This is a genomic window from Sideroxydans lithotrophicus ES-1 (genome assembly GCF_000025705.1).
Taxonomy (GTDB): domain Bacteria; phylum Pseudomonadota; class Gammaproteobacteria; order Burkholderiales; family Gallionellaceae; genus Sideroxyarcus; species Sideroxyarcus lithotrophicus.
Window position 1 is genome coordinate 756,470 of sequence record NC_013959.1, and the last position, 54,352, is coordinate 810,821.

General features: G+C 58.1%; 68 protein-coding genes (1 of these 68 only partly in view). 55 read left to right on the forward strand and 13 right to left on the reverse strand.

Annotated features, from left to right (window positions below):
- The 38 genes from rplA to rplQ all read left to right on the forward strand — a co-directional run.
- Nucleotides 1–79 carry the end of a 50S ribosomal protein L1 gene (gene rplA / locus SLIT_RS03790; protein WP_013028895.1) on the forward strand. It extends 617 nt beyond the left edge of the window, so the window shows 79 of its 696 coding nt (coding positions 618–696); its start codon lies off the left edge, out of view; its stop codon occupies nt 77–79.
- A 252-nt stretch (nt 80–331) separates the two neighbouring features.
- Nucleotides 332–829: a 50S ribosomal protein L10 gene (gene rplJ, locus SLIT_RS03795; RefSeq protein WP_013028896.1), complete on the forward strand. Its 498-nt coding sequence runs from the start codon at nt 332–334 to the stop codon at nt 827–829.
- 31 nt (nt 830–860) lie between these two features.
- Entirely contained in the window at nt 861–1,241 is a 381-nt protein-coding gene (rplL, locus tag SLIT_RS03800; protein WP_013028897.1) for a 50S ribosomal protein L7/L12, read from the forward strand.
- Between the two features lie 157 nt (nt 1,242–1,398).
- Nucleotides 1,399–5,469 carry a DNA-directed RNA polymerase subunit beta gene (rpoB, locus tag SLIT_RS03805; protein ID WP_013028898.1) on the forward strand — a complete coding sequence of 1,357 codons (4,071 nt, stop codon included), beginning with the start codon at nt 1,399–1,401 and terminating at the stop codon, nt 5,467–5,469.
- A 78-nt stretch (nt 5,470–5,547) separates the two neighbouring features.
- A complete protein-coding gene (gene rpoC / locus SLIT_RS03810; RefSeq protein ID WP_013028899.1) occupies nt 5,548–9,765 on the forward strand; it encodes a DNA-directed RNA polymerase subunit beta' in 4,218 nt (1,405 codons plus the stop codon).
- 147 nt (nt 9,766–9,912) lie between these two features.
- A complete protein-coding gene (rpsL, locus tag SLIT_RS03815) occupies nt 9,913–10,290 on the forward strand; it encodes a 30S ribosomal protein S12 (RefSeq protein WP_013028900.1) in 378 nt (125 codons plus the stop codon).
- A 35-nt stretch (nt 10,291–10,325) separates the two neighbouring features.
- The gene (rpsG, locus tag SLIT_RS03820) at nt 10,326–10,796 is read left to right on the forward strand and encodes a 30S ribosomal protein S7 (protein WP_013028901.1); all 471 of its coding nucleotides are present in this window, start codon (nt 10,326–10,328) and stop codon (nt 10,794–10,796) included.
- A 42-nt stretch (nt 10,797–10,838) separates the two neighbouring features.
- Nucleotides 10,839–12,935 carry an elongation factor G gene (gene fusA / locus SLIT_RS03825; RefSeq protein WP_013028902.1) on the forward strand — a complete coding sequence of 699 codons (2,097 nt, stop codon included), beginning with the start codon at nt 10,839–10,841 and terminating at the stop codon, nt 12,933–12,935.
- Nucleotides 12,936–12,954: 19 nt separating this feature from the next.
- The gene (tuf, locus tag SLIT_RS03830; RefSeq protein WP_013028891.1) at nt 12,955–14,145 is read left to right on the forward strand and encodes an elongation factor Tu; all 1,191 of its coding nucleotides are present in this window, start codon (nt 12,955–12,957) and stop codon (nt 14,143–14,145) included.
- A gap of 88 nt (nt 14,146–14,233) precedes the next feature.
- Nucleotides 14,234–14,545 (forward strand): 30S ribosomal protein S10, encoded by a 312-nt coding sequence (gene rpsJ / locus SLIT_RS03835; protein WP_013028903.1) that lies wholly within the window; start codon nt 14,234–14,236, stop codon nt 14,543–14,545.
- A gap of 72 nt (nt 14,546–14,617) precedes the next feature.
- The gene (rplC, locus tag SLIT_RS03840; protein ID WP_013028904.1) at nt 14,618–15,262 is read left to right on the forward strand and encodes a 50S ribosomal protein L3; all 645 of its coding nucleotides are present in this window, start codon (nt 14,618–14,620) and stop codon (nt 15,260–15,262) included.
- Nucleotides 15,262–15,882: a 50S ribosomal protein L4 gene (gene rplD / locus SLIT_RS03845; RefSeq protein ID WP_013028905.1), complete on the forward strand. Its 621-nt coding sequence runs from the start codon at nt 15,262–15,264 to the stop codon at nt 15,880–15,882. Before rplC ends, rplD begins: the two co-directional genes overlap by 1 nt.
- Nucleotides 15,879–16,196, forward strand: a complete 318-nt coding sequence (rplW, locus tag SLIT_RS03850) for a 50S ribosomal protein L23 (RefSeq protein ID WP_013028906.1) — start codon at nt 15,879–15,881, stop codon at nt 16,194–16,196. Before rplD ends, rplW begins: the two co-directional genes overlap by 4 nt.
- 3 nt (nt 16,197–16,199) lie before the next feature.
- Nucleotides 16,200–17,027: a 50S ribosomal protein L2 gene (rplB, locus tag SLIT_RS03855; protein ID WP_013028907.1), complete on the forward strand. Its 828-nt coding sequence runs from the start codon at nt 16,200–16,202 to the stop codon at nt 17,025–17,027.
- Nucleotides 17,028–17,039: 12 nt separating this feature from the next.
- The gene (rpsS, locus tag SLIT_RS03860) at nt 17,040–17,321 is read left to right on the forward strand and encodes a 30S ribosomal protein S19 (protein WP_013028908.1); all 282 of its coding nucleotides are present in this window, start codon (nt 17,040–17,042) and stop codon (nt 17,319–17,321) included.
- 9 nt (nt 17,322–17,330) lie between these two features.
- Nucleotides 17,331–17,660, forward strand: a complete 330-nt coding sequence (rplV, locus tag SLIT_RS03865) for a 50S ribosomal protein L22 (protein ID WP_013028909.1) — start codon at nt 17,331–17,333, stop codon at nt 17,658–17,660.
- Between the two features lie 3 nt (nt 17,661–17,663).
- Nucleotides 17,664–18,380 (forward strand): 30S ribosomal protein S3, encoded by a 717-nt coding sequence (rpsC, locus tag SLIT_RS03870; RefSeq protein ID WP_013028910.1) that lies wholly within the window; start codon nt 17,664–17,666, stop codon nt 18,378–18,380.
- Nucleotides 18,364–18,780, forward strand: a complete 417-nt coding sequence (gene rplP / locus SLIT_RS03875) for a 50S ribosomal protein L16 (RefSeq protein ID WP_013028911.1) — start codon at nt 18,364–18,366, stop codon at nt 18,778–18,780. The genes rpsC and rplP overlap by 17 nt, the downstream gene beginning before the upstream one ends.
- A gap of 2 nt (nt 18,781–18,782) precedes the next feature.
- Nucleotides 18,783–18,977 (forward strand): 50S ribosomal protein L29, encoded by a 195-nt coding sequence (gene rpmC / locus SLIT_RS03880; protein ID WP_013028912.1) that lies wholly within the window; start codon nt 18,783–18,785, stop codon nt 18,975–18,977.
- The gene (rpsQ, locus tag SLIT_RS03885) at nt 18,974–19,237 is read left to right on the forward strand and encodes a 30S ribosomal protein S17 (protein WP_013028913.1); all 264 of its coding nucleotides are present in this window, start codon (nt 18,974–18,976) and stop codon (nt 19,235–19,237) included. Before rpmC ends, rpsQ begins: the two co-directional genes overlap by 4 nt.
- 135 nt (nt 19,238–19,372) lie before the next feature.
- Complete coding sequence (gene rplN / locus SLIT_RS03890; protein ID WP_013028914.1) at nt 19,373–19,741, forward strand: 50S ribosomal protein L14; 369 nt, start codon at nt 19,373–19,375, stop codon at nt 19,739–19,741.
- Between the two features lie 20 nt (nt 19,742–19,761).
- A complete protein-coding gene (gene rplX, locus SLIT_RS03895; RefSeq protein WP_013028915.1) occupies nt 19,762–20,076 on the forward strand; it encodes a 50S ribosomal protein L24 in 315 nt (104 codons plus the stop codon).
- An 11-nt stretch (nt 20,077–20,087) separates the two neighbouring features.
- Nucleotides 20,088–20,627, forward strand: a complete 540-nt coding sequence (gene rplE, locus SLIT_RS03900) for a 50S ribosomal protein L5 (RefSeq protein ID WP_013028916.1) — start codon at nt 20,088–20,090, stop codon at nt 20,625–20,627.
- Nucleotides 20,628–20,634: 7 nt separating this feature from the next.
- A complete protein-coding gene (gene rpsN / locus SLIT_RS03905) occupies nt 20,635–20,940 on the forward strand; it encodes a 30S ribosomal protein S14 (RefSeq protein WP_013028917.1) in 306 nt (101 codons plus the stop codon).
- Nucleotides 20,941–20,950: 10 nt separating this feature from the next.
- A complete protein-coding gene (gene rpsH, locus SLIT_RS03910) occupies nt 20,951–21,346 on the forward strand; it encodes a 30S ribosomal protein S8 (protein WP_013028918.1) in 396 nt (131 codons plus the stop codon).
- A gap of 9 nt (nt 21,347–21,355) precedes the next feature.
- Nucleotides 21,356–21,889: a 50S ribosomal protein L6 gene (gene rplF / locus SLIT_RS03915; protein WP_013028919.1), complete on the forward strand. Its 534-nt coding sequence runs from the start codon at nt 21,356–21,358 to the stop codon at nt 21,887–21,889.
- An 11-nt stretch (nt 21,890–21,900) separates the two neighbouring features.
- Nucleotides 21,901–22,257: a 50S ribosomal protein L18 gene (rplR, locus tag SLIT_RS03920; protein WP_013028920.1), complete on the forward strand. Its 357-nt coding sequence runs from the start codon at nt 21,901–21,903 to the stop codon at nt 22,255–22,257.
- A gap of 13 nt (nt 22,258–22,270) precedes the next feature.
- Complete coding sequence (gene rpsE / locus SLIT_RS03925; RefSeq protein ID WP_013028921.1) at nt 22,271–22,795, forward strand: 30S ribosomal protein S5; 525 nt, start codon at nt 22,271–22,273, stop codon at nt 22,793–22,795.
- A gap of 3 nt (nt 22,796–22,798) precedes the next feature.
- On the forward strand, nt 22,799–22,999 hold the full coding sequence (gene rpmD, locus SLIT_RS03930) for a 50S ribosomal protein L30 (RefSeq protein ID WP_013028922.1): 201 nt from the start codon (nt 22,799–22,801) through the stop codon (nt 22,997–22,999).
- Nucleotides 23,000–23,434, forward strand: coding sequence for a 50S ribosomal protein L15 (gene rplO / locus SLIT_RS03935; protein WP_013028923.1), 435 nt, complete (start codon nt 23,000–23,002; stop codon nt 23,432–23,434).
- Between the two features lie 9 nt (nt 23,435–23,443).
- On the forward strand, nt 23,444–24,751 hold the full coding sequence (secY, locus tag SLIT_RS03940) for a preprotein translocase subunit SecY (RefSeq protein WP_013028924.1): 1,308 nt from the start codon (nt 23,444–23,446) through the stop codon (nt 24,749–24,751).
- A complete protein-coding gene (infA, locus tag SLIT_RS03945; RefSeq protein WP_013028925.1) occupies nt 24,752–24,970 on the forward strand; it encodes a translation initiation factor IF-1 in 219 nt (72 codons plus the stop codon).
- Between the two features lie 24 nt (nt 24,971–24,994).
- On the forward strand, nt 24,995–25,111 hold the full coding sequence (gene rpmJ, locus SLIT_RS03950) for a 50S ribosomal protein L36 (RefSeq protein ID WP_013028926.1): 117 nt from the start codon (nt 24,995–24,997) through the stop codon (nt 25,109–25,111).
- A 60-nt stretch (nt 25,112–25,171) separates the two neighbouring features.
- Nucleotides 25,172–25,537, forward strand: a complete 366-nt coding sequence (gene rpsM, locus SLIT_RS03955; RefSeq protein WP_013028927.1) for a 30S ribosomal protein S13 — start codon at nt 25,172–25,174, stop codon at nt 25,535–25,537.
- Nucleotides 25,538–25,557: 20 nt separating this feature from the next.
- Entirely contained in the window at nt 25,558–25,947 is a 390-nt protein-coding gene (gene rpsK / locus SLIT_RS03960) for a 30S ribosomal protein S11 (RefSeq protein WP_013028928.1), read from the forward strand.
- A gap of 12 nt (nt 25,948–25,959) precedes the next feature.
- Complete coding sequence (gene rpsD / locus SLIT_RS03965; protein ID WP_013028929.1) at nt 25,960–26,589, forward strand: 30S ribosomal protein S4; 630 nt, start codon at nt 25,960–25,962, stop codon at nt 26,587–26,589.
- A 17-nt stretch (nt 26,590–26,606) separates the two neighbouring features.
- The gene (locus SLIT_RS03970) at nt 26,607–27,578 is read left to right on the forward strand and encodes a DNA-directed RNA polymerase subunit alpha (protein ID WP_013028930.1); all 972 of its coding nucleotides are present in this window, start codon (nt 26,607–26,609) and stop codon (nt 27,576–27,578) included.
- A gap of 41 nt (nt 27,579–27,619) precedes the next feature.
- The gene (gene rplQ / locus SLIT_RS03975) at nt 27,620–28,009 is read left to right on the forward strand and encodes a 50S ribosomal protein L17 (protein WP_013028931.1); all 390 of its coding nucleotides are present in this window, start codon (nt 27,620–27,622) and stop codon (nt 28,007–28,009) included.
- 70 nt (nt 28,010–28,079) lie between these two features.
- Here rplQ and SLIT_RS03980 read toward each other — a convergent pair whose 3' ends face one another.
- From SLIT_RS03980 to uvrA, 4 genes are all read right to left on the reverse strand, one after another.
- The gene (locus SLIT_RS03980) at nt 28,080–28,490 is read right to left on the reverse strand and encodes a hypothetical protein (RefSeq protein ID WP_013028932.1); all 411 of its coding nucleotides are present in this window, start codon (nt 28,488–28,490) and stop codon (nt 28,080–28,082) included.
- On the reverse strand, nt 28,487–28,822 hold the full coding sequence (locus SLIT_RS03985; RefSeq protein WP_013028933.1) for a hypothetical protein: 336 nt from the start codon (nt 28,820–28,822) through the stop codon (nt 28,487–28,489). The genes SLIT_RS03980 and SLIT_RS03985 overlap by 4 nt, the downstream gene beginning before the upstream one ends.
- Nucleotides 28,823–28,973: 151 nt before the next feature.
- Nucleotides 28,974–29,492 (reverse strand): CAP domain-containing protein, encoded by a 519-nt coding sequence (locus SLIT_RS03990; RefSeq protein WP_013028934.1) that lies wholly within the window; start codon nt 29,490–29,492, stop codon nt 28,974–28,976.
- Between the two features lie 2 nt (nt 29,493–29,494).
- Nucleotides 29,495–32,314 (reverse strand): excinuclease ABC subunit UvrA, encoded by a 2,820-nt coding sequence (uvrA, locus tag SLIT_RS03995; RefSeq protein WP_013028935.1) that lies wholly within the window; start codon nt 32,312–32,314, stop codon nt 29,495–29,497.
- Between the two features lie 314 nt (nt 32,315–32,628).
- Between uvrA and SLIT_RS04000 the strand changes: the two genes are divergently transcribed.
- On the forward strand, nt 32,629–34,005 hold the full coding sequence (locus SLIT_RS04000; protein WP_013028936.1) for an MFS transporter: 1,377 nt from the start codon (nt 32,629–32,631) through the stop codon (nt 34,003–34,005).
- 1 nt (nt 34,006) lies between these two features.
- On the forward strand, nt 34,007–34,468 hold the full coding sequence (gene ssb, locus SLIT_RS04005) for a single-stranded DNA-binding protein (protein WP_013028937.1): 462 nt from the start codon (nt 34,007–34,009) through the stop codon (nt 34,466–34,468).
- 66 nt (nt 34,469–34,534) lie between these two features.
- On the opposite strand, the gene SLIT_RS04010 is transcribed toward ssb, so the two are convergent.
- A complete protein-coding gene (locus tag SLIT_RS04010; protein WP_013028938.1) occupies nt 34,535–35,890 on the reverse strand; it encodes a sigma-54 interaction domain-containing protein in 1,356 nt (451 codons plus the stop codon).
- A 293-nt stretch (nt 35,891–36,183) separates the two neighbouring features.
- Here SLIT_RS04010 and SLIT_RS04015 point away from each other — a divergent pair, with 293 nt between their 5' ends.
- The 11 genes from SLIT_RS04015 (at nt 36,184) to nifM (ending at nt 43,976) form a co-directional block, all read left to right on the forward strand.
- Nucleotides 36,184–36,438: a YfhL family 4Fe-4S dicluster ferredoxin gene (locus tag SLIT_RS04015; protein ID WP_013028939.1), complete on the forward strand. Its 255-nt coding sequence runs from the start codon at nt 36,184–36,186 to the stop codon at nt 36,436–36,438.
- 34 nt (nt 36,439–36,472) lie between these two features.
- Complete coding sequence (locus tag SLIT_RS04020) at nt 36,473–36,853, forward strand: NifB/NifX family molybdenum-iron cluster-binding protein (RefSeq protein ID WP_013028940.1); 381 nt, start codon at nt 36,473–36,475, stop codon at nt 36,851–36,853.
- Nucleotides 36,854–37,052: 199 nt separating this feature from the next.
- Nucleotides 37,053–37,376: a HesB/IscA family protein gene (locus SLIT_RS04025; protein WP_013028941.1), complete on the forward strand. Its 324-nt coding sequence runs from the start codon at nt 37,053–37,055 to the stop codon at nt 37,374–37,376.
- Between the two features lie 12 nt (nt 37,377–37,388).
- Nucleotides 37,389–38,279 carry a Fe-S cluster assembly protein NifU gene (gene nifU / locus SLIT_RS04030; protein WP_013028942.1) on the forward strand — a complete coding sequence of 297 codons (891 nt, stop codon included), beginning with the start codon at nt 37,389–37,391 and terminating at the stop codon, nt 38,277–38,279.
- A 143-nt stretch (nt 38,280–38,422) separates the two neighbouring features.
- Nucleotides 38,423–39,631: a cysteine desulfurase NifS gene (gene nifS / locus SLIT_RS04035; protein ID WP_013028943.1), complete on the forward strand. Its 1,209-nt coding sequence runs from the start codon at nt 38,423–38,425 to the stop codon at nt 39,629–39,631.
- 143 nt (nt 39,632–39,774) lie between these two features.
- Entirely contained in the window at nt 39,775–40,917 is a 1,143-nt protein-coding gene (nifV, locus tag SLIT_RS04040) for a homocitrate synthase (RefSeq protein ID WP_013028944.1), read from the forward strand.
- Between the two features lie 117 nt (nt 40,918–41,034).
- Nucleotides 41,035–41,820, forward strand: coding sequence for a serine O-acetyltransferase (cysE, locus tag SLIT_RS04045; RefSeq protein WP_013028945.1), 786 nt, complete (start codon nt 41,035–41,037; stop codon nt 41,818–41,820).
- Nucleotide 41,821: 1 nt separating this feature from the next.
- Nucleotides 41,822–42,343, forward strand: a complete 522-nt coding sequence (locus SLIT_RS04050; RefSeq protein ID WP_013028946.1) for a hypothetical protein — start codon at nt 41,822–41,824, stop codon at nt 42,341–42,343.
- Nucleotides 42,340–42,678 (forward strand): nitrogenase-stabilizing/protective protein NifW, encoded by a 339-nt coding sequence (gene nifW, locus SLIT_RS04055; RefSeq protein ID WP_223293820.1) that lies wholly within the window; start codon nt 42,340–42,342, stop codon nt 42,676–42,678. Before SLIT_RS04050 ends, nifW begins: the two co-directional genes overlap by 4 nt.
- Nucleotides 42,668–43,144, forward strand: coding sequence for a nitrogen fixation protein NifZ (locus SLIT_RS04060; protein WP_013028948.1), 477 nt, complete (start codon nt 42,668–42,670; stop codon nt 43,142–43,144). The genes nifW and SLIT_RS04060 overlap by 11 nt, the downstream gene beginning before the upstream one ends.
- Complete coding sequence (gene nifM / locus SLIT_RS04065; RefSeq protein ID WP_013028949.1) at nt 43,128–43,976, forward strand: nitrogen fixation protein NifM; 849 nt, start codon at nt 43,128–43,130, stop codon at nt 43,974–43,976. The genes SLIT_RS04060 and nifM overlap by 17 nt, the downstream gene beginning before the upstream one ends.
- Before the next feature lie 192 nt (nt 43,977–44,168).
- Here the strand turns inward: nifM and SLIT_RS15790 are convergent, their stop codons facing one another.
- The 8 genes from SLIT_RS15790 to SLIT_RS04095 form a co-directional block, all read right to left on the reverse strand.
- Nucleotides 44,169–44,597 (reverse strand): DUF6941 family protein, encoded by a 429-nt coding sequence (locus SLIT_RS15790; RefSeq protein ID WP_150102933.1) that lies wholly within the window; start codon nt 44,595–44,597, stop codon nt 44,169–44,171.
- Between the two features lies 1 nt (nt 44,598).
- Nucleotides 44,599–45,102, reverse strand: a complete 504-nt coding sequence (locus SLIT_RS15515) for a type II toxin-antitoxin system HicB family antitoxin (RefSeq protein ID WP_013028950.1) — start codon at nt 45,100–45,102, stop codon at nt 44,599–44,601.
- A gap of 12 nt (nt 45,103–45,114) precedes the next feature.
- Nucleotides 45,115–45,378: a HicA protein gene (locus tag SLIT_RS15520; RefSeq protein ID WP_013028951.1), complete on the reverse strand. Its 264-nt coding sequence runs from the start codon at nt 45,376–45,378 to the stop codon at nt 45,115–45,117.
- Nucleotides 45,379–45,740: 362 nt separating this feature from the next.
- Nucleotides 45,741–47,027, reverse strand: coding sequence for a TRAP transporter large permease (locus SLIT_RS04075; RefSeq protein ID WP_013028952.1), 1,287 nt, complete (start codon nt 47,025–47,027; stop codon nt 45,741–45,743).
- A complete protein-coding gene (locus SLIT_RS04080; RefSeq protein ID WP_013028953.1) occupies nt 47,024–47,539 on the reverse strand; it encodes a TRAP transporter small permease in 516 nt (171 codons plus the stop codon). Before SLIT_RS04080 ends, SLIT_RS04075 begins: the two co-directional genes overlap by 4 nt.
- Before the next feature lie 3 nt (nt 47,540–47,542).
- The gene (locus SLIT_RS04085; protein WP_013028954.1) at nt 47,543–48,550 is read right to left on the reverse strand and encodes a TRAP transporter substrate-binding protein; all 1,008 of its coding nucleotides are present in this window, start codon (nt 48,548–48,550) and stop codon (nt 47,543–47,545) included.
- A 43-nt stretch (nt 48,551–48,593) separates the two neighbouring features.
- On the reverse strand, nt 48,594–49,451 hold the full coding sequence (locus SLIT_RS04090) for a TRAP transporter TatT component family protein (RefSeq protein ID WP_013028955.1): 858 nt from the start codon (nt 49,449–49,451) through the stop codon (nt 48,594–48,596).
- Nucleotides 49,452–49,701: 250 nt separating this feature from the next.
- Nucleotides 49,702–50,532: a hypothetical protein gene (locus SLIT_RS04095; RefSeq protein WP_013028956.1), complete on the reverse strand. Its 831-nt coding sequence runs from the start codon at nt 50,530–50,532 to the stop codon at nt 49,702–49,704.
- A gap of 369 nt (nt 50,533–50,901) precedes the next feature.
- Here SLIT_RS04095 and SLIT_RS16035 point away from each other — a divergent pair, with 369 nt between their 5' ends.
- The 4 genes from SLIT_RS16035 to SLIT_RS04115 are packed head-to-tail and all read left to right on the forward strand — an operon-like array spanning nt 50,902 to nt 54,337.
- Nucleotides 50,902–51,390, forward strand: coding sequence for a hypothetical protein (locus SLIT_RS16035; protein WP_041420766.1), 489 nt, complete (start codon nt 50,902–50,904; stop codon nt 51,388–51,390).
- A 45-nt stretch (nt 51,391–51,435) separates the two neighbouring features.
- Nucleotides 51,436–52,239, forward strand: a complete 804-nt coding sequence (locus SLIT_RS04105; RefSeq protein ID WP_013028958.1) for a (Fe-S)-binding protein — start codon at nt 51,436–51,438, stop codon at nt 52,237–52,239.
- The gene (locus SLIT_RS04110; RefSeq protein WP_013028959.1) at nt 52,236–52,907 is read left to right on the forward strand and encodes a LutC/YkgG family protein; all 672 of its coding nucleotides are present in this window, start codon (nt 52,236–52,238) and stop codon (nt 52,905–52,907) included. The genes SLIT_RS04105 and SLIT_RS04110 overlap by 4 nt, the downstream gene beginning before the upstream one ends.
- Entirely contained in the window at nt 52,904–54,337 is a 1,434-nt protein-coding gene (locus SLIT_RS04115; protein WP_013028960.1) for a LutB/LldF family L-lactate oxidation iron-sulfur protein, read from the forward strand. The genes SLIT_RS04110 and SLIT_RS04115 overlap by 4 nt, the downstream gene beginning before the upstream one ends.
- Nucleotides 54,338–54,352 lie beyond the last annotated feature (15 nt).

Genomic DNA, 54,352 nt, shown 5'->3' on the forward strand with positions numbered 1-54,352 from the left:
TGTCTACCTGAAGAAGGTCGCGATCTCCAGCACCATGGGTGTCGGTATTCGCGTCGAACAGGCTAGTCTGGTAGCTTGATGTTTTGAATCTGGCGGCGGAGACAGGTCTCTGCTGCCTTTGTTCTTTGGACTGCTGGCGTGGCTGGCAGCATCAAAGACCGTAGGCGCCGAAGGCGAAGTTGGCTGGAAGCTTAATCGATGGCAGTTGCATCGGCCCACGCAGATGGTGTGCCCGCGAGCAGGAATGGTTGTTGTTTTCTCCTGTCTTGAGGACGCGGTCGTTAACCCGGGTGTCTTAACCGATATCCGATTATGAAGATGGAGAAAGACTTTGGCTCTTAATCTGCAAGAAAAGCAGGCAGTGGTCGCGGAAGTCAGCGCACAAGTGGCGCAGGCCCAGACCATCGTCGTGGCTGAGTACCGCGGCATTCCAGTCGCCGATATCACCTCCTTGCGTGCCAACGCACGCAAGAACGGGGTGTATCTGCATGTGTTGAAGAACACGCTGGCGCGTCGTGCGGTGCAGGGCACTTCCTTCGAGGGATTGGCGGACAAGATGGTCGGTCCGCTGATGTACAGCATGAGCGCAGATGCGGTCGCTGCTGCGAAGGTGGTGTACGAATTCGCCAAGACGAACGATAAGCTGGTCATCAAGGGCGGCGCCTACAATGGCAAGGTCCTGGATGCGGCTGCGGTTTCCGCACTGGCTAGCGTGCCGAGCAAGGAAGTGTTGCTGGCGCAGTTGCTGGGCGTCATGAAGTCGCCGATCACGAGCATGGCTATCGTACTGAAAGCCCTGTCCGAGAAGAAGGCCGGCGCTGCTGCTTAACTAATCAATCATTCAATTTAGGAAGAACAACATGGCATTCGATAAAGACGCATTTTTGGCCGCACTGGACAGCATGTCCGTGCTGGAATTGAACGAACTGGTGAAGGCTGTCGAAGAGAAGTTCGGCGTATCCGCTGCAGCGATGGCTGCTCCTGCTGCTGGTGGCGCTGCTGCTGGTGGCGCTGCTGCTGCGGCTGAGCAGACCGAGTTCACTGTGACCCTGAAGTCCGCTGGCGACCAGAAGGTGAACGTGATCAAGGTCGTTCGCACCATCACCGGCCTGGGCCTGAAAGAAGCCAAGGATCTGGTTGACGGCGCACCGAAGGTGGTCAAGGAAGGCATCAGCAAAGCCGATGCTGACGCGATCGCCAAGCAACTGATCGAAGCTGGCGCAACCGCTGAAGTCAAGTAAGTACAGTGTTTGCAGAGAGGCTGACGGGAAAACCGTCAGCCTTTTGCCGCTTCTGGATACTAAACGGGATTTTGTGTTCGGCTGTGTAGAAGTTAATGGTTAAGCGGTGCGCGAGCGCCGATTGTCCCTTACCTTTTCCTTCTGTAGTGGAGATATCATGAGCTATTCTTTTACCGAAAAAAAACGTATTCGTAAAAGTTTTGCGAAGCGCGTCGGCGCTTTGCCGGTGCCGTTTTTGTTGTCCACCCAGTTGGAATCCTACAGCGATTTCCTGCAGGCGTGGGTCGCACCCGAACAACGCAAGAACGAAGGCCTGCAAGCCGCCTTCAATTCCATCTTCCCGATCGAGAGCCACACCAAGTTCGCGCGCCTGGACTTCGTCAGCTATACGCTGGGTATGCCGCCGTTCGATGTGCGTGAATGCCAGCAACGCGGTTTGACCTATGCTTCGCCGTTGCGTGCTCGTGTGCGCCTGACCATTCTGGACAAGGAAGCCTCCAAGCCGACCGTGAAGGAGGTGAAGGAGCAGGAAGTCTATATGGGCGAGATCCCGTTGATGACCAATACCGGCTCGTTCGTGATCAACGGCACCGAGCGCGTGATCGTCTCGCAGTTGCACCGTTCTCCCGGCGTGTTCTTCGAGCATGACCGCGGCAAGACCCACTCTTCCGGCAAGCTGCTGTTCTCCGCGCGCGTGATTCCCTACCGTGGTTCGTGGCTGGACTTCGAGTTCGACGCCAAGGATTACGTCTACTTCCGTATCGACCGCCGCCGCAAGATGCCGGTGACGATCCTGCTGAAGTCGCTGGGCTATACACCGGAACAGATCCTGCAGATGTTCTTCCAGTTCGATACCTTCCATTTCGGTAAGAAGGGCATCCAGTTCGAGGTGGTGCCAGAGCGCTTGCGCGGCGAGATTGCGCGCTTCGATATCGAAGGCAAGGGCGGCAAGCTCATCGTCGCCAAGGATAAGCGCATCACCGTGCGCCATATCCGCGAGATGCAGGAGGCCGGCATCGACAAGCTGACCGTGGGTACGGATTTTCTGGTTGGCCGGGTATTGGCGCACAACATCGTGGACAAGGACAGCGGCGAGATCATCGCCAATGCCAACGACGAGATCACCGAGACTTTGCTGGACAAGCTGGAAGCTGCGGGTATCGCCAAGATCAATACGCTGTACACCAACGACTTGGACCAGGGCGGTTTCATTTCGCAGACCTTGCGTACCGACGAGACGACTGACCAGTGGACGGCGCGCGTGGCTATCTACCGCATGATGCGTCCCGGCGAGCCGCCCACCGAAGATGCAGTGGAGGCGTTGTTCAACGGCTTGTTCTTCAACGAAGATCGCTATGACCTGTCGGCAGTCGGTCGCATGAAGTTCAATCGCCGCGTGGGTCGCGAGGAGTTGACTGGTGCTGTCACTCTGTCCAACGAAGACATCGTGGAAGTGATCCGCATCCTGGTCGAGTTGCGCAACGGTCGCGGCGAGATCGACGACATCGACCACCTGGGTAACCGCCGCGTGCGCGCCGTGGGCGAATTGGCCGAGAACCAGTTCCGTACCGGTCTGGCTCGTGTCGAGCGCGCCGTCAAGGAGCGTCTGGGCCAGGCCGAAGCCGACAACCTGATGCCGCACGACCTGATCAACGCCAAGCCGATCTCCGCTGCAGTCAAGGAGTTCTTCGGTTCGTCGCAACTGTCGCAGTTCATGGACCAGACCAACCCGCTGGCGGAAGTGACGCACAAGCGTCGTATTTCTGCGCTGGGACCGGGCGGTCTGACCCGTGAGCGCGCCGGCTTCGAAGTGCGCGACGTGCACCCGACCCACTATGGCCGCGTGTGCCCGATCGAGACACCGGAAGGTCCGAACATCGGCCTGATCAACTCGCTGGCGCTGTATGCGCGCACCAACGAATACGGCTTCATCGAGACGCCGTATCGCCGCGTAGTGAAGAGCCGCGCCACTGACGACGTGGACTACCTGTCTGCGATCGAAGAAGGCAAGTTCACCATCGCGCAGGCGAATGCCGAACTGGACAAGAAGGGCCACTTCACCAACGACATCGTGTCTGCACGTCAACACAACGAGTTCGTGCTGGCCGAGCCGGACAAGCTGGAATACATGGACGTGGCGCCGGCACAGGTGGTGTCCGTGGCTGCTTCGCTGATTCCGTTCCTGGAGCACGATGACGCGAACCGTGCCTTGATGGGCGCCAACATGCAACGCCAGGCAGTGCCTGTGCTGCGTGCCGAGAAGGCATTGGTCGGTACCGGTATCGAGCGCACCGTGGCGGTCGACTCCGGTACGGCTGTACAAGCCTGGCGCGGCGGTCGCGTGGACTATGTGGATTCCGGCCGTATCGTGGTGCGCGTCAACGACGACGAAACCACCGCGGGCGAAGTCGGCGTGGACATCTACAACCTGACCAAGTACACCCGTTCCAACCAGAACACCAACATCAACCAGCGTCCGCTGGTGCGCGTGGGCGATGTGATCGCCCGCGGCGACGTGGTGGCTGACGGAGCTTCGACTGACATGGGCGAATTGGCGCTGGGTCAGAACATGATGATCGCATTCATGCCGTGGAACGGCTACAACTTCGAGGACTCGATCCTGATTTCCGAGCGCGTGGTCGCGGAAGACCGTTTCACTTCGATCCATATCGAAGAGTTGACGGTGATGGCTCGCGACACCAAGCTGGGCACCGAAGAAATTACCCGCGACATCCCGAACCTGTCGGAAGCGCAGATGGCGCGTCTGGACGAGTGCGGCATCGTGCATATCGGCGCCGAAGTCGGCGTGGGTGACGTGCTGGTGGGCAAGGTTACCCCCAAGGGCGAGACGCAACTGACGCCGGAAGAGAAACTGCTGCGCGCGATCTTCGGCGAGAAGGCTTCCGATGTGAAGGACACCAGCTTGCGCGTGAAGGCCGGCATCTCCGGTACCGTCATCGACGTGCAAGTGTTCACCCGCGAAGGCTTGCAACGCGACAAGCGCGCGCAACAGATCATCGACGATGAACTGTCGCGCTACAAGAAAGACCTGGCCGACCAGATGCGTATCGTCGAGGCTGACTTGTTTGCCCGTCTGGAGAAGTTGCTGCACAACAAGGTCGCCAATGGCGGTCCGAAGAAACTGGCCAAGGGTACCAAGCTGAACAAGGAATACCTGCACAGCATCGAGCACCACCAGTGGTTCGATATCCGCGTTGCCGACGATGAGGTGGCTGCGCAGATGGAGCAAGTCAAGGAAGCGCTGGCACAGAAGCGTGTGGAATTCGATGCGGCGTTCGAACTGAAGAAAAAGAAACTGACCCAGGGCGACGAGTTGCAAGCCGGCGTGCAGAAGATGGTCAAGGTGTATGTGGCGGTTAAACGCCGCCTGCAGCCCGGCGACAAGATGGCGGGTCGCCACGGAAACAAGGGTGTGGTGTCACGCATCGTGCCGGTGGAAGACATGCCGCGCATGGCCGACGGTACGCCGGTGGAAGTGGTGCTGAACCCGCTGGGCGTGCCGTCGCGTATGAACATCGGACAGGTGCTGGAAGTGCACTTGGGCTGGGCGGCCAAGGGGCTGGGCAAGAAGATCAACCAGATGCTGGAAGCTGAGGCCAAGATCGCCGATGTGCGCAAATTCCTCGGCAAGATATACAAGGGCGACCAGGCCGACGAGATCGCGACTTTCACCGACGAGGAGGTTGTCGAGTTGTGCCGCAACCTGAAGGCCGGTGTGCCATTCGCGACCCCCGTGTTCGACGGAGCCAGCGAAGAAGAGATCAAGGATCTGCTGGAGCTGGCCGATCTGCCGCGTTCCGGCCAGATCCAGCTGTACGACGGACGCACCGGCGATGCCTTCGATCGCAAGGTTACCGTGGGTTACATGCATGTGCTGAAACTGCACCACCTGGTCGACGACAAGATGCACGCGCGTTCCACTGGTCCTTACAGCCTGGTCACGCAGCAGCCTCTGGGCGGCAAGGCGCAGTTCGGTGGTCAACGTTTCGGTGAGATGGAAGTCTGGGCGCTGGAGGCATACGGTGCGGCATACACGCTACAGGAGATGCTCACGGTCAAGTCAGATGACGTCAACGGACGTACCAAGGTGTACGAGAACATCGTCAAGGGCGATCACAAGATCGATGCCGGCATGCCGGAGTCGTTCAACGTGCTCACCAAGGAAATCCGCTCTTTGGGTATCGATATCGATCTGGAACGGCACTGACAACTCCTCACGCGGTTCGCCGCGTAGAGGATTGCGTAACTTTGTTGCTAAGCGCAGGCACAGTAAAAGGAGTCAAACATGAAAGCATTGCTGGATTTATTCAAGCAGGTCACACAGAAGGAAGAGTTCGATACGATCAAGATCGGGCTGGCCTCTCCCGAGAAGATCCGTTCGTGGTCTTATGGCGAAGTGAAGAAACCGGAGACCATCAACTACCGCACCTTCAAGCCCGAGCGCGACGGTCTTTTCTGCGCCAAGATATTCGGGCCAGTCAAGGATTACGAATGTCTTTGCGGCAAGTACAAGCGCCTCAAGCATCGCGGTGTGATCTGCGAAAAGTGCGGCGTGGAAGTCACCTTGTCCAAGGTACGCCGCGAGCGCATGGGCCACATCGAGCTGGCCTCCCCAGTTGCGCATATCTGGTTCCTGAAGTCGCTGCCATCCCGTCTGGGCATGGTGCTGGACATGACCCTGCGCGACATCGAACGCGTGCTGTACTTTGAAGCCTATGTGGTGACCGAGCCCGGCATGACCCCGCTGAACCGCGGTCAGCTGTTGTCCGAGGACGATTACCTTGCCAAGCTGGAAGAGTACGGCGACGAGTTCTCCGCCGTGATGGGTGCCGAGGGCGTGCGCGCATTGTTGCGTGCACTGGATGTGCCGGCCGAGATCGAAAAGCTGCGCGCCGAACTGGAAGCGACCAGTTCCGAGACCAAGATCAAGAAATTCGCCAAGCGCCTGAAGGTGCTGGAAGCGTTCATGCAGTCCGGCATCAAACCGGAATGGATGGTGATGGAAGTGCTGCCGGTGCTGCCACCGGAATTGCGTCCGCTGGTGCCGCTGGATGGTGGCCGTTTCGCGACTTCCGACCTGAACGATCTGTATCGCCGCGTGATCAACCGTAACAACCGCCTGAAGCGTCTGCTGGAACTGAAGGCACCAGAGATCATCGTGCGCAACGAGAAGCGCATGCTGCAGGAGTCCGTGGACTCGCTGCTGGACAACGGTCGTCGCGGCAAGGCCATGACCGGTGCCAACAAGCGCCCGCTGAAATCGCTGGCCGACATGATCAAGGGCAAGGGCGGTCGTTTCCGTCAGAACCTGCTGGGCAAGCGCGTGGACTACTCCGGCCGTTCAGTGATCGTGGTGGGCCCGCAGCTGAAACTGCACCAGTGCGGTCTGCCGAAAAAGATGGCGCTGGAACTGTTCAAGCCGTTCATCTTCGAGCGTCTGGAAAAGATGGGGCTAGCCACCACGATCAAGGCCGGCAAACGCATGGTCGAGGCGGAAGAGCCTATCGTGTGGGATATCCTGGAGGAAGTCATCCACGAGCATCCGGTGATGCTGAACCGCGCACCTACGCTGCACCGTCTGGGTATCCAGGCATTCGAGCCTATCCTGATCGAAGGCAAGGCCATCCAGTTGCATCCGCTGGTCTGCTCGGCATTCAACGCCGACTTCGACGGTGACCAGATGGCTGTGCACGTGCCGCTGTCGCTGGAAGCGCAGATGGAAGCGCGCACCCTGATGCTGGCCTCCAACAACGTGCTGTCTCCAGCCAACGGTGAGCCGATCATCGTGCCGTCGCAGGACATCGTGCTGGGGCTGTACTACATGACGCGCGAGAAAGTCGGTGCACTCGGTGAAGGTTCCATCTTCGCGGACGTGTCCGAAGTATTGCGTGCCTACCGTTCCAATCAGGTGGACCTGCAAGCCAAGGTGGTGGTGCGTATCAAGGAAGTGGTCACCAACGAAGCAGGCGAGAAGCAGGACAAGCTGACACGCTACGAGACCACGGTGGGCCGTTCCATCCTGTCCGAGATTCTGCCGGCGAACCTGCCGTTCAGCGCAGTGAACAAGACACTGAAGAAAAAAGAGATCTCGCGCCTGATCAACACCAGTTTCCGTCGTTGCGGTCTGCGCGACACGGTGATCATGGCCGACCAGTTGATGTATACCGGTTTCGCCTACGCGACCCGCGCCGGCATCTCGATCTGTGTGGACGACATGCTGGTGCCGCAACAGAAGAACGATCTGATCGCCGCTGCCGAAAAAGAAGTGCACGAGATCCAGACTCAGTACACCTCCGGTCTGGTGACCCAGGGCGAGCGCTACAACAAGGTGGTGGACATCTGGGGCCGTACCGGCGATCAGGTCGCCAAGGCCATGATGGATCAACTCGGCGTTGAGCCTGTGCGCGACCTGACAACGGGTGAAGCACTGTTCGACAAGAAGGGCAAGGCAGTCACGCAGGAGTCGTTCAACTCCATCTACATGATGGCCGACTCCGGCGCGCGCGGTTCTGCGGCGCAGATTCGTCAGTTGTCCGGCATGCGCGGTCTGATGGCGAAGCCGGACGGCTCCATCATCGAGACGCCGATCACCGCGAACTTCCGCGAAGGCCTGAACATGCTGCAGTACTTCATTTCCACCCACGGTGCACGTAAGGGTCTGGCGGATACTGCGTTGAAGACGGCGAACTCCGGCTACCTGACGCGTCGTCTGGTGGACGTGACGCAGGATCTGGTCATTACCGAAAACGATTGCGGCACGACCAACGGTCGTTCGATGAAGGCGCTGGTCGAAGGCGGCGAAGTGATCGAAGCCTTGCGCGAGCGTATCCTTGGCCGCGTGGTGGCAGCGGATGTGGTTAATCCGGAAACCAGCGAGACTTTGTACGAAGCCGGTACTCTGCTTGACGAAGACAAGGTCGAGCATATCGAATCACTGGGTGTCGATGAGGTGCGCGTGCGCACTCCGCTGACCTGCGATACGCGCTATGGCCTGTGCGCCAAGTGCTATGGTCGCGATCTGGGGCGCGGCGGTCTGGTGAACGTGGGCGAAGCAGTCGGTGTGATCGCTGCGCAGTCCATCGGCGAGCCGGGCACACAGCTGACCATGCGTACCTTCCACATCGGTGGTGCGGCATCGCGTACCGTGGTGGCAAGCCAGGTTGAAAGCAAGTCCAATGGCGTCATCAAGTACAGCCCGAACATGCGCACCGTAACCACGGCACGCGGCGAACTGGTGGTGGTGGCTCGTTCCGGCGAAGTGATGGTGACCGACGACCATGGCCGTGAGCGCGAGCGTCACAAGGTGCCGTACGGTGCCAACCTGACCGAACGCGAAGGCAAGACTGTGCGTGCAGGCGAGATCCTGGCGACCTGGGATCCGCATACCCGTCCGATCATTACCGAATATGCAGGCCGTGTGCGCTTCGAGAACGTGGAAGAAGGCGCGACCGTCGCCAAGCAGATTGATGAAGTGACCGGTTTGTCTACGTTGGTGGTCATCGATCCGAAACGTTCCACTACCGGCAAGGGTGTGCGTCCGCTGGTGCGTCTGCTGGATGACGCCGGGCACGAGATCAAGATCGCCGGAACGGAAACGCCGATCTCGGTGACCTTCCAGGTGGGCTCCATCATTACCGTGGAAGACGGCCAGCATGTGGGCGTCGGCGATGTGCTGGCACGCATCCCGCAGGAAAGCTCGAAGACGCGCGACATCACCGGCGGTCTGCCGCGCGTGGCCGAGCTGTTCGAGGCGCGTTCGCCCAAAGACGCAGGCATGTTGGCGGAAGTCACTGGTACGGCCTCGTTCGGTAAGGAGACCAAAGGCAAGCAGCGTCTGGTCATCACCGATACCGAAGGTCAGGCGCATGAATTCCTGATCACCAAGGACAAGCATGTGCTGGTGCACGACGGTCAAGTGGTGAACCAGGGAGAGATGATCGTGGATGGTCCGGCCGATCCGCACGATATCCTGCGTTTGCTGGGTATCGAAGCGCTAGCGCAGTACATCACCGACGAAGTGCAGGACGTGTACCGTCTGCAGGGCGTGAAGATCAACGACAAGCACATTGAGGTGATCGTGCGCCAGATGCTGCGCCGTATCGCCATCATCGACGAGGGCGATACCACCTTCATTCCGAAGGAGCAGGTGGAGCGTGCTGAGTTGCTGCAGGAAAACGAACGCGTGGTGGCAGCAGGCAAGCAACCGGCGACTTTCCAGCACATGCTGCTGGGTATCACCAAGGCATCTTTATCCACCGATTCGTTCATCTCCGCAGCTTCCTTCCAGGAAACGACGCGCGTGCTGACCGAGGCGGCGATCATGGGCAAGAAAGACGATCTGCGAGGTCTCAAGGAAAACGTCATCGTCGGTCGCCTCATTCCGGCCGGTACGGGCTTGGCCTATCACGTATTGCGTCGCAAGCAGCGTTTGGGTCTGGACATGGCGGAAGGAGCCGGATTGACCGAGTTGGCGGACGCCGCAGAGGCACAGGAAGGCGTCTAGTTGCTTGACAGGAAACTGCTTCGTCAATAGAATGCGCGGTCTTTTTAGTCCGCGCATTTCTGTACAGGTCGGTGCAGATGTGCTTGCAAGGCAGTTTTTTAGATTTAACTAATTAGTTTTTAAACAGTTTTCAGGAAGCGATAAACAATGCCAACCATCAACCAGTTAGTGCGCACAGGCCGTACGGCCGAAGTGACCAAGAGCAAGGTGCCGGCTCTCGCGGGTAGCCCCCAAAAGCGCGGTGTTTGCACACGCGTTTACACCACGACGCCGAAAAAGCCGAACTCGGCGCTGCGTAAGGTCGCCAAGGTGCGTCTAACCAACGGTTTTGAGGTCATCTCCTACATCGGTGGTGAAGGCCATAACCTGCAAGAGCACAGTGTGGTGTTGCTGCGCGGCGGTCGTGTGAAAGACTTGCCGGGTGTGCGTTACCACATGGTGCGCGGCAGCCTGGATACGGCAGGCGTGAAGGATCGCAAACAGTCTCGTTCCAAGTACGGTGCCAAGCGCCCGAAAAAAGCGTAATTCAGAAATTAGTCAGATATAACTGAGGTATTGATATGCCAAGACGTAGAGAAGTCCCCAAGCGCGAAGTTCTGCCGGATCCAAAGTTCGGTAATCAGGATCTTTCCAAGTTCGTCAACGTGCTGATGACTGCCGGCAAGAAGTCGGTGGCTGAGCGCATTCTGTACGGCGCCCTGGAGCAGGTCGGAAAGAAGAGCGGCAAGGATCCGATCGAGGTGTTCAATCAGGCAATCTCGAATGCCAAGCCTCAGGTCGAAGTGAAGAGTCGTCGCGTGGGTGGTGCAAACTACCAGGTTCCGGTCGAAGTGCGTCCGTCCCGTCGTATGGCGCTGGCGATGCGCTGGCTGAAGGAGTTTGCGCGCAAGCGCGGCGAAAAGTCCATGGGCATGCGCCTAGCTGGCGAGCTGATCGACGCTTCCGAAGGTCGCGGCGGTGCGGTCAAGAAGCGCGAAGAAGTACATCGCATGGCTGAGGCCAACAAGGCGTTCTCGCATTTCAGGTTCTAAATTTCGAATCCCTAAAAGTATAAAGACAAGGTTAGGTATACAGTGGCACGCAAAACACCCATCGAACGCTATCGCAATATCGGCATCAGTGCACATATTGATGCGGGTAAGACTACGACTACTGAGCGCATCCTGTTCTATACGGGTGTGAGTCACAAGATCGGTGAGGTGCACGACGGTGCGGCCACGATGGACTGGATGGAGCAAGAGCAGGAGCGTGGTATCACCATCACCTCCGCTGCGACCACCTGTTTCTGGAAGGGGATGGATAACTCATTCCCTGAACACCGCTTCAACATCATCGATACGCCTGGACACGTGGACTTTACCATTGAGGTGGAGCGTTCCATGCGCGTGCTGGATGGTGCGTGCATGGTTTATTGTGCGGTGGGCGGTGTGCAGCCGCAATCCGAGACTGTTTGGCGCCAGGCTAACAAATACAAGGTGCCGCGTCTGGCTTTTGTGAACAAGATGGACCGTACCGGCGCGAACTTCTTCAAGGTGGTTACGCAAATGCAAACCCGCCTGAGGGCTAATCCTGTTCCGCTCGTAATCCCGATTGGCGCGGAAGAAGGTTTCACTGGTGTTGTGGATCTGATCAAGATGCGAGCCATCATCTGGGATGAAGCTTCTCAGGGCATGAAGTTCGAATACAAGGAAATTCCGGCTGAGTTGGTGGCGAGTGCCAATGAATGGCGTGCAAAGATGGTCGAGACAGCCGCCGAAGCGTCCGAAGAGTTGATGAATCAGTATCTCGAAAATGGCGATTTGACTGAAGAGCAGATCATTCTGGGTATTCGCACCCGTACCATCGCCTGCGAGATTCAGCCGATGTTGTGCGGTTCCGCATTCAAGAACAAGGGTGTGCAGCGCATGCTGGATGCAGTGATCATGTTCTTGCCGTCGCCGGTGGATATTCCGGATGTGACGGGTGAAACTGAGGCTGGCGAGCCGACATCCCGCAAGGCCGACGACAGTGAGAAGTTTTCTGCGCTGGCGTTCAAGCTGATGACCGACCCGTTTGTCGGTCAACTGACCTTCGTGCGCGTCTATTCCGGCGTGCTGCAGAAGGGCGACACGGTTTACAACCCGATTCGTGGCAAGAAAGAGCGTATCGGCCGTATCGTGCAGATGCATGCAAACGAGCGTAAAGAGGTTGATGAGATTCTGGCGGGCGATATTGCCGCCTGTATCGGGTTGAAAGATGTAACCACTGGCGAGTCGCTGTGCGATCCGGATAAGCCCATTATTCTTGAGCGCATGGTATTCCCGGAGCCGGTGATTCACGTTGCGGTGGAGCCGAAGACCAAGGTTGACCAAGAGAAGATGGGTATCGCGCTGGGCCGCCTGGCTGCGGAAGATCCTTCGTTCCGCGTGCGCACCGACGAAGAGTCCGGCCAGACCATCATGTCCGGTATGGGTGAGTTGCATCTGGAGATTCTGGTTGACCGCATGAAGCGCGAATTTGGCGTGGAAGCGAACGTGGGTGCCCCGCAAGTGGCTTACCGCGAGGCGATCCGTAAGGCTGTTGAGGTTGAAGGTAAGTACGCCAAGCAGACTGGTGGTCGCGGTCAATATGGTCACGTATGGATCAAGATGGAACCTAACGAGACGGGCAAGGGTTTTGAGTTCGTCGATGCGATCAAGGGTGGTACCGTTCCTCGCGAGTTCATTCCGGCAGTGGAAAAAGGTTTGCGTGAATCCTTGCCTAGTGGTGTGCTGGCTGGCTTCCCGGTGGTTGATGTGAAGGTCACTCTGTTCGATGGTTCCTATCACGATGTGGATTCCAACGAAAACGCTTTCAAGATGGCGGCTTCCATGGCGTTCAAGGACGGTATGCGCAAAGCAAGCCCGGTGCTGCTGGAGCCGATGATGTCGGTGGAAGTGGAAACGCCGGAAGATTATACCGGTACCGTGATGGGGGACTTGTCTTCCCGCCGCGGCATGGTGCAGGGTATGGATGATATGCCTGGTGGCGGCAAGACCGTCAAGGCGGAAGTGCCGCTGTCTGAGATGTTCGGATACTCGACGGCATTGCGCTCTGCAACTCAGGGTCGTGCGACTTACACCATGGAATTCAAGCACTACACCGAAGCACCCAAGAGCGTCGCTGAAGCAATAATGAGCAGCAAAAAATAATATTCGGAGAATCTAAATCATGGCAAAGAGCAAATTTGAACGTACGAAGCCGCACGTGAACGTAGGGACGATTGGTCACGTAGACCACGGCAAGACCACCCTGACAGCGGCGATCACCACTGTATTGTCGAAGAAGTTTGGCGGCGAAGCCAAGGCTTACGACCAGATCGATGCTGCGCCGGAAGAAAAGGCGCGTGGTATCACCATTAATACCGCCCACGTCGAATACGAGACAGCGACCCGCCACTACGCGCACGTTGACTGCCCTGGCCACGCCGACTACGTCAAGAACATGATCACCGGTGCTGCCCAGATGGACGGCGCCATCCTCGTGGTATCCGCAGCCGACGGCCCGATGCCGCAGACCCGCGAACACATCCTGCTGGCACGCCAAGTTGGCGTACCTTACATCATCGTCTTCCTGAACAAATGCGACATGGTGGATGATGCCGAACTGCTGGAACTGGTCGAAATGGAAGTGCGCGAACTGCTGTCCAAATACGACTTCCCTGGCGACGACATCCCCATCATCAAAGGCTCTGCACTGAAAGCCGTCGAAGGCGACACCGGCGAACTGGGCGAAGGCGCCATCATGAAACTGGCCGAAGCCCTGGACACCTACATCCCGACACCGGAGCGCGCCATCGACGGCGCCTTCCTGATGCCCGTGGAAGACGTATTCTCCATCTCCGGTCGTGGTACCGTGGTGACCGGTCGTATCGAGCGCGGCATCGTCAAGGTTGGCGACGAACTCGAGATCGTCGGCATCAAGCCCACCCTGAAGACCACCTGCACCGGCGTCGAAATGTTCCGCAAACTGCTCGACCAGGGTCAGGCGGGCGACAACGTCGGCGTACTGCTGCGCGGCACCAAGCGTGAAGAAGTCGAGCGCGGCCAAGTGCTGTCCAAGCCCGGCTCCATCACCCCGCACACCAAGTTCACTGCCGAGATCTACGTGCTAGGCAAGGACGAAGGTGGTCGTCATACCCCGTTCTTCCAGGGGTACCGTCCGCAGTTCTACTTCCGTACCACCGACGTGACCGGAGCGGTTGAATTGCCGGCAGGCACTGAAATGGTGATGCCTGGCGACAACGTCAGCATCACGGTGAACCTGATCAACCCGATCGCGATGGAAGAAGGTTTGCGCTTCGCGATCCGCGAGGGCGGTCGTACCGTCGGCGCAGGTGTGGTTGCCAAGATCATCGAGTAAGCATACAATGCGCGCCCTCGCGTGGCTGCGGCCACGCGTTTTCGTTCTTTAAACCAGCGGCAATGCCGCGTAGAAGCTAGAGATGATTATGCAAAGTCAAAAAATTCGCATCCGCCTGAAGGCGTTCGACTATCGTTTGATCGACCAGTCCGCGTTGCAAATCGTGGATACGGCGAAACGTACAGGCGCTGTGGTGAAGGGGCCGGTTCCCTTGCCAACCAAGATAGAGCGCATCGATGTGCTGCGTTCTCCGCACGTGAATAAGACTTCGCGCGACCAGTTTGAAATCCGCACTCACTTGCGCCTGATGGATATCATGGATCCAACCGATAAGACTGTGGATGCCCTGATGAAGCTGGACCTTCCGGCTGGCGTGGATGTAGAGATAAAGTTGCAGTAATCGCAGTTTGGTAATTTTGCAGTACGAATCGGCTGACCAATTGAAGTCAGCCCCTTAATAAAAGGAAATAAAATGAGTTTAGGACTTGTCGGTCGCAAGATTGGCATGACCCGCATCTTTACCGACGACGGTACATCGTTGCCGGTGACGGTGCTGGACGTGTCCAACAATCGTGTCACCCAAATCAAGACTGCTGCCACGGATGGTTACAGTGCAGTGCAGGTCGCGTACGGTACGCGTCGTGCCAGTCGCGTGACCAAGGCAGCGGCTGGGCACTTTGCCAAAGCCGGCGTGGAAGCTGGTAGCGTGCTGAAAGAATTCACCGCTACGCCGGAACAACTGTCCAGCCTGACGCTGGGTGGAAAAGTTGGCGTGGATATGTTTCAGGTTGGCCAGAAAGTTGACGTAACGGGCGTGACGATCGGTAAAGGCTATGCCGGTACCATCAAGCGTTACCACTTCAAGTCCGGTCGCGCCACACACGGTAATTCCAAGTCGCATAACGTGCCAGGCTCTATCGGTATGGCGCAGGATCCGGGGCGCGTGTTCCCGGGCAAGCGCATGACCGGTCATCTGGGGGATGTGCAGCGTACCGTGCAAAATCTCAAAATCGTTCGTATCGATGCAGATCGCCAGTTGCTTCTGGTGATGGGCGCCGTCCCGGGTGCTCCCGGTGGCGACGTGATCGTGCGTCCGGCAGTGAAAGCGGGGGCATAATGGAACTGAAAGTCATCAACGAAAACGGCAAGGCAGGCGCGAGCATCAACGCATCTGACGACCTGTTCGGTCGTGAATACAACGAGACGCTTGTGCATCAGCTGGTAACGGCTTATCAAGCCAATGCCCGCTCTGCCAACAGCAAGCAAAAAGGTCGTAGCGAAATCGCCAAGTCCACGCGCAAGCCGTTCGCCCAGAAGGGTACCGGACGTGCGCGTGCAGGTATGGCTTCCAGCCCTTTGTGGCGCGGAGGCGGCAAGATTTTCCCGAACAGCCCGGATCAAAATTACACGCAAAAGATCAACCGCAAGATGTATCGCGCGGGTCTGGCTTCCATCTATTCGCAACTTGTGCGCGATGGTCGTTTGAGCGTGGTCGATGCGCTGTCGGTCGATGCTCCCAAGACAAAATTGCTGGCGCAGAAGATCAAAGCCATGGGTCTGGATCGCGTGCTCATCATTACTGATAGCATGGATGAAAATCTGTATTTGTCGTCGCGCAATCTGCCGAATGTGCTGGTGGTCGAAGCGCATCAGGCTGATCCGGTCAGTCTGGTGCGTTTCCCGCAAGTAGTGGTGACACGCGGCGCTCTTGCAAAAATCGAGGAGTTGCTGGCATGAGCACACAAAAATTCAATGATGAGCGCTTGCTGAACATATTGCTGGCTCCGCAGATTTCCGAAAAAGCGACATTCGTGGCGGAAAAGAACGAGCAGGTGATCTTCCGTGTGGCATCCGATGCGACCAAGCCGGAAGTCAAGGCGGCGGTCGAAAAGTTGTTCAACGTTACAGTTGACAGCGTTCAGATCAGCAACGTCAAGGGAAAGCAAAAGCGTTTTGGCCGCTATATGGGCAGCCGCAAGGACTGGAAGAAGGCTTATGTGTGTCTGGCTCCAGGTCAGGAAATCAACTTTGCTGCAAGCGAGCAGGGGTAAAACATGGCACTGATCAAACTCAAACCAACATCACCGGGGACTCGTGCAGTTGTGCGCGTGGTCACTCCGGAGTTGCACAAGGGTAAGCCTGAAGCGTCGTTGCTGGAGAAAAAGAACAGAACGGCGGGGCGCAACCATAACGGTCATATCACTACGCGTCACATGGGTGGCGGGCACAAGAAACATTATCGCCTGGTGGACTTCAAGCGCGACAAGGATGGCATTCCAGCCAAGGTCGAGCGTCTGGAATACGACCCGAACCGTTCTGCTCATCTGGCATTGCTGGTATATGCGGATGGTGAGCGTCGCTACATCATTGCTCCCAAGGGTATTTTTGCCGGTGCGCAGCTGATGAGCGGCTCGGAAGCGCCAATCAAGGCGGGCAATGCATTGCCGTTGCGCAACATTCCGGTCGGTTCCACTATTCACGCGATCGAGATGCTGCCCGGCAAGGGTGCGCAACTGGCGCGTTCGGCAGGCGCTTCGGTACAGTTGCTGGCACGTGAAGGCAGTTACGCTCAATTGCGTCTGCGTTCGGGCGAGATCCGCAAGGTACATATCGATTGCCGTGCAACCATTGGTGAAGTGGGCAACGGTGAGCATTCTCTGCGTTCCATCGGCAAGGCCGGTGCAAATCGCTGGCGTGGTATCCGCCCGACGGTGCGCGGTGTGGTGATGAACCCGGTCGACCACCCTCACGGTGGTGGCGAGGGCAAGACAGCGGCAGGCCGTCATCCGGTCAGTCCATGGGGTGTGCCGGCCAAGGGCTTCCGTACGCGTCGCAACAAGCGGACTAGCGGCATGATCGTGCGCCGTCGCTTTCAGGTTTAAGGGGTAATAGATATGGCACGTTCAATTAAAAAAGGTCCATTCGTCGATCTGCATCTGTTGAAGAAGGTGGAAGCAGTTCGCGCAACCAATGACAAGCGCCCGGTGAAAACCTGGTCGCGTCGCTCCACTGTGCTCCCTGAATTTGTCGGTTTGACGATCGCGGTGCATAACGGAAAGCAGCATGTTCCGGTGTACGTTTCCGAGAACATGGTTGGACATAAGCTTGGCGAATTTTCGTTGACCCGCACCTTCAAAGGTCACGCTGCTGATAAAAAAGCAGTCGCCAAGAAATAAGGAGACATGATGAGTACAACAGCAGTCATCCGTGGAGTTCGCCTGTCGGCACAAAAGGCCCGCTTGGTCGCTGACCAGATTCGCGGATTGCCGGTCGCACAAGCGCTTAACATCCTGGCGTTCAGCCCCAAAAAAGGCGGTGGCATCATCAAGAAGGCACTGGATTCCGCGATTGCCAACGCCGAGCATAACGACGGCGCTGATATCGACGAATTGAAGGTCGCCACCATCTACGTGGACAAAGGCACTTCTTTGAAGCGCATGATTCCGCGTGCGAAGGGCCGTGGCAACAGCATCGAGAAACAAACCTGCCACATTACGATCACCGTCGGGAGCTAAAGCATGGGCCAGAAAATTCATCCAATTGGATTCCGCCTGAGTGTCCAGAAAAACTGGACTTCGAAGTGGTATTCAAACAGCAAGCACTTTTCCGAGTTGCTGCTTAAAGATATCGAAGTTCGCGACTACCTGAAGAAGAAGCTGGCTGGTGCTGGCGTTTCCAAGATCGTTATCGAGCGTCCTGCCAAGAATGCCAAGATCACCATTTACACAGCGCGTCCTGGCGTGGTCATCGGCAAGAAGGGCGAAGACATCGAATCCCTGCGCAATGAACTGAAGAAGCGCATGGGGTTGCCTGATGTTGGTTTGAACATCGAAGAAGTGCGCAAGCCTGAAGTAGACGCGCAACTGATCGCCGATTCGATCACCCAGCAACTCGAGAAGCGCATCATGTTCCGTCGCGCCATGAAGCGTGCAATGCAGAACGCAATGCGTCTTGGTGCACAAGGCATCAAGATCATGAGCTCGGGGCGTTTGAATGGAATCGAGATCGCGCGTACCGAGTGGTATCGCGAAGGTCGTGTGCCATTGCATACGCTGCGTGCTGATATTGACTACGGCACTTCCGAAGCGCTGACGACCTATGGTCTGATTGGTGTCAAGGTGTGGGTCTATAAGGGCGATCATGTGGCCGGACAACAGGAAGCTGCTGCTCCTGTCGTTGCCGAGCCGGAAAAGAAAGTAAGAAAGTCGGGAGCTAAGCATGCTACAGCCAGCTAGAAGAAAGTACCGCAAGGAGCAGAAGGGCCGCAACACCGGCGTCGCTACGCGTGGCAACAAGGTCAGTTTCGGCGAATTCGGCCTCAAGGCCGTAGGTCGTGGTCGTCTGACTGCTCGCCAGATCGAGGCGGCACGTCGTGCCATGACGCGCCACATCAAGCGCGGTGGACGTATCTGGATCCGCATTTTCCCGGACAAACCAATTTCGAAGAAGCCGGCCGAGGTTCGTATGGGTAACGGCAAGGGCAGTCCGGAATACTATGTTGCCGAGATACAGCCTGGCAAGATGCTGTATGAGATGGATGGCGTGGATGAAGTATTGGCTCGCGAGGCGTTTCTGCTTGCTTCTGCAAAGCTGCCCATTGCCACGACATTCGTAGTTAGACAAGTAGGGGCGTGATCATGAAGGCAAGCGAACTGAAGACAAAATCGGTGGCTGATCTGCAGCAAGAGCTGTTGTCTCTGAATAAGGAGCAATTTGGCCTGCGCATGCAGGTGGCGACCCAGCAATTGAGCAACACCAGCCAATTGACCAAGGTGCGTCGCAACATCGCACGTGTGAAAACGGTATTGACCGAGAAGGGTGTGCAGCAATGAGTGCAACGAATCTGAAACGTGCTTTGACTGGGACCGTGGTCAGCAACAAGATGGATAAGACGGTTACCGTATTGGTTGAACGCAAAGTCAAGCATCCGGTGCTGGGCAAGGTGGTGCGCGTATCCAAGAAATATCACGCACATGACGAGAACAATGAGTTCAATCAAGGTGATGTGGTAACAATCGAAGAGATGCGTCCGCTGTCCAAGACCAAGTCATGGCGTGTGTCCAAGTTGTTGGAAAAAGCTGGCGAGATTTAATTATTAATTATGGCTTGCGCATTTATGCAAGTTTGAATAGAATGCGCGGCTTCGTTTCACCGTCGCTTGCGACGGCCTAACCCAAACGGGTTCCAAAACTAGCCGCCGCAGGCGGACAAAGTTGGAGATTGAAAAATGATACAAATGCAGTCTGTTTTGAATGTTGCCGACAATACTGGCGCACGTTCGGTCATGTGCATCAAGGTGTTGGGTGGTTCCAAGCGTCGCTATGCGAGCGTTGGTGATGTCATCAAGGTCAGTATCCGTGATGCGGCTCCTCGTTCCCGCGTCAAGAAGGGCGAGGTTTATAGCGCCGTGGTGGTTCGTACCGCCAAGGGTGTTCGCCGTTCCGATGGATCTTTGATCAAGTTCGATGGCAATGCGGCTGTGTTGCTGAATAACAAGCTGGAGCCGATCGGTACCCGTATATTTGGACCGGTGACTCGTGAATTGCGCAATGAGCGCTTCATGAAGATCGTCTCTCTGGCACCTGAAGTGCTGTAAGCGACAGTCAAGGATAAATCATGAACAAGATTAAAAAGAATGACGATGTGATCGTTATTGCTGGTAAAGACAAAGGTAATCGCGGTAGCGTGCTGAACGTGCTGGGCAATGATCGTGTGCTGGTAAGCGGGGTTAACAAGGTCAAGAAGCACCAGAAGCCGAACCCGATGAAGGGTACGACAGGCGGCATCGTAGAGATCGAGAAGCCTATTCATGTTTCAAACATCGCCATCTACAACTCGGCCACCAAGAAGGCGGATCGTGTGGGTGTCAAGCAGCTGGAGGACGGTCGCAAAGTGCGCGTGTTCAAATCCAGCGGCGAAGTGATTGCGTAAGGGGTAAGAGCATGGCTCGTTTATACGACTACTACAAAAAGAATGTGACTGAACAGCTGATGAAGCAGTTCGGCTACAAATCCGTCATGGAAGTGCCGCGCATCGAGAAGATCACTCTGAACATGGGTGTGGGCGAAGCGGTTGCCGACAAGAAGGTTATGGATCATGCCGTCGGCGATATGCAAAAGATCGCCGGCCAGAAGCCGGTTGTGACCAAGTCCAAGAAGTCCATCGCCGGTTTCAAGATCCGCGAGAACTATCCGGTCGGTTGCAAAGTGACTCTGCGCCGCGAGCGCATGTATGAATTCCTGGATCGCTTGGTGACTGTTGCGATCCCGCGTATCCGCGACTTCCGCGGTATCTCTGGAAAGTCCTTCGACGGCCGTGGTAACTACAACATGGGCGTCAAAGAGCAGATTATTTTCCCCGAGATCGAGTACGACAAGATCGACGCGTTGCGTGGCATGAACATCACAATCACGACCACTGCAAAGACCGATGAAGAAGCCAAGGCGCTTCTGTTGGCATTCAAATTCCCATTGAAGAACTGAGGGCGATATGGCTAAGACCGCTGTGATAAACCGCGAACAGAAGCGCCGCGAAACAGTGAAGAAATTCGCTGCCAAGCGTGCCGCTTTGTTGGCGATTGTGACAAATATGTCGTTAAGCGATGAAGAGCGCTTTGCGGCACGTCAGAAACTGCAAGCATTGCCGCGCGATTCCAGCCCGGTGCGTTTGCGTAACCGCTGTTCGTTGACCGGTCGTCCACGTGGCGTGTTCAGCAAGTTCGGTTTGGGGCGTACTAAATTGCGTGAATACGCAATGCGCGGCGAAATCCCCGGTGTAGTCAAGGCAAGCTGGTAAGGGTGAATCTATGAGTATGAGTGATCCGATCTCCGACATGTTGACGCGTATTCGCAACGCGCAAATGGCGGAAAAACAAACGGTGGCAATGCCTTCTTCCAAGATCAAGGCGGCGATCGCCAAGGTGTTGCTGGATGAGGGTTATGTTGAGGGCTTCAAGGTCGTTGACCATGACGGCAAACCTACGCTGGAAATTGGCCTGAAATATTACGCTGATCGCCCTGTGATTGAAAAAATCCAGCGTGTTAGTCGTCCAGGTCTGCGTGTCTACAAAGGATGTGAAGATATCCCGCGCGTGATGAACAATCTGGGTATTGCGATCGTTTCCACCTCAAAAGGTCTGATGACGGATCGCAAAGCACGCGCTAACGGCATTGGCGGCGAAGTGCTGTGCATCGTCGCATAAGGGGGAGACATGTCTAGAGTCGCAAAAAATCCTATTGTTGTTCCATCCGGTGTCGAAGTGACATTGGCAACTGACAAAATTTCCGTGAAGGGCCCGTTGGGTACCTTGACGCAATTGTTGAAGGGTGATGTTGCAGTCGAGCGTAATGGCGATGCCTTGTTGTGCAAGGCCACCAATGACAGCGCCGAAGCGGATGCGATGTCCGGCACTTTGCGCGCATTGCTGTCCAATATGGTCGCAGGCGTTAGCAAGGGCTTCGAGCGCAAGCTGACGCTGGTTGGGGTGGGTTACCGTGCGCAAGCTGCTGGTGACGCGCTGAACCTGACGCTGGGTTTCTCGCATCCCGTGGTGCACAAGATGCCAAAAGGTGTGAAAGTTGCAACGCCAAGCCAGACCGAGATTGTTTTGACCGGTTCGGACAAGCAGCAAGTCGGTCAAGTCGCCGCCGAGATTCGCGCATACCGTGAGCCTGAGCCCTATAAGGGCAAGGGTGTGCGTTATGCCGACGAAGTGGTGATCCTGAAAGAAACCAAGAAGAAATAATCGAGGTTGATATGTTGAACAAGAATGAAGCGCGTCAGCGCAGAGCACGCAAAACCCGTGCAAGAATCGCTGAGCAAAAGACTGTCCGTCTGGCGATCCATCGCACCAACCTGCATATCTATGCGCAAGTTATCTCTGCTGATGGTGGCAAGGTGCTGGCAAGCGCATCTACGCTGGAAGCCGAAGTGCGCAAGAGCGTCGGTAACGGCGGCAATGCAGCTGCAGCAGCGGTAGTTGGCAAGCGTATCGCCGAAAAGGCCAAGAGCGCAGGTGTTACTGCCGTTGCATTCGACCGTTCTGGCAACAAGTACCATGGTCGCATCAAAGCGCTGGCAGATGCTGCGCGCGAACATGGCTTGCAGTTCTAATCTGGGGTGAATCATGGCACAAGCTAAACAAGGCAAGAATCAGCAGGTGGAAGACAAGGGCGACGGTCTCATCGAAAAGATGATCCACGTCAACCGCGTGACCAAGGTGGTGAAGGGTGGCCGTATCATGGGCTTCGCTGCACTGACTGTCGTTGGCGATGGCGATGGTCGCATCGGCATGGGCAAGGGCAAATCCAAGGAGGTGCCGGTGGCTGTGCAAAAGGCGATGGAAGAATCCCGTCGCAAGCTGGTTAAAGTGAACCTGAAAGAAGGCACTTTGCACCATGCCGTGATAGGTCGTCACGGCGCTGCCAAGGTCTATATGCAGCCGGCATCAGAAGGTACCGGCATTATCGCTGGCGGTGCGATGCGTGCAGTGTTTGAAGCGGCTGGTGTTCGCAACGTGCTGGCTAAATGCATCGGCTCCAGCAATCCATACAACGTGGTTCGTGCCACTTTGAACGGATTGAAGGCGTTGAACTCACCTGCCGAGATCGCAGCAAAGCGCGGCAAGAGCGTAGAAGAAATCACGGGGTAAGCCATGGCACAAGCTAAAACGGCGCAAGCCAAAAAATTGAAGGTGACGCTGGTAAAGAGCATCATCGGCACCAAAGAGTCTCACCGCGCCACGGTGCGTGGTTTGGGGCTGCGTCGCATGCACCATACCGTCGAAGTGGAAGATACTCCGGCAGTTCGCGGCATGATTAACAAAGTGTACTACCTGGTCAAGTGCGAGGCGTAAATGCAACTCAATCAAATTAAACCTGCTGAAGGTTCCAAGCATGCCAAGCGTCGCGTAGGTCGCGGCATCGGTTCCGGTCTGGGAAAGACTGCTGGTCGCGGACACAAAGGACAGAAATCGCGTTCGGGCGGCTTTCACAAAGTCGGTTTCGAAGGCGGTCAGATGCCACTGCAACGTCGTCTGCCAAAGCGTGGTTTTGTTTCCTTGACTCGTAACGATACTGCGCAAGTGCGCCTGTCAGACCTGGACAAGTTGCCAGTTGATACCATCGACCTGCTGGCTTTGAAACAAGCTGGCGTCGTGCCGGCCACTGCCTTGACTGCCAAGGTCGTGTTGGCTGGTGAGATCAAGCGCGCAGTCAAATTGCAAGGCTTGCTGTTGACCAAAGGTGCTCGTGCCGCAGTGGAAGCTGCTGGCGGCAGCATCGCGGAGTAAGGGTAGCCTGTGAACAAGGTTGTCAGCAAAGGTAAGTATGGTGATCTGGGACAGCGTCTCTGGTTTCTGCTGCTTGCGTTGATCGTATATCGTATCGGGGCGCATATACCGGTACCGGGAATCGATCCGAATGTTTTGGCGGATCTGTTCAAGCGGCAAACAGGCGGAATACTGGGCATGTTCAACATGTTCTCGGGAGGCGCACTGTCGCGCTTCACCATCTTTGCGCTGGGTATCATGCCGTATATTTCGGCATCCATCATCATGCAGCTGGCAGCGATTGCTGTGCCGCAGTTGGAGCAGCTGAAGAAGGAAGGCGAAGCCGGGCGTCGTAAGATTACGCAGTACACCCGTTACGGCACGCTGGTGTTGGCATTGTTCCAGGCATTCGGGATTTCTGTGGCATTGCAATCGCAGGCAGGTTTGGTATTGCATCCCGGTTCGATGTTCCAGATAACTACAGTCGTTACGCTGGTCACCGGCACAATGTTTTTGATGTGGCTGGGAGAGCAGATCACCGAGCGCGGTCTGGGTAACGGTATCTCGCTGATCATTTTTGCGGGCATCGCAGCTGGTTTGCCCAATGCATTGGGCAACACTCTGGAAATGGCGCGTACAGGTGCGTTCTCGATTCCGCTGGTACTCGCTCTCTTCATCGGCGCGATCCTGGTAACTGGACTGGTCGTATTCGTGGAACGCGGTCAGCGCAAGATCTTGGTGAACTACGCCAAGCGCCAGGTGGGTAACAAAGTGTATGGCGGACAGAGTTCCCATCTGCCGCTGAAGCTGAACATGGCCGGAGTCATTCCGCCGATCTTCGCTTCCAGTATCATTTTGTTCCCTGCGACATTGGCAGGATGGTTCGGATCCGGTCAGAGCATGACCTGGTTGAAGGATGTGAGCGAGAAGTTGTCGCCGGGGCAGCCGATCTATGTGCTGTTCTATGCCGCGGCAATCGTGTTCTTCTGCTTCTTCTATACGGCGCTGGTGTTCAGCCCGAAAGAAACGGCAGAAAACTTGAAGAAGAGCGGTGCCTTCCTGCCGGGTATCCGTCCAGGTGAGCAAACCGCGAAGTATGTTGAGAAGATCATGCTGCGCCTGACCTTGGTCGGAGCGGTTTACATCACCCTGGTATGTCTGTTGCCGGAGTTTTTGGTGGTGAAATGGAACGTGCCATTCTATTTCGGCGGTACTTCGTTGCTGATTTTGGTGGTGGTGACCATGGATTTTATGGCGCAGGTGCAGTCTTACATGATGACTCACCAGTATGAGAGTTTGTTGAAGAAGGCCAATTTTAAGGCCGGGTTGACGCGATAAATGGCGAAAGAAGACGTCATCCAGATGCAGGGTGAAGTTGAGGAGTCCCTGCCCAATGCGACATTTCGGGTGAAGTTGGAAAACGGTTTTGTCGTGCTGGGACACATATCAGGCAAGATGCGCATGCATTACATCCGCATACTGCCGGGAGACAAGGTGACGGTTGAGGTGTCGCCTTACGATTTGAGCAAAGCGCGCATCGTATTCCGCGCCAAGTAAGTTGAGAGAAGCAAGGAGAAGCAAATGAAAGTGCAAGCATCCGTGAAGAAAGTGTGCCGTAACTGCAAGATCGTGCGGCGCAATCGCGTGGTTCGTGTGATCTGCAGTAGCGATCCGCGTCACAAACAGCGCCAGGGTTGATTGAATCAGATCACCGCTGGATGGTACAATTTACGACTTTTGAATAAATAGGGTAGCTGCATGGCTCGTATTGCCGGTGTAAACATTCCAAATCATCAACATGCCGAGATCGCATTGACTGCAATCTATGGCATCGGGCGTACTCGCGCGCAGCAGATATGTGCTGCTGCCGGGATCGTCACTTCCACCAAAGTCAAGGACATCAGCGATTCCGACATGGAAAAGCTGCGCGACGAAGTCGCCAAGTTCACGGTGGAAGGCGACCTGCGCCGCGAGATATCAATGAACATCAAGCGTCTGATGGACCTGGGCTGCTATCGCGGCTTGCGCCATCGTCGCGGTTTGCCGTGCCGTGGTCAGCGTACCCGTACCAATGCACGCACCCGTAAAGGTCCGCGCAAGTCCATCGCCGGCGCGAAGAAGTAATCTAGTAGAGGATCGAAGACATGGCAAAGCCCAGCACGAGAGTGCGCAAGAAAGTTAAGAAGAACGTTGCCGAAGGTATCGCGCACGTTCACGCCTCCTTCAACAACACCATCGTGACCATCACGGACCGTCAAGGCAATACCTTGGCCTGGTCAACAAGTGGCGCGCAGGGTTTCAAGGGTTCGCGCAAGAGTACCCCGTTCGCAGCGCAGATCGCTGCTGAGACAGTGGGCAAGTCCGCTGTTGAATGCGGCGTCAAGAACCTGGAAGTGCGTATCAAGGGCCCGGGTCCTGGTCGCGAATCCGCAGTGCGTGCGTTGAACGCCGCAGGTTTCAAAATCACCAGCATTTCGGATATCACGCCGGTACCGCACAACGGTTGCCGTCCTCCGAAAAAGCGTCGTATCTAAGGAGCATAGATCTTGGCTAGAAATCTTGATGCAAAGTGCCGTCAGTGCCGCCGCGAAGGCGAGAAGCTGTTCCTCAAGGCAGAGAAGTGTTTTACCGACAAGTGCTCGGTAGAGCGTCGTGCTTACGCACCCGGCCAGCACGGTCAGAAAAAGAACCAGCGCCAGTCGGAATACGGCGGCCAGTTGCGTGAAAAGCAGAAGCTGCGTCGCATCTACGGCATGATGGAAGGCCAATTCCGTCTGACTTACAAGCGCGCAGAACAATCCCGCGGCATCACCGGTGAAAGCCTGTTGCAGATGCTGGAATCGCGTCTGGACAATGTTTCCTACCGCATGGGTTTCGGTGCATCGCGTTCGGAAGCTCGCCAGGTGGTGCGTCACAACTCCATCCTGGTCAACGGCAAGCGCGTCAACATCCCGTCCTACCAGGTACGTCCGGGTGATGTGGTTGAGGTTGCGGAAAAATCCAGGAACCAATTGCGTGTGAAAGCAGCCTTGCAGGCTGCAGAGCAGCGCGGTTTCCCGGAATGGCTCGAAGTAGACGCCAAGGCGTTCAAGGGAACCTTCAAGGCGGTTCCGCAGCGTTCCGAATTGCCTGCAACGATCAACGAGCATCTCGTGGTCGAGTTGTATTCCAAGTAATCCACGCGGAGTAGGATATGTCTAACAATAATCTGTTGAAACCTCGCATCATCGACGTTCAGCGTTCATCTGCCACTCAAGCGCGAGTGGTGATGGAGCCTTTCGAGCGCGGCTATGGACACACGCTGGGCAACGCCCTGCGTCGCGTTCTGCTGTCCTCCATGCCCGGCTACGCGGTGACTGAAGTCAAGATCGCGGGTGTGCTGCACGAATACTCATCCATCGACGGCGTGCAGGAAGACGTGGTCGAGATCCTGCTGAACCTGAAGGGGCTCGTGCTCAAGCTGCATAATTCGCGCGAAGCGACTCTGCATCTGCGCAAGTCCGGGGCGGGCGTGGTGACAGCTGCCGACATCGAAGTCGGTGCCGACACCGAAGTCATCAATCCTAACCATGTCATCGCCCACCTGGCTGCTGGCGGCAAGCTGGACATGGAGATCAAGGTCGAACAAGGCCGCGGTTACGTTTCCGCCATCTCGCGCATGCAGCCCGGTGCTACCCGCCCGGTCGGCCATATCGCACTGGACGCATCGTTCAGTCCGATCTCCCGAGTCAGCTATGCGGTGGAAAGCGCCCGTGTCGAACAGCGCACCGACCTCGACAAGCTGATCATGGACATCGAGACCAACAGCGCCATCGATCCCGAAGAAGCGATCCGTTATGCAGCACGCATCCTGATGGATCAGCTCTCCGTGTTCGCTGCCCTGGAAGGCACCCCGGCTCCGGTCGAGAAGCCACAGACTCCGAAGGTCGATCCGATGCTGTTGCGTCCGGTCGATGATTTGGAACTGACGCCGCGCTCTTCCAACTGCCTCAAGGCCCAGAGCATCCATTACATCGGCGATCTGATTCAGAACACCGAAGCAGACCTGTTGCGCACCCCGAACCTGGGCCGCAAGTCGCTCAACGAGATCAAGCAAGTGCTGGCCGAGCATGGCCTGTCGCTGGGCATGAAGTTGGAAAACTGGACCGCAATGTCCGAGAAATAAGCTTCTCCAGCCGTGAGGCTGGATAGCAAGAGAGGAAAATCATGCGTCACCGTTTAGGACTCAGAAAACTTAACCGCACCAGCAGCCACCGTCTGGCGATGTTGCGCAACATGACCGTTTCGCTGCTGCGTCACGAAGTCATCAAGACCACTCTGCCAAAGGCCAAGGAACTGCGCCGCGTCGCCGAACCTATCCTGACACTGGGCAAGAATCCAAGTCTGGCCAATCGCCGTTTGGCGTTTGCCCGTCTGCGCGACCGCGATATCGTCACCAAGCTGTTCGACGAGCTCGGACCGCGTTATGCAGCCCGCAACGGCGGCTACTCGCGCATCCTGAAATTCGGTTTCCGCAAGGGCGACAATGCCCCGATGGCGCTGGTTGAACTGCTGGATCGTCCGGCCGATGCGCAACCGGTAGAAGCAGGCGAATAAGTTTCAAACGACGCAAGCAAGAATAAACAAGGCCGGATAAGATCCGGCCTTGTTGTTTCAGGGTGACAGGCTAGGCGAACCAGCGCAGGAATGCAGCGGCGGAAATGGCTGTGCCGGCAAGCACAAGAGACGAAACCCAGGCAGTGTCTTTCCCGGCCTCCCTCCAGTGCGCGCTTTGCCAGAGGTATAGCGCCAGCAGCAATATCCCGAGCGTTGCGCAAACCATCTTGATGCCCAATGCGTAAGCGGCGATCCCGGAGATATCCGGGAGTCGATGGTAATAGTAATAAGTGACCATCCCGAAGGTTGCGCCACTAACAACCTGCGTCACCCAGCCTGTCAGTACCAGATATGCCAGCCTTCGTCGTATGGCGTCATCGCGCAACCGCGTCGCGATGATCGTTCCGCCCACTGTGGCAACCGCACCGAAGTTATGCACAACCTGAATGACAGAATAACTCAGGTTCTGTGCAGCACTCATTGTGCAGTCACATCGACACAGGATTCCACACCGATCGGTGCATGCGCCTTGGTGTTCTCGGTCATGCAGATATGGTGTTTACCGGCAGGCAGAGCGTCAAGCTGGGCAGTACCCTTCAGCAGGTGCAAGACATCAACCCGGTTGCCGTCGACATAAAGATGCAAGTGGTCGCCATCCGGGCCGAGTACGGCATCGTAGACAAAGGGAATCGGATTTTTGGAGCTGACTGTCGCGCCGTTGGCGGGAGAGCTGATGGTTACTTTTCCTTCGACTGCGTATGCCTGCACGGATACCAAAGCAAACAGAATGGTGGCTAATATCTTGATATTCATGATCGTTCTCCTTGTGGTGTTGTTGGAAGAATCGCGTCATTATCTAATAGTAACCAAGGATTAGTGTCAAGTAATATTTGGCAGCCGCTTTGTGGCCTGACCTGCAGTCAGACTGGCAAGAACAGCCCGTACAGACTTGAGTGTCTGGAAATCAGTAAGGTTTTTGCCCGACCCAATTGCCCGGCGGTTGATAGCGGCAAACCCAGACCTGTTCCAGAGTATCCTCGCATACAGCCGCGGCACAACCTACCGTCGTTGTCGTGCGCCAGACGACCTGCGTATAGTGGCCGCACATCTTGCCTGCCGCACAACTGTTGCTCTTGTAGTCATAATCCTCGCGCTCCTTGCCCCAGTCATCCACCACTTCCCGCGGAGTGACCCGTTGCAGCTCGCGCTTGCCATCCGACCATTGCACTGCGCTGGCCCAGTACAGATTCTCGCCGTACTTCGCATCCGGCTTGCTGTGCTGCATCTGGCAATGATTGTGCCGCTTCAGGTGGTCGGCCCACTCCTGTGATGCCGCGGCCAACTCAGGGGAATAGGAAAGCGGTGGTGTCTTGACGGTCTTGCGCCAGCGGTTGTGCGCGGCAACCATCTCCTGTGTATCAAAGTCGAGCGCCTGTGCCGCGAAAGCGGTGAGCAAACAGCAGCCGAAGAGGAAGCGCAGCATCGTCATTTATCCAGCAGCTTCTGCAGGTAGGGGCCGGTCACACTGTCCGGATTGGCCGCGATGTCCCTGGGCGAGCCTTGCGCCACGATGCGCCCGCCGCCATCGCCGCCTTCCGGCCCAAGGTCGATGACCCAGTCTGCGGTCTTGATCACGTCCAGGTTGTGCTCGATGACCACCACCGTGTTGCCCTGGTCGCGCAGTTTGTGGATGACCTTCAGCAGCAGGTCGATGTCGTGGAAATGCAGGCCGGTGGTCGGTTCGTCGAGGATATACAGCGTGCGCCCGGTATCACGCTTGGAAAGCTCGAGCGACAGCTTCACGCGCTGTGCTTCGCCGCCGGAGAGCGTGGTGGCACTCTGTCCCAGTGTGATGTAACCGAGACCGACATCGAGCAAGGTCTGCAGCTTGCGCGCAATGATCGGCACCGGCGCGAAGAACTCGTGCGCCTGTTCCACCGTCATGTTCAGCACCTGATGGATGTTCTTGCCCTTGTACTGCACCTCCAGCGTCTCGCGGTTGTAACGGTGGCCGTGGCACACGTCGCAAGGCACATACACGTCGGGCAGGAAATGCATCTCGACCTTGATCACACCGTCACCCTGGCATGATTCGCAGCGCCCGCCCTTGACGTTGAATGAGAAACGCCCGGGCCCGTAGCCGCGCTCGCGCGACATCGGCACGCCGGAGAACAGGTCGCGTATCGGAGTGAACAACCCGGTATATGTCGCCGGGTTCGAGCGCGGCGTGCGACCGATGGGCGACTGGTCGACGTTGATCACCTTGTCGAAGAACTCCAGGCCATGTATCTCGGCATAAGGTGCGGGTGCGGTGTTGCTGCCATACAGATGCTGCGCCACCGCGTTATACAGCGTGTCGTTGATCAGCGTGGACTTGCCGGAACCCGACACGCCGGCGATGCTGGTGAGCAGGCCGACCGGCAGGTCGAGCGTGACATCCTTCAGGTTGTTGCCGCAGGCGCCGATGATCTGCAGCCTGCGCTCGGGGTCGGGCTTCTGATATTTTTTGGGCGCAGCGATGCTACGCCGCCCGACCAGGTAATCGCCGGTGAGCGACTGCGTGTTGGCACATACTTCGTCCGGTGTGCCTTGCGCCACCACCATGCCGCCATGTTCGCCCGCACCCGGCCCCATGTCCACCACATAATCGGCAGTACGGATGGCATCCTCGTCATGTTCCACCACGATCACGCTGTTGCCCATGTCGCGCAGGCGCTTCAGCGTATCCAGCAAGCGGTCGTTGTCGCGCTGGTGCAGACCGATGGAAGGCTCATCCAGCACATACATCACCCCGGTCAGTCCCGAGCCGATCTGCGATGCCAGGCGGATGCGCTGCGCTTCGCCGCCAGACAATGTCTCGGCAGAGCGTTCCAGCGACAGGTAATCCAGTCCCACGTTGTTGAGGAAGGTCAGGCGGCTGGCGATCTCCTGCACGATCTTCTCGGCGATGGCCTGCTTGTTGCCCGGCAGCGTCACGCTGCTGAAAAAAGTCAACGCCTGCTTCAGCGGCAACGCGCTCAATTCGTAGATGGTGCGGTCGGCTACGCGCACATGGCGCGCCTCTTCGCGCAGGCGTGTGCCATGGCAATCCGGACAGGCACAGCCGTTCAGATACTTCGCCAGCTCCTCGCGCACCGTGGGCGAGTCGGTCTCGTTATAGCGCCGCTCCAGATTGTTGACGATGCCCTCGAAGGCGTGTTCGCGTACCACCTTTCTGCCGCGTTCGTTCAGGTACTGGAACGGGATCTCCTCGCGGCCGCTGCCATACAGGATCACCTTCTGGATCTTTTCCGGCAGGCTTTCGTAGGGGCGCTCAAGGTCGAAGCCGTAATGTTTCGCCAGACTGTCGAGCATCTGGTAATAGAACTGGTTGCGCCTGTCCCAGCCCTTGATCGCACCACCGCTCAACGAAAGGGAGGGGAAGGCCACGATGCGCTGCGGATCGAAGAAATTGATCACCCCCAAACCATCGCATTTCGGGCAGGCGCCCATCGGGCTGTTGAACGAGAACAATCGCGGTTCCAGCTCCTGCAGCGAATAATTGCAGATGGGACAGGCGAACTTGGCCGAGAACATGTGCTCCTTGCCGCTATCCATCTCCACCGCCAGCGCACGACCGTCGGCATGGCGCAATGCGGTCTCGAAAGATTCCGCCAGACGCTGCTTGATATCGGCAGACACCTTCAGGCGGTCCACCACGATCTCGATGGTGTGCTTCTTGTTCTTCTCCAGCTTTGGCAGGTTGTCCATCTCGCACACTTTGCCGTTCACGCGCAGGCGCACGAAACCCTGTGCACGCAGTTCGTCGAACAGTTCCAGCTGCTCGCCTTTGCGCTCCACCACCAGCGGCGAGAGGATCATCACCTTGGTGCCTTCCGGCAGCGCCAGCACCGCATCCACCATCTGCCCCACAGACTGCGCCTGCAATACCAGATCATGCTGCGGACAATACGGATCGCCGGCACGGGCGAACAGCAGGCGCAGATAGTCGTGGATCTCGGTGACCGTACCCACGGTAGAGCGCGGATTGTGCGAAGTCGCCTTCTGCTCGATGGCGATGGCGGGCGAGAGCCCCTCGATCAGATCGACATCCGGCTTCTCCATCAACTGCAGGAACTGCCGCGCATAGGCAGAGAGCGACTCCACATAGCGCCGCTGCCCCTCGGCATACAGCGTATCGAAAGCGAGTGAGGACTTGCCCGAACCGGACAACCCGGTGATCACCACCAGCCGATTGCGCGGCAGGTCGAGATTGATGTTCTTCAGATTGTGGGTGCGCGCACCACGTATTTTGATTTGTTCCATGCCAGGTTGCTGGGTTGAAAAGCGACTGGACAATATACGCGAAAACGACTGCTTCCCCAACCCGGAGTTAGTAGAGGCAAATCACCCTTGAGCTTGCATTGCCAGGCTTACCTCAAGCGCGAACACATCCAGGGATGTTTTGCCATGTTATTTTTTGGTGAAGACCAGGCTGCAAGCCAGAAAATACGGTCATCTTCAGGCACTGAGTATCGAACAACCATACTTTACTTTGTGCGTACTGGCACAACCCCGCTATAGGCGAGCAAGTCATCCCTGTTAAAATACGCGGCTTCTGAAATCCACACCTGTAGATCATGTCCACTTCAGATTCCGCAATGTCCCCTGTAGAGCGTCGTGCCAGCTTTGGTCTGGCAGGTATATACGGCCTGCGCATGCTGGGCCTGTTCATCATTCTGCCAATCTTCGCGCTGTATGCTGAAAAGCTGCCGGGCGGGCAGAGTCACTTCCTGATCGGCATCGCGCTGGGTGCGTATGGCCTCACGCAATCGATCCTGCAGATACCGGCTGGCTGGCTGTCCGACCGTTATGGGCGCAAGCCCGTGATCATCACCGGCTTGCTGCTGTTCGCGGTGGGCAGTTTCGTCGCCGCTTCTGCCAATGACATCTACTGGATCATCTTCGGCCGCGTGATCCAGGGCGCAGGCGCGATCAACGCGGCAGTGATGGCGCTGACCGCCGACCTGACGCGCGAAGAACATCGCACCAAGGCGATGGCGATGATTGGCATCACCATCGGTATCACGTTCTCCATCTCCATGGTGCTGTCGCCCGTGCTGTATCGCTTCATCGGCATGTCCGGCATGTTCACGCTGGTCGGCGTGCTGGCATTCATATCCATTGCGGTGGTGGCGTGGTACATCCCCACGCCCACCGTCACGCATTTCCATTCCGACACCGAAGCCAGCACCAGCAAGCTGGCCGAAGTGCTGCGCAACAAGGATCTGCTGCGCATGGATTTCGGCGTATTCACGCTGCACGCCATCCTGATGTCGGTGTTCATGCAGATCCCGTTCATTTTGCGCACCGATGGGCTGGATGCGCAGCACCAGTGGCAGGTCTACCTGCCGGTGATGCTCATCGCCTTTGGACTCATGGTGCCGCCCATCATCATCGCCGAGAAGAAGGCGATGATGAAGCAGGTGTTCATGTTCGCGATCGCGCTGGCCGCTGTCGCGCAAGTGGCGATCATGGTCTTGCATGACAGCCTGTGGGGCGTGGCGGTCTCGCTGCTGATGTTCTTCACTGCCTTCAACGTGCTGGAAGCCACGCAGCCATCCATCGTCAGCAAGATCGCGCCGCTGGCCGCCAAGGGCACGGCGATGGGCGTGTTCAGCAGCGTGCAGTTCCTCGGCGCGTTCTTCGGCTCGGCCATGGGCGGGTTGCTGATGCAACTGTACGGCGGCAATGCGGTGCTGGTGTTCGCGGTGGTCATGTTGCTGCTGTGGCTGGCAGTGGCTTCCACCATGCGCGCGCCGCGGGCGCTGGCGACCAGGATATACCACCTGAAAGAGCTGAACGAAGATACTGCGCGCACGATGCAGCAGGCTCTGGCACAATTGCGGGGCGTCAGCGAGGTGCTGGTGGTGGCAAACGAACAGATCGCCCTGCTTAAAGTCGAAATAAGCGGTTTCGACGAGGAGGCGGTTGAGAAACTAGTGAAAGGGGCATGAGATGTCGGTGAACAAAGTGATCCTGGTGGGGCGCCTGGGCAAAGACCCGGAGACCCGTTATATGACCAACGGTGAGGCGGTGACCAATGTCACGCTGGCGACCTCCGAGAACTGGAAGGACAAGAGCGGCGAGAAGCAGGAAAAGACCGAGTGGCACAACCTCGTGTTCTATCGCCGCTTGGCCGAAGTCGCGGGCGAGTACCTGAAGAAAGGTTCGCAGATCTACGTCGAGGGCAAGATCCAGACGCGCAAATGGCAGGACAAGGAGACCGGCAAGGACCGCTACACCACCGAGATCATCGTCAACGAGATGCAGATGCTGGGCAGCAAGTCCGGCGGGGGCAGCTTCGAAGTGGTGGAGAATCAATCGTCGGCCCCGGCACGCAGCGCACCCGCGGCCAAGCCGGCCGCAGCGCCTGCGAAAGGCAACTTCGATAATTTCGACGACGACATTCCGTTCTGAGCTGGATACGATCCGGTTGACAAAAAAGGCCACCGCAACGGTGGCCTTTTTGTTGGTCGATACCGGCTATTTGATTTCCGGCGGGATCGAATCGAAGTTCCTGAGTTTGCGGTACAGCGTACGCTCGCTGATCCCCAGCCGTTCGGCCAGCGTCTTGCGGTCGCCCTGAAAATGTTCCGTCGCCCACGCGAGGTAGCGCATCTCCAGGTTTTCCAGCGGGGCGATCTCATCGAACGATCCGGCAGCGGGATTCTCTTGCTTCGCACTTTTCATCGTGTCCAGATAAAGGTGCTGCAGCTGGATGACGTTGCCGTCCAGCATGATCAGCGCGCGTTCCAGGATGTTGCGCAGTTCGCGCACATTGCCGGGAAAGTCGTGCCGCATCAGCAAGGACATGGCTTCATCGCTGAGCGTGACGCGCCGTCCCGTTTCCAGCCGTGATAGCAGCGTCTCCACCAGCATCGGGATGTCTTCCGCCCGCTCCCGCAGCGGCGGCAGCTGGATGGGGAAAACGTTGATGCGGAAATACAGGTCCTGGCGGAAGGTGCCGTCCTGCACCATCGCCGCCAGATCGCGATGGGTCGCGGCAACCAGCCGGAAATCCGCGCGCAGCGGCTCAACGCCGCCGATGCGCCGGTAAGTGCCGGCTTCCATGAGGCGCAACAGTTTGACTTGCAGCGACATCGGGATGTCGCCCACCTCGTCGAGGAACAGGGTGCCGCCGCGCACCGCTTCCACCAGCCCGACCTTGCTGCCGACGGCGCCGGTGAAGGCGCCTTTTTCGTAGCCGAACATCTCGCTCTCGAACAGCGTTTCGGTGAGCCCCGAGCATTCCAGCGCCACGAAGGGGGCGGAAGCGCGCGGGCTCATGTCGTGGATGGCTTGGGCGACCAGTTCCTTGCCTGTGCCCGATTCGCCCAGCAACAGCACCGAGCTCTCTCTCGCGGCGACGCGCTTGGCCAGTTCCAGCATGCGGTTGAAAGGTCGCGAATAGCCCACCAGTATCCGGTCGCCGTTGCCCTCGCGTGCGCGTCGCAACGAGTGCATGGTCTCCATGTAATAGATCGCAGCGCCTGCATCGTCCTTGACCGGCACCACTTCCACCTCCACATGCTCCCGGCCCGATGAAGTGTGATGCACATGCAGCACGCGGTTGGGTTCTCCGCTTTCCATCGCGCCGCGCAGCGGGCAGGTCTCCCCAGCCTGGTCGCAGGGTTTGTCGTAGTGATGCGAGAGCGCATAACAGAACAGCCCCTCGACTGGCTGCCCGGAATCGAACTCGCGCCGGTAGGCGGCATTGGCGGCGATGATGCGGTATTGCCGGTCGAGCAGGATCTTGGGATCGGGAAAGCTGTCCAGCAGGTTGAGCAGGTCGGCCGGGACCGTTGTCGAGGAGGCTTGAGTGTTATCTGTGGCAGTCATGGCAGGATGCTATGCCATTTATGGCACTTCAATCAACTATCATTGCGGGTCAAACGTTCAGTGTCGCTTCATATCTTTATGAAAATAAATGCTTATTTGTGCGACGGGTGGAGTGGCACAGGGCTTGCTCAATATCCTATTGCCTGACGGTCGGTCCGCAATGCCGACAGCTCAGGTTCCTCTCTGATAGGACACTCCCTCCTTTCAGCCTCAGCCTGTGACGCGGTGCGTCGCAGGTTTTTTTTGGGCGGGAGGGTACTGAAAACAGAGGTCAACAATTCAAGGAGCGAATCATGGCACTGATGATCACGGAAGAATGTATCAATTGCGACGTATGCGAGCCCGAGTGCCCGAACGGTGCGCTCTCGCAAGGCGAGGACCGCTACATCGTCGACCCCGGCAAATGTACCGAGTGCGTGGGCCATTTCGACACGCCGCAATGTATCGAGGTGTGCCCGGTCGATTGCATCGTGCAGGATCCGGCCCATGTGGAAAGCAGGCAACAGTTGCAAGCCAGGTTCGAAAGCCTGTTGAGGCAGAGCGCATAAACCCTGCACCTGACCGGCACGAAGGAATGGAATTATGAAGATCGCCGTTAGCAGCCAGAATTTCAAGAGTGTGACCGGACATGCCGGGAAGAGCCGCCGCTTCATCATCTTCGATATCGGTGCGCCTTGCGATTCGCCCGAAGTGGTGTGGCTCGATCTGCCGAAGGAGATGACCTTCCATGAATTCTCGGGCGACAGGCATCCGCTGGACGACATGGATGTGATCCTGACGGCGAGTGCAGGTCAGGGCTTCGTGGATAAACTGGCCCGGCGCGGTGTACAGGTGATCACCTGCGGCGAGAGCGAGCCTTACAAGGCGGTGCGCGACTATCTTGCGGGGACGGTCAAGCGCGCCAACCCGCATGCGCATCTGGAACAGGAGCGTCACGAACATACCTCTTGCCGTCAGAACTAACCGCACGGCCAGTCCGAACTCCAGGGTTTATATTGCTTGTCACAAACCCTACAACACCCCACCCCCGTCTTGTTCCACACATGCGAGTTGAGCGTTAGCTACCGGCAATTTCCTGTTTAAACAGCTTGTTGGCAAAGTTGTCCGGGCTGGCACGCAGTTTGCGAATACTCAGGCACAGACCACCTGATAGGAGCGAACCATGATCAACCTGACACCCAATGCAATCTCCGCCGTAGAGAAATTCATGAAAGGCTCGGCCACCCCCGTCGCCGGACTGCGCATCGCCATTTCCGGCGGCGGCTGCTCCGGCTTTCAATATGGCATGTCGCTGGAAGAAGCCAAGAACGAAGACGACACCGTGTTGGAATACGGCGCCGTGACGCTGCTGGTCGATCCGCTGTCCGCACCGTTGCTGGAAGGCGTGACCGTCGACTTCGTCGACAGCCTCAACGGCAGCGGCTTCAAATTCGAAAACCCGAATGCCAGCTCCAGCTGTGCGTGCGGCTCATCTTTCTCTGCTTAAGGGGGCACTGCCATGTGGGACTACTCGGACAAAGTAAAGGAACACTTCTTTCAACCGCGCAACGCCGGAGTGCTGGAAGGTGCGAACGGTGTGGGCGACGTCGGCTCGATCTCGTGCGGCGACGCGCTGCGCCTGATGCTCAAGGTGGAACCGGAGACTGACATCATATTGGATGCACACTTCCAGACCTTTGGCTGCGGCTCGGCCATCGCTTCTTCGTCCGCGCTCACCGAGATGATCAAGGGCAAGACGCTGGATGAAGCGCTCAAGGTGAGCAACCAGGACATCGCTGATTACCTCGACGGTCTGCCGCCGGAAAAGATGCACTGCTCGGTGATGGGGCGTGAGGCGCTGCAGGCTGCCGTGGCCAATTATCGCGGCGAAGTGTGGAGCGACGATCACGAAGAAGGCGCGCTGGTGTGCAAGTGCTTTGCCATCGACGCGGTGCTGATCGAAGACACCATCCGCGCCAACAACCTGTGCTCGGTGCAGGACGTGACCAACTACACCAAAGCGGGCGGCGGCTGTTCCTCCTGCCACGAAGGTATCGAAGAGATCCTGGTGAAAGTGATGGCCGAGCGCGGCGAGAACTTCAAGCCCGGCACCCCGGCCAAGGAAGAGGCAGCGCCGGCCGGCATGACCAACCTGCAGCGCATCCGCAAGATCGAGACAGTGCTGGAATCCATCCGCCCGCAATTGAAGCGCGACGGCGGCGACATCGAACTGGTGGATGTGGACGGCAAGACCATCTACGTCAACATGAAAGGAGCCTGCTCCGGTTGTCAGATGGAGGCGCTGACATTGCAGGGCATCCAGCAGAAACTGATGGAAGAACTGAAAGAGTTCATCAAGATCGTGCCTACCAAGGCGGGTGCATTGAGCAGGGCGACTTGCCATCCGTGATGAATTAACTCCCTTCTCCCGCAGGCGGGAGAAGGGCAGGGGATGAGGGGCTGTGAGTAACAAAGAGAGTGAAGGTCACTCAGCATCCCTCACCCTAACCCTCTCCCGCTTGCGGGCGAGGGAACAAAGATAAGGAGCAGAAAATGGAAGGCATCTATTTCGACAACAACGCGACGACACGGGTCGATCCCGCCGTGGTGGAGGCCATGCTGCCTTACTTCACCGAGCAGTTCGGCAACCCGTCGTCGATGCACAGCTTCGGCAACAAGGTCGGGCTGGCGATCAAGAAGGCGCGCATGCAGGTGCAGGAACTGCTTGGAGCAGAGCATGACTCCGAGATCATCTTCACTTCCTGTGGCACCGAATCGGATTCCACCGCGATCATCTCCGCATTGAAGGCGCAGCCGGAACGCAAGGAGATCATCACCACCACCGTCGAACATCCGGCCATCCTCACGCTGTGCACGCATCTGGAAAAGGAAGGCTACAAGGTGCATCTGCTCAAGGTGGACGGCAAGGGCCGCCTCGACCTGGACGAATACAAGAAGCTGCTCACCGACCAGGTCGCCGTGGTGTCGGTGATGTGGGCGAACAACGAGACCGGCACTTTCTTCCCCGTGGTCGAGATGGCCGAGCTGGCGCATGCGGCCGGTGCCATGTTCCACACCGACGCAGTGCAGGCCGTGGGCAAGGTGCCGCTGAACCTGAAGGACACCAAGATCGACATGCTCTCCGTGTCCGGCCACAAGCTGCATGCACCCAAGGGCATCGGCGTGCTGTACCTCAAGCGTGGCACCCGTTTCCGGCCGCTGCTGCGCGGCGGCCACCAGGAACGCGGGCGCCGTGCCGGCACCGAGAACACCACCTCCATCGTCGGGCTGGGCAAGGCGGCCGAGATGGCGCTGGAAGCGATGGCATACGAGAACACCGAAGTGGCGCGCCTGCGCGACAAGCTGGAAACGGGCATCCTCGCCAAGGTGCCGCGCTCCTTCGTCACCGGCAACCCGGACAACCGCCTGCCCAACACCAGCAACATCGCGTTCGAGTTCATCGAGGGCGAAGCCATCCTGCTGCTGCTGAACAAGTTCGGCATCGCCGCCAGTTCGGGCTCTGCCTGCACTTCCGGTTCGCTGGAGCCTTCGCATGTGATGCGTGCGATGGGCATCCCGTATACGGCCGCACACGGCACCGTGCGCTTCTCGCTGTCGCGTTACAGCACCGAGGCCGAAGTGGACCGCGTGATCGCAGTGGTGCCGGAGATCATCGCGCAACTGCGCAAGCTGTCGCCGTACTGGGAAGGCGACGGTCCCAAAGCCGAACCGGAAAAGGCGTTCGCGCCGACCTACGCATGAAAAACGATTTAGCCCTATGCAAATCCGTTCGCCCTGAGCCTGTCGAAGGGCAATTCATGGTTCGACAAGCTCACCACGAATGGCCTATTTGCTACGTCTCTGTGTTCTCTGTGGCCAATTGTTTTTGAAATTGGGTGAATAAAATGTCCCGCACCATCATCATCGACGACACCACCCTGCGCGACGGCGAACAGACCGCCGGGGTGGCGTTCACGCTGGCGGAGAAGCTGGACATCGCGCGCCAGCTCGATGCGCTCGGCGTGCCGGAGCTGGAAGTCGGCATCCCGGCGATGGGGCACGAGGAACGCGAAAGCATCAACGCCGTCGCCGCACTCGATCTGGATGCGAAACTCATCGTGTGGAGCCGCATGTGCAAGGAAGACATCGAAGCCTGCGAACAACTCGACGTGCACATGATCGACGTGTCCATCCCGGTGTCGGACATCCATCTTGCCAAGAAACTGAAACGCGACCGCGCCTGGGTGCTCGACACCATCTTCGAGTTGGTGCCGCTGGCCTATGACTATGGGTTGGATGTGATCGTCGGTTGCGAAGATGCCTCGCGTGCCGATCCTGAATTCATGCTGCAGATCGCCGAAGCGGCGCAGGCCGCCGGAGCCCGCCGCATCCGTTTTGCCGACACGCTCGGCGTGATGGAACCGTTCGGTGTACACAAGGCGATCTCCGCGTTGCGCGGTGCGACCGACATCGAGATCGAGATGCATGCGCACGACGATCTAGGCCTCGCCACCGCCAACAGCCTTGCCGCTGCCGTGGCGGGCGCGACGCACATCAACACCACTGTGAACGGCCTCGGCGAACGTGCGGGCAATGCGCCGCTGGAAGAGGTGGCGATGGGCCTGAGGAAACTCTACGACATGAACACCGGCATCGACCTGAGCCACTTCCCTTCATTGTCGACACTGGTCGCTGCCGCATCGGGCCGCCCGGTGCCATGGCAGAAGAGCCTGGTGGGCGAGGGCGTGTTCACGCACGAAGCGGGCATCCATGTCGACGGTCTGCTCAAGGATCCCGACACCTACCAGGGTTTCGATCCGGTCGAGGTCGGCCGCCATCACAAGCTGGTGGTCGGCAAGCATTCCGGCGCGCACGGCATCATCGCCGCGTATGCCACCATGGGCCTCAACCTGAGCCAGGCCGAGGCACGTGCGCTGTTGCCCGACATCAGAAGTTTTGCCGAGCGCGCCAAGCGTTCGCCCGCCGACCAGGAGCTGCTGTTCCTCTATCAGCGCTACATCGGGCGCCAGCCCAGTGCGGCGCACTAGGAGCGGGCCATGGAAGATGCGATGATCAAACCTCACCCTCTCCCCAGCCCCTCTCCCGCAAGCGGGAGAGGGTGCCCCGAAGGGGCGGGTGAGGGTTGTGTTCAGCGCGCCGAAAAGGTGAGCTTGTTTCACCTCTTGCGCGAAGACATCAACTGCGTGTTCCAGCGCGACCCGGCCGCGCGTTCGCGCTTCGAGGTGCTGACCACCTATCCCGGCGTGCATGCCATTCTGATGCAGCGCTTCGCGCACCGGCTGTGGCAATGGCGGCTGCGCTATCTGGCGCGCCTGCTGTCCTGGTTCGCCCGCCTCACCACCAACATCGACATCCATCCCGGTGCCACCATCGGCAGGCGCTTCTTCATCGATCACGGTGCCGGTGTGGTGATCGGCGAGACGGCCGAGATCGGCGACGACGTCACGCTGTATCACGGCGTCACGCTCGGCGGCACCACCTGGAACAAGGGCAAGCGCCACCCGACGCTGGGCGACGGCGTGGTGGTCGGCGCCGGCGCGAAGATACTGGGTGCGATCACGCTCGGCGCGCAGGTGCGCGTCGGCGCCAATTCGGTGGTGGTCAAGGATGTGCCGTCGCACCGCACCGTCATCGGCATCCCCGGCAGGATCGTGCTGCGCACCGAAGAGGCAGGCACTGCCAACATCTACGGCATCAACCTCGACCATCACCTGATCCCCGACCCGGTCGGCCGTGCCATCGCCTGCCTGATGGAGCGCATCGAAGTGCTGGAAGGGCAGTTGCGCAAGCAGGGCGAGCCGGTGGACGGGCAATGCCGAACCTGCGAGGCGGACGATCTGTGTGTTCAGGATGCGGGATACAGGAAACAGGATACGGGGAAGGGGTTGGCTGAATCCTGTATCCCGTCTCCTGTATCCAAAAGGAGTTGATATGGACCTGCTCGATTTCGAACAAGCCGAGTTGTACTTCGACGAACCGCTGGCGCCGGAGATTGCGGAGCTGATCATGGCGGCGGCCGACAAGTATGGCAGCGAAGAAGCCGAGGGCATGCTGCTGCGCGCCAGCTACATGGCGCCGCAGCACCTGATGGTGCTGGTGGCGCTGTATCGCTACTACTTCTACCAGCATCGTCTGGAAGACGCGCTGCTGGTGGGCGAGAGCACGCTGGCCGTGGTGGGGCGGCGGCTGGGGTTTCCCGAGAGCTGGCTGTACCTGAACGAGGTCAACCTGGGCGCCGGGGTGTTGCGCTCGATGGGCCTGGTGCGCTTCTACCTGATGGTGCTCAAGGCCACCGGATACATCAACCTGCGCCTGGGACATTTCGAGGCCGGGCAGGCGATGCTGGAGAAACTGGTCGAGCTGGACAGCCACGACTGCATGGGCGGCAAGGCCCTGCTGGAAGTGCTGCACCAGTCGATGGGCAACGAAGACGCGATTCAAAGGAGAGCATGATGGACGAACTGACACTGGACGAGGCAATGGAAGAACTGGTTTCCGCCGAGGATTTTCTGAACTACTTCGGCATCGAATACGATCTGTCGGTGGTGCATGTGAACCGCCTGCACATCCTGCAGCGCTATCACGACTACCTCGGTAAGGCGGCATTGCCCGAGCCGGAGGATGAACGCCGCGTGATCTACACCACGCTGCTGACGCAGGCATACCAGGACTTCGTGAAATCCGATGCGCTCACCGAAAAGGTGTTCAAGGTGTTCCACATGCACGAACCGCAAGTGAAGTTCGTGCCGATCAGCTCCATCACGGTGAACAAGAAAGATGCTGCCTAGATTCGAATTCGGCGACGAAGTCCGCATCATTCGCAATGTGCGCAATGACGGCACCTATCCGGGCGTGCCGATCGGCACGCTGCTGATCCGGCGCGGCTCCACCGGCTTCGTCATGAACGTCGGCACCTTCCTGCAGGACCAGCTCATCTATACCGTCAACATCCTCGAGCAGAACAAGATCGTCGGTTTTCGCGAGGAAGAGCTCATCAGCATCGACGACGTGTGGATACCGAGCAAATTCGAAAGCCGCGAAAAAGTGCGCAGCAAGATCACCCTGACCGTGCGCGGCGAAGTGCGCGTCACGCCGGGCATGGAAGGCGAGATACTCAAGGTCTTCCGCGACGAGAGCGACGGCGTGCAGTACCACGTGATCTTTCACGACCAGGTGCTGCAGGTGCCCGAGGCCTCGCTGGAAGCCACGCGCGTCTACAACGATGAAGAGGCCAAAGATGTCGCAGCTCATTGAAACAGGCGTGGCCTACCTCGCGCTCAAGGCTGCGCAGAGGCTTTACGGCAAGGCACCTGCGGCGCTGGAAGTTGCCGAGTTCGAGCGTGTGCAATCCATAGCCCAGCAACAGCATCAGCTTGAGACTCGCGTCCTCGCAGCGCCCGAGGCGCGCGACGTCATGGTGCCGCCGGCCACCGTGGAAGCGGCCATGCAGGAGATACGCGGCCGTTACCCGAACGAGGAGGACTTCTCCGGCGACCTGGCGCGCAACGGACTGGAGGAAGCCAGTTTTGCTGCTGCACTGGAACGCGAATTGAAGGTCGACGCCATCATGGAGAAGGTAGGCACCCGTGCGGAGGGTGTGAGCGAGATGGATGTCGACCTGTATTACCAATACCATCCCGAACAATTCCGCCGTCCCGAGACCAGGCTGGCACGCCATATCCTGATCACCATCAACGAGAGCATCGCCGAGAACACGCGCGCCGAGGCGGGCAAGCGTATCGCGGTCATCCAGGCCAGGCTTGCCAAAGAACCGCAGCGCTTCGAAGAGCAGGCACTCAAGCATTCCGAATGCCCCACCGCCCTGGATGGCGGCAAGCTGGGCGACCTGCCGCGCGGCAAGCTGTTCCCGGAACTGGACAAGGCACTGTTCGAGCTGAAAGCGGGTGAGGTCAGTGGCGTGCTGGAATCCGAACTCGGTTTCCATGTGCTGCGCTGCGATGCGATCACCGAGGCGAATGTGCTGGGTTACGACCAGGCGAAACAGCATATCCGCAAGCTGCTGGAACAGAAACGCAAACGCGTTTGCCAGCAGGCGTGGGTCAAGGGATTGGTGGATCGGAAGTAAGAAAACGAGGAGCGGGATGGAGTACCCCATGCCAGATGGTCGCGCCGCGGGCTAGGCGTGGCTGCTATTCGGTGCGGTTTCAGTTGCCCGAATCCTCATCTGCTGTTGTATTCATTGCGGAAGTTTTAATTTCTTCGGGCACGCCGGAAGAAATATATCTGAGCGCTGGGAATTGAATTTAGTTCTATATTTTTAAAGTTGTTTGCGAATATCGAATGTAAATTCGTGAGGTGCGTCATCTACGTAAAGAATAAACTTATACCTACCCATTGTCTTAATAGAAAAAGGTTTGAGTTCAAAAATGAATGAGTGCGACATTCCCTCGCCAATAGTAATTCCTTCTCCAAATGGCTGCACTCCCTCTTTAATTTGATTGCTATTTGGATCAATTACTGAATTTCCATTGGGATCAATAATTTTCCCACTGTAATTGTGAGAGCCTTTCAGTTCACTTACCGTAATAAGGAAAGCAACTCTATCAAGCGTCGGAATTGCAGTGTCTGGTATGCCTTGCGGCGGCTTTAGCAATATTATGTAGTTCCCAGGATAAACCCCTAATGCGGTTACTTTGCCACTAGCCTCTGGACGAAATTCTTCTGCAATTAGAAATTGTAAATTCACGCTAATTTACCTCTACAGTAGTTGCGGGTTCAAATACATTCGGTGAACCTAGCACAATATCGGGGAAGGTTGCTGCTAGCTGTTCCATTTGCGTGGCAATCTTTTGTCCAGTTGCAATAAATGTGAATGCAGGATTCGCAGCTGGCTGATGCACCGATACAGGAGTTTTGTCGGATAGCAATAAATCCACTGCTTGACAGAATAGTTCGTTAATTGAGGTTTCTTCTCTATACGCGCGTTGCGCCATTGCACGATGGCGTTGAGGCCCGATGCGGACATTTAGTGATCCGCTATAAGGCTTGTTTGGTTCTTTGCCTATTTCTTTGCAGTGCGCAATATACCTATCTACAGCCGATTTAAATGCATTGGAGGCTTCCTGAACGTTATTACCCTCATACGTTACGATGTCATCAATAAATAATATGCGCCCATGCAGGCACTCATCTTCAATGCTAACCAGTATCGATCCTGTGTAGCCATTATGTGTCAGCTCATTGTTCGCCATTTGATTTTTACCTTAAAAATTCTCTGGATCTTCGCCAACGTATCTAAGTGCGTCCTGTGCATCCATGATCTGGTAATGCTTCAATATGCCAGTAGGGTGTGTTTTTGACGCCTTAAAAATAAATCCGCTTGCATGGGTAAATGAGTAATGTGAGCCACCATCGCATTTTTCTTCAAATCCTGCTGCCCGCATAACCGTAAGCAACTCTTCCCACGTAAAGTCCTTGGCTGGTGGGGCTTTAAACAATCGTAGCAGCCGCTTTTCTTTTTGTGACATTAAGTATATCTCTTTTTAGGGTAATGCAACTAAAATGTAGTTGCAATTATTGTAATAATACAACAACTCATCACAGCGAATAATTAAGAAGATTGTTAGCCCCATTCAAGGGACACGGGGGACTCTAAATACATCCAACCGAAATCTAACACCAAAATTTCCTTACTGCGAGAACGGAAAAAGCTTTGGCCGCGGAGCCGTTCTGGTATGTCGCGCTGGCGCGCCCGATGAGATTAGAGTTTCCGCAATAAATACAACAGCAGATGAAGATTCAGGCAATTGAAAAGGCAACTATGGCCGAGCCTGAGCTGTTCAATCCGCCGACCAATACATGTGGCCGATCGGAATGCCCGGTAGCGGCATCAGTGCTTGATCAGCGCCAGCGACAGTTCCGGCCAGTAGGTGATGATCAGCACCGAGAGCAGCAGGATCGCGACGAACGGCAGCACCGCGCTGAAGATCGCCAGCATCGGCCGGTCGAAGCGGTACATGGCGATGAACAGGTTCATGCCCATCGGCGGCATCAGGTAGGCGATCTCCATGTTGGCGAGGAAGATGATGCCGAGGTGCACCGGGTTGATGCCGTAGCCCACCGCGATGGGCAGGATCAGCGGCACCATGATCACCAGCGCGGAAAAGATATCCAGCATCATGCCGAGCGCGAGCAGGAACAGGTTCAGCAACAGCAGGAAACTGAAAGCGCTATCCACATGGCTGCGGATGAAGCTGAACAGCTTGGTCGGGACTTCGGCGTCGAGCAGGTAATTGGTGGAGGCCAGCGACATGCCCAGCACGATGAGGATCGCGCCGACCAGCACCATGGATTCACGCATGATCTTGGGCAGGTTGGTGAAGGTGATCTCGCGGCGGATCAGCACTTCGACGATGAACACGTAGATCGCCGTCACCGCGGCGGCTTCGGACACGGCGAAATAGCCGCTGTAGATGCCGCCGAGCACGATGAACGGCAACGGCAATTCCCAGCCCGCTTCGCGCAACGCCGCCAGCGCCTCGCGTCCGCTGAACGGTGCGAGCGCCACCTGTGCGCCGCGTCTTTGCCACAGCCCGTAAAGTGCCAGCAGGAACACGATCAGAAAGCCGGGCAGGATGCCGGCGAGGAACAGGTCGCTGATCGAAACCGGCACGCCGATGTTGAGTTGCTGCGCCACTACGCCATAGAGGATGAGCGGCAGCGAGGGCGCGAACAGCAGGCCGATGCTGCCCGAGGTGGTGACCAGCCCGAGGCTGTAGCGTTCTGAATAACCTGCCTGCTTGAGCGCCGGATACAGCATGCCGCCCAGCGCCACGATGGTCACGCCGGAAGCGCCGGTGAAGGCGGTGAACATCGCGCAGATGACCAGCGCCACTGCCGCCAGCCCGCCGGGCATCCAGCCGAAGAAGACATTGGTGATGCGCACAAGGCGCTGCGGTGCTTGCGATTCGGCCAGCAGGTAGCCGGCGAAGGTGAACAGCGGGATGGCGAGCAGCACCGGCATCTCCGCCAGGCGGTAGATCTCGATGATGACGACTGTCAGGTCCACATCCTCGCGTGCGAAGTTCACCAGCACGCTCGCCGCGATGACTGCGAACAGCGGTGCGCCGAACAGCACCATGGCGATAAGGGCGATGCCGATCAGAGCCATCGTCATTCTGCCACCTCGCGTCCGAGTGCCTGCCGCACATGGTGCATGAAGCGCAAGCCGTAACGCAGGGCGATCAGCGTGAAGCCGAGCGGCAGGATGAGTTCGGCGACCCACACCGGCAGGGTGGCGAAAGCCATCTCGCCGGATTCGCGTGCGCTGTGCATGAAACGCAGCGACTGCCAGGCCAGCAGCAGGCACACGACCAGCGTGAACAGATCGGTCAGCGCCACCACGGCGGATTTGATGCGGCCCGGCAGCCAGCGCGCAATGATGTCCACGTGGATGTGCTTGCCTTCGCGGCTGGCGGCGATGGCGCCGAGGAAGGCCACCCACAGCACCAGCAGGCGCAGCATCTGGTCGGCGCCGAAGATGCTGATGTCGAAGAAATTACGCAACAGGATCTGCGCGGCCGCCAGCAACACCATCAGCGCCAGCATGCCGATGAGCAGCGCGTTCTCCGTCCAGGTGACGAGCTTTACCAGGCGGGCAAGTGCGGGGGGCAGGTTGCGGGTCGGCATGCGCTATCGGCTGGGATGGCTGTGCCGGTAGGTTTCAAGATCGGTACGCAGTTCCTTGATCAATGCCGGAGAGAACACGCCCTTGTCAGTCAGGTGCTGGATGCTCTTGTCGGCGGCGGCGCGCAGCTTGGCGACTTCCTCCGGCGGCAGCTTGACGAACACGATGCCCTGCTTGCGCAACGCTTCGCGCGCACCGTTGTCGTCGATGCGCGTCTGGCGGTTCATCGTCGCATAGACGCGTTCCATCACCTCACGCACGACCGCCTGGTCGGCTGCACTCATCTTGGTGTAGGCACTCTTGTCCACGGCGAGCGCGCCGAAGATGGACATGGTCGGGATGTCGGTCAGGTATTTCACCTTGGTATGCCATTGCAGGGCGATGGCTCCCGTGGCAGTTGCGCCGATGGTGGTGATGAGTCCGGTCTGCAGGCCGGTGAGCACATCGGTGAGCGGCAAGGGCAGCGATGGCGAGCCCAGCGTCTCGAACATCTCGCGGCTGATGTCGTCGCCTTCGGGTACCCATATCTTCTGGTTCTTCAGGTCGTCGACATGCTGCAGTTGCGAGTTCGACATCAGGTAGGCGAAACCGCCATCGGTGATGCCGAAGGTCTCGAAGCCGTGTTCCGCGATGCCCTGGGCGATCTTCCTGTCCATGCGCGAGCGCACATAATCCAGTTCATCGTAGGAGCGGAACAGCATCGGCAAACTGTAGATCTGCGCGTCCGGATAGATCTCGGCCAGGGCGCCGCCGGTGAGCGCGCCGCCCTGCAGTTGTCCGGCGCGTATCTTGCGCAGCACCACGCGGTCGCTGCCCATGCTGCCACCCGGATAGTATTTGATGGTGACGCGTCCTTCGGTGCGCTTTTCGATCTCCTCGCCGCCCTTGCGCAGTTCCTGCATCCACTGCGTGCCATCCGGCGCCAGCGTGGCGATCTTCAGGGTCAATGCCCGGGCGGGAATGCATGGAACAGCCAGCAGCGCGGCAAACATCAGTGATAACAGTGAACGCATCTTCTTCCCTTTGGTTGGCGGCAGGTTCTTCCCCGCTCTGTTTCTAGAAATAACTGTCGGCACTCGCCAGCAACGCTTTCGCCTGGCGCTGGGCCAGCACATTGCTCAGCGTCAGCCCCGGCTCGGTGGCATCGGCATCGAGCACTTCATGCAGCAGCCGGTCGTGCAGCTCCCTGTCGTAAGTGATGCGGGCGTAACGGCGCGCGTATTCTACCTTTGCCATCAGGTCGCGTCCCGCCGAAAGTTGTATCGCGCGCTCGAAATGCACGCGGCCTTCTTCCGGCTTGCCGCCCAGCGCCGGCGGCAGCAAGGTGGCGAACACGCCCAGATACAGGTGGGCCTCGCCGTGGCTGTATGTTTCGTCCAGTGTCACGACCCGTTCCATCATGGCCTTGACCTTGGGCAAAGTCGCGATCGCGTTCCAGTCGCTGCTGTTGGCCTGTATCCATCCGGCCCAGGCCGTGGCGCTGCCATACAGCAGCGGCACATCGTCCGCTTTCAGATTGGCGACCGCGGCGGCGAACTTGTCATAGGGCTGCTCGTATAGTTTGCACAGCTGCACGTCATGGGCGCACAGCGCACGGTCGCTGTAGTCGCGCGCCTTGCGTGCAAGCCGCCTGGCTCGCTCCGGTTCCCGCACGAACGCCGCTGCATAGGCGCCATACAGTTTGCTGCCGGAGAGCAGCATGTGCTCGTTCTGCGGGTCGCCTTCGATCATGCTGTCGGCGAGCAGCAGGTAGGAGGGCATGCCGGCCTCCACTGTTTCCGGATCGTTCTGGTTGAGGATCGCGCTGGACAGATTGTTGGCCAGCTTGCTGGTGGCCGATGTGGCGAAACTGGCGCAGCCGGTCATGGCCAGCAATGTCAGCAGAACGGGGAGGTATCGGATCAGGCGCATCATCGGAATCGGGGAAGTTCACCAAAGAGGACGCATTCTGCTTGCTTTCCGGCATAAGCTCAACCGGCTGTGTGAAGCATGCAACAAGCATTGATCCGTCGGTTGCGCCCGTTGGGTTTTGCCTGGCATCGGCCACTGTTTGCGACCCATTCTGTCTGGAGCGGTGTTGCGGTTTTGGTCAAGCCGGCGAGCAGGTCTTTGCGCATATGCCAGCCGCATGTCGATGAAGCTTGGTAGTGAAGCGGGCGCACTGCTAACCGAACAAGGTGGACACCATCGCGTATTCGTTCATGGCGAGGATTAGCTGCTGCAAGTTGGCCCCGCCAGTCAGTGTCTCAAGCGCCTGCAAATTGGCAAGATCGGTGAAGGAAGATTGCGCTGGCGACAGCAGGCTGTTGAAGAATCCGGACCCGGACGTGGTTTGCGCCAGTACGGAGAGAGATGAATATTGACTGCTTGCCTGGCCGACAAAATCGCCTGCGATGCCTGTAAACGCGTTGGCGGCTTGTGAAAGTAAGGAGAATGCGCCCGCTGCATCGGCATTGAAGGCGGACTGAAGCTTGCTCAGGTCGATGCTTAAACTGCCACCGCCACCCGCAAGCAGCGGAGGCTGGTAAGCGATGCCCAACTGCGCCAGGTTGGTCAGCGTGGAAGCCCCATTAGCGTAATTCGCCTGCGCCTGTGCATCGAGCGACTGGCTCAGCCCCGAAGCGCTGGTGACGTTTCCTCCGAGCAGATTGCTTGTGCCGTTGACGCTGGTGATGTTGCTTTGCAGGTTATTGAAGGCATCTGCAAGGCTCTGGGTCTCGGCAGCGAGGCTGGCGAAATCGGTGCCAAAATTCTGTCCGCCGCCACTGGTTGCGGTACCGGGTTGCAGGGACTGCAGCTGATCCTGAAAGATGGCGGCGGCCGACAGCAATTGACCCAGCCCGGAAAGCTCCACGATCGCCGATGTGCTGCTGAAGGGGGCAGGGCTTGAAAGGCTCAGCTCGGCAGCCAGCAGCCCGTACGTCGGGGAGACAGTTCCGTTCGTGCCGATACTGACAAGGGGTGTGTAGGCATCGATTCCCGGCAAAGGATACATATCCCTCTCCTGAAAGCACTGCGAATTCGCTGGCGAGCCTGATCGCGTTATCAACATATGCTTTGAATATGCCGGGAAGGCTAAAGTTTCCGGAGCGGTCGCCGCATCAAGGGAGTACCCATTTTGAAGATGTCAGATAGTTGTCAGAGTGATCTGGCCGCTGTGGCCCAACAAATGAAATGAGAACGAATTGTCATCAATCGCACGGGGCCGGGTGCAAGCTTGCGCAATACTTGGGCTCAGCCAATATTTGCATTGGATGGCATCAGCAGGTGGTTGTATTAATGAAGCAGTAACGTTTGCCTGCCTCGAATATCTGTGGGAGGATGTTCCCGCATCAATTTGCCAACCGTCTCACGGGAGAACGTCATGTCAAGACTGCGCAACGTTGTTTTACCTGTAGCACTCCTTTTTGCAGCGCTGGCCTTGTCGGCCTGCGCGACCAAACCCAAAGAAGTTGCCGCTGAGCCAGCTGCTCCGGTTGCTGCAGCTCCCGAAAAAGCGCCAGAACCGGCTCCGGCACCCGCTCCAGTCGCTGCTGAACAGCCAGCGCCAGCTCCGGTAGCCATGGCCGAACAGCCCGCACCCAAGCCTGTGGTCAAGAAACACAAGAAGAAAGCGAAGGCCAAGGCCGCTCCGGCCCCGGTAGCTGCACCTGAGCCCGTCGTTGCTCCCGCACCAGCAGCAGAGGTGAAACAGGAAGCACCGGCAGTTGCTCCGCCAGCTCCTGCTCCCGTTGCAGCGATGACGCCGCCGACCGAAAAGGCCGGCTCCGGTTTCTTTGAAAAATACTGGCCATGGCTGCTCGGCATCGTTGTCGTCGTGATCGCGCTGCTGGCGCTGAAGAAGAAAGACTGAGCCGTCGAGCATGGATGCGCCGGTGAACGGCGCATCTCCACCACTATGAAGACGGGTGCAACAGCGGAGCGGATATATCCGTCCAAACCAGCGGACGCCTACCTTTTTGCCACCTGCCTGGTGGACCAGTTCGCTCCCGAAGCCGGGCTCGACACCATCCGCCTGCTTGAGCGCGAAGGCATCAGGGTCCATTTTCCGGAACGGCAGACTTGCTGCGGACAGCCCGCCTACAGCAGCGGCTATCCGGACGAGGCACGCGCCGTGGCACGCCGGCAACTCGATCTGTTCCCGCAACCCTGGCCGGTGGTCGTGCCGTCCGGTTCCTGCGCGGCGATGATGCGGCATCACTATCCGCAACTGTTTGCCGACGATCCGTCGTTGCTGGCCAGATCCACAGAACTTGCCGGGCGCATCTTCGAGCTGACCGAATTCCTCGTGCATGTCGTCGATTTCAACCGGCCTGATATCGGCCCCGCTTGCACCGTTGCACTGCACACTTCTTGTCATGCGCGCCGCGAGATGGGTTCGCACGAAACCAGCGTGGCGCTGCTGGATGGGTTGTCGCATCTGAAGGTGGTGGAACAGGCGCGCATCGAGGAGTGTTGCGGTTTCGGCGGAACCTTTGCCATGCGCTATCCCGATATCTCCGAGGCGATCGTCAGCGACAAGGTTGAGAGCCTGCGCGCGACCGGGGCCGAGCGCGTGGTCAGCGCCGATTGCGGCTGCCTGTTCAACATCACCGGACGCGCCGCGAAGCAGGACGAGCTTGCCGGTCGCCCGACACCCTCCCTGCCGGGCGAACATATCGCCAGCTTCCTGTGGCGACGCACCTCGAAAGAGCGGTCATGAGTGCGCGCAACAACATCCTCGGCCGCTTGCGCCGCGCGACCACCACTGCGCCGCCCCTGCCCGATGTCGGCGGCTGGTATGCGTCGCACCAGCGCAACGAGGACATCGCACAGCGCATCGCGCGCCTGCGCACTGCGCTCGAGTCCGCGCATGCCGAAGTGCACGTCACCACTTCCAGCGACTGGCCCGAACTGCTGCTGCAGATCGCAGCAGCTAAAAAAATGCGCACGCTGCTCATCGGCGATGGCACAGCGCATGGCAAGGTGCTGCAAGCGCGCAGCCCGGCAAACCTGCAACTGGTGTGTTATGACACCCCGATCGAGTCGTGGCGCGACCGCTTGTTCGACGGTATCGATGCTTCGCTGACGCTGGCCAGGAGTGCTATCGCGGAAACGGGTACTTTGGTTTTGTGGCCCGATGCTGCCGAGCCGCGCCTGATGTCGCTGGTGCCGCCGCTGCATTTCGTCCTGCTCGATGCAACCGCCATCCATGCCGATTTTCATGCGGCCATCACTGCCGAAGGCTGGAAGGACAGCTTGCCGACCAACGCGCTGTTGATCTCGGGTCCTTCCAAGACGGCAGACATCCAGCAAACGCTGGCCTACGGCGCGCACGGTCCGCGCGAACTGGTCGTGTTGCTGTGTCACCAGCGGGGAGATGGCACATGAACCAGGTCGTGCATTTCCAGCCGGACGCAGACTTCAGGCAGCGCAGCCGCGCTGCCGTCAATGATCCTGCGCAGCGCAGGAACTTTCGCGGCGCGATGGATTTCCTGCAGGAGAAACGTCGTGCCCAGTTCGCCGACCGGGATGAACTGGCCGGACTGCGCGAACTCGGCGAGGCCATTCGCCGCTACAGCCTGGCCCGGTTGCCGCAACTGCTCGAGCAACTCGAACGCAATCTCGTCGCCAACGGCATCCGGGTGCACTGGGCGGAAACGGCTGACGAGGCCAACGCCATCGCGCTCGACATCGCCCGCAGTCACGATGCACGCACCATCGCCAAGGGCAAGTCCATGGTCAGCGAGGAGATCGGCTTCAATCACGCGATGGCAGATGCCGGCATCGATGCGTTCGAGACCGACATGGGCGAATACATCGTCGAACTGGCCGGCGAGAAACCTTCCCACATCATCATGCCGGCCATCCACAAGACCAAACAGGAGATCGCCGCGTTGTTCGCCGAGAAGATCCCCGGCGTAGACTACACCGAGGACGTGGACGAACTGATCCGCATCGGACGCAAGGTGTTGCGGCGCAAATTCGCCGAAGCGGACATCGGTCTTTCCGGCGTGAATTTCGCGGTGGCCGAGACCGGCACACTGTGCCTGGTCGAGAACGAGGGCAACGGGCGCATGTGCACCACCGTGCCGAAAGTGCACATCGCCGTCACCGGCATCGAGAAGGTGGTGGAAAAGCTGGAGCACGTGCTGCCGCTGTACAGCCTGCTGACGCGCTCGGCCACCGGCCAGACTATCACCACCTACTTCAATATGATCAGCCATCCGCGCCAGCCGGGAGAGAAGGACGGCCCCGGAGAGGTGCACCTGATCCTCATCGACAACGGCCGCAGCCAGGCCTATGCCGACGAACAGTTGCGCGCCACGCTGCAGTGCATCCGTTGCGGCGCCTGCATGAACCACTGCCCGGTATATGCGCGCATCGGCGGCCATGCCTACGGCACCACCTATCCCGGTCCCATCGGTGCCATCGTCTCGCCGCACATGCTGGGGCTGGCCGCCACCTATCCGCTGGCGTTTGCCTCGACGCTGTGCGGTGCCTGCGTCGAAGTCTGTCCGGTGAAGATCCCCATCACCGACATCCTGGTCCGCTTGCGCAACGAAGCGCAGGCACGGCCGGGCGGTGCGGATGCGTCGTTGCGCGGCAGCGGTGCCGGACGCAGCGCGCTCGCCAGTGCGCTATGGAAGGCCTGGTCGCTCATCTACAGCCGGCTCGGGCTATATCGACTGACCTCGTGGTTCATCAGCCGCGGCCATCAGCTTTCGCCCACGGATCAGGGCGCGTGGACGCGTTGCCGCACTCCGCTCAAACCGGCAGCGAGGCGTCTGCGCGATCTGTTGCATGAGCGAAAGCGATGAGCATCCTCAGGTGAG

Excerpts from the sequence above, each read along its gene's own strand:
- rplL (WP_013028897.1), top strand. The coding sequence starts at position 861 with ATGGCATTCGATAAAGACGCATTTTTGGCCGCACTGGACAGCATGTCC.
- rpoB (WP_013028898.1), top strand. The coding sequence starts at position 1,399 with ATGAGCTATTCTTTTACCGAAAAAAAACGTATTCGTAAAAGTTTTGCG.
- rpoC (WP_013028899.1), top strand. The coding sequence starts at position 5,548 with ATGAAAGCATTGCTGGATTTATTCAAGCAGGTCACACAGAAGGAAGAG.
- rpsL (WP_013028900.1), top strand. The coding sequence starts at position 9,913 with ATGCCAACCATCAACCAGTTAGTGCGCACAGGCCGTACGGCCGAAGTG.
- rpsG (WP_013028901.1), top strand. The coding sequence starts at position 10,326 with ATGCCAAGACGTAGAGAAGTCCCCAAGCGCGAAGTTCTGCCGGATCCA.
- tuf (WP_013028891.1), top strand. The coding sequence starts at position 12,955 with ATGGCAAAGAGCAAATTTGAACGTACGAAGCCGCACGTGAACGTAGGG.
- rpsJ (WP_013028903.1), top strand. The coding sequence starts at position 14,234 with ATGCAAAGTCAAAAAATTCGCATCCGCCTGAAGGCGTTCGACTATCGT.
- rplC (WP_013028904.1), top strand. The coding sequence starts at position 14,618 with ATGAGTTTAGGACTTGTCGGTCGCAAGATTGGCATGACCCGCATCTTT.
- rplD (WP_013028905.1), top strand. The coding sequence starts at position 15,262 with ATGGAACTGAAAGTCATCAACGAAAACGGCAAGGCAGGCGCGAGCATC.
- rplW (WP_013028906.1), top strand. The coding sequence starts at position 15,879 with ATGAGCACACAAAAATTCAATGATGAGCGCTTGCTGAACATATTGCTG.
- rplB (WP_013028907.1), top strand. The coding sequence starts at position 16,200 with ATGGCACTGATCAAACTCAAACCAACATCACCGGGGACTCGTGCAGTT.
- rpsS (WP_013028908.1), top strand. The coding sequence starts at position 17,040 with ATGGCACGTTCAATTAAAAAAGGTCCATTCGTCGATCTGCATCTGTTG.
- rplV (WP_013028909.1), top strand. The coding sequence starts at position 17,331 with ATGAGTACAACAGCAGTCATCCGTGGAGTTCGCCTGTCGGCACAAAAG.
- rpsC (WP_013028910.1), top strand. The coding sequence starts at position 17,664 with ATGGGCCAGAAAATTCATCCAATTGGATTCCGCCTGAGTGTCCAGAAA.
- rplP (WP_013028911.1), top strand. The coding sequence starts at position 18,364 with ATGCTACAGCCAGCTAGAAGAAAGTACCGCAAGGAGCAGAAGGGCCGC.
- rpmC (WP_013028912.1), top strand. The coding sequence starts at position 18,783 with ATGAAGGCAAGCGAACTGAAGACAAAATCGGTGGCTGATCTGCAGCAA.
- rpsQ (WP_013028913.1), top strand. The coding sequence starts at position 18,974 with ATGAGTGCAACGAATCTGAAACGTGCTTTGACTGGGACCGTGGTCAGC.
- rplN (WP_013028914.1), top strand. The coding sequence starts at position 19,373 with ATGATACAAATGCAGTCTGTTTTGAATGTTGCCGACAATACTGGCGCA.
- rplX (WP_013028915.1), top strand. The coding sequence starts at position 19,762 with ATGAACAAGATTAAAAAGAATGACGATGTGATCGTTATTGCTGGTAAA.
- rplE (WP_013028916.1), top strand. The coding sequence starts at position 20,088 with ATGGCTCGTTTATACGACTACTACAAAAAGAATGTGACTGAACAGCTG.
- rpsN (WP_013028917.1), top strand. The coding sequence starts at position 20,635 with ATGGCTAAGACCGCTGTGATAAACCGCGAACAGAAGCGCCGCGAAACA.
- rpsH (WP_013028918.1), top strand. The coding sequence starts at position 20,951 with ATGAGTATGAGTGATCCGATCTCCGACATGTTGACGCGTATTCGCAAC.
- rplF (WP_013028919.1), top strand. The coding sequence starts at position 21,356 with ATGTCTAGAGTCGCAAAAAATCCTATTGTTGTTCCATCCGGTGTCGAA.
- rplR (WP_013028920.1), top strand. The coding sequence starts at position 21,901 with ATGTTGAACAAGAATGAAGCGCGTCAGCGCAGAGCACGCAAAACCCGT.
- rpsE (WP_013028921.1), top strand. The coding sequence starts at position 22,271 with ATGGCACAAGCTAAACAAGGCAAGAATCAGCAGGTGGAAGACAAGGGC.
- rpmD (WP_013028922.1), top strand. The coding sequence starts at position 22,799 with ATGGCACAAGCTAAAACGGCGCAAGCCAAAAAATTGAAGGTGACGCTG.
- rplO (WP_013028923.1), top strand. The coding sequence starts at position 23,000 with ATGCAACTCAATCAAATTAAACCTGCTGAAGGTTCCAAGCATGCCAAG.
- infA (WP_013028925.1), top strand. The coding sequence starts at position 24,752 with ATGGCGAAAGAAGACGTCATCCAGATGCAGGGTGAAGTTGAGGAGTCC.
- rpmJ (WP_013028926.1), top strand. The coding sequence starts at position 24,995 with ATGAAAGTGCAAGCATCCGTGAAGAAAGTGTGCCGTAACTGCAAGATC.
- rpsM (WP_013028927.1), top strand. The coding sequence starts at position 25,172 with ATGGCTCGTATTGCCGGTGTAAACATTCCAAATCATCAACATGCCGAG.
- rpsK (WP_013028928.1), top strand. The coding sequence starts at position 25,558 with ATGGCAAAGCCCAGCACGAGAGTGCGCAAGAAAGTTAAGAAGAACGTT.
- SLIT_RS03970 (WP_013028930.1), top strand. The coding sequence starts at position 26,607 with ATGTCTAACAATAATCTGTTGAAACCTCGCATCATCGACGTTCAGCGT.
- rplQ (WP_013028931.1), top strand. The coding sequence starts at position 27,620 with ATGCGTCACCGTTTAGGACTCAGAAAACTTAACCGCACCAGCAGCCAC.
- SLIT_RS03980 (WP_013028932.1), bottom strand. The coding sequence starts at position 28,490 with ATGAGTGCTGCACAGAACCTGAGTTATTCTGTCATTCAGGTTGTGCAT.
- SLIT_RS03985 (WP_013028933.1), bottom strand. The coding sequence starts at position 28,822 with ATGAATATCAAGATATTAGCCACCATTCTGTTTGCTTTGGTATCCGTG.
- SLIT_RS03990 (WP_013028934.1), bottom strand. The coding sequence starts at position 29,492 with ATGCTGCGCTTCCTCTTCGGCTGCTGTTTGCTCACCGCTTTCGCGGCA.
- uvrA (WP_013028935.1), bottom strand. The coding sequence starts at position 32,314 with ATGGAACAAATCAAAATACGTGGTGCGCGCACCCACAATCTGAAGAAC.
- SLIT_RS04000 (WP_013028936.1), top strand. The coding sequence starts at position 32,629 with ATGTCCACTTCAGATTCCGCAATGTCCCCTGTAGAGCGTCGTGCCAGC.
- ssb (WP_013028937.1), top strand. The coding sequence starts at position 34,007 with ATGTCGGTGAACAAAGTGATCCTGGTGGGGCGCCTGGGCAAAGACCCG.
- SLIT_RS04010 (WP_013028938.1), bottom strand. The coding sequence starts at position 35,890 with ATGACTGCCACAGATAACACTCAAGCCTCCTCGACAACGGTCCCGGCC.
- SLIT_RS04015 (WP_013028939.1), top strand. The coding sequence starts at position 36,184 with ATGGCACTGATGATCACGGAAGAATGTATCAATTGCGACGTATGCGAG.
- SLIT_RS04020 (WP_013028940.1), top strand. The coding sequence starts at position 36,473 with ATGAAGATCGCCGTTAGCAGCCAGAATTTCAAGAGTGTGACCGGACAT.
- SLIT_RS04025 (WP_013028941.1), top strand. The coding sequence starts at position 37,053 with ATGATCAACCTGACACCCAATGCAATCTCCGCCGTAGAGAAATTCATG.
- nifU (WP_013028942.1), top strand. The coding sequence starts at position 37,389 with ATGTGGGACTACTCGGACAAAGTAAAGGAACACTTCTTTCAACCGCGC.
- nifS (WP_013028943.1), top strand. The coding sequence starts at position 38,423 with ATGGAAGGCATCTATTTCGACAACAACGCGACGACACGGGTCGATCCC.
- nifV (WP_013028944.1), top strand. The coding sequence starts at position 39,775 with ATGTCCCGCACCATCATCATCGACGACACCACCCTGCGCGACGGCGAA.
- SLIT_RS04050 (WP_013028946.1), top strand. The coding sequence starts at position 41,822 with ATGGACCTGCTCGATTTCGAACAAGCCGAGTTGTACTTCGACGAACCG.
- nifW (WP_223293820.1), top strand. The coding sequence starts at position 42,340 with ATGATGGACGAACTGACACTGGACGAGGCAATGGAAGAACTGGTTTCC.
- SLIT_RS04060 (WP_013028948.1), top strand. The coding sequence starts at position 42,668 with ATGCTGCCTAGATTCGAATTCGGCGACGAAGTCCGCATCATTCGCAAT.
- nifM (WP_013028949.1), top strand. The coding sequence starts at position 43,128 with ATGTCGCAGCTCATTGAAACAGGCGTGGCCTACCTCGCGCTCAAGGCT.
- SLIT_RS15515 (WP_013028950.1), bottom strand. The coding sequence starts at position 45,102 with ATGGCGAACAATGAGCTGACACATAATGGCTACACAGGATCGATACTG.
- SLIT_RS15520 (WP_013028951.1), bottom strand. The coding sequence starts at position 45,378 with ATGTCACAAAAAGAAAAGCGGCTGCTACGATTGTTTAAAGCCCCACCA.
- SLIT_RS04075 (WP_013028952.1), bottom strand. The coding sequence starts at position 47,027 with ATGACGATGGCTCTGATCGGCATCGCCCTTATCGCCATGGTGCTGTTC.
- SLIT_RS04080 (WP_013028953.1), bottom strand. The coding sequence starts at position 47,539 with ATGCCGACCCGCAACCTGCCCCCCGCACTTGCCCGCCTGGTAAAGCTC.
- SLIT_RS04085 (WP_013028954.1), bottom strand. The coding sequence starts at position 48,550 with ATGCGTTCACTGTTATCACTGATGTTTGCCGCGCTGCTGGCTGTTCCA.
- SLIT_RS04090 (WP_013028955.1), bottom strand. The coding sequence starts at position 49,451 with ATGATGCGCCTGATCCGATACCTCCCCGTTCTGCTGACATTGCTGGCC.
- SLIT_RS04095 (WP_013028956.1), bottom strand. The coding sequence starts at position 50,532 with ATGTATCCTTTGCCGGGAATCGATGCCTACACACCCCTTGTCAGTATC.
- SLIT_RS16035 (WP_041420766.1), top strand. The coding sequence starts at position 50,902 with ATGTCAAGACTGCGCAACGTTGTTTTACCTGTAGCACTCCTTTTTGCA.
- SLIT_RS04105 (WP_013028958.1), top strand. The coding sequence starts at position 51,436 with ATGAAGACGGGTGCAACAGCGGAGCGGATATATCCGTCCAAACCAGCG.
- SLIT_RS04110 (WP_013028959.1), top strand. The coding sequence starts at position 52,236 with ATGAGTGCGCGCAACAACATCCTCGGCCGCTTGCGCCGCGCGACCACC.
- SLIT_RS04115 (WP_013028960.1), top strand. The coding sequence starts at position 52,904 with ATGAACCAGGTCGTGCATTTCCAGCCGGACGCAGACTTCAGGCAGCGC.